Here is a 56,291-nt window from a genome sequence, read left to right on the forward strand (position 1 = left end):
ACCTATGAAGGCTTCTCCACCAGCGGTACCAACGGTAACGCGGTAATCCGTGGTATGGCGCAGACCTATACCACGGCGCGCATCCAGAATGTGGCGTTCTTTATGAACGGCATCCATCTGCAGCGCCAGAGCATGATGAACTTCGGCCTGGTGGATATGGAACGGGTGGAAGTGGTCAAGGGACCGCAGAGTGCCATGTACGGCCGCAATGCATTTGCCGGTGCGGTCAACTACGTTACCAGCGAGCCGACAGAAATCTTTGACGCAAGCATCACCGGCACCTACGGCTCCGATGAGCGCGAGGACATCAAGGTACGCGTGAGCGGCCCAATCATCCCGGATGTCCTGTACGGCAAAATCAATATTGCCGAGACCAGCTACGACGGCCACACAGACAATGACCACCCGTTTGCCGACGCCAGCGTGCCGGGCCCAAGTACCTCCGGCAACGTTGGTGGCTGGGATGACCAGACCATCGCCGCGGCACTCAAACTGACCCCGTCCAAAGACTTCACCGTAAAACTCGATTATTACAAGGCCGACATCGAACGCGAACCACAGCCTTACTACGTGATGACCGGCGCGAACAATGTGGCCTGGGGCTTTACTACCTACAGCGACATGAACTGTAACGCGGTCACGCGCATGACCACGTTTGGGGCACCGATTACCGCCAATTCCTGGTGGTGTGGTGAGGTACCGTCCATGCCCACCAGCGCGCCGGATAACTTTGCGCCGCCGCAGGCCGGTATTCCCGATGACATGGGGCATAACTCGATTACCATCGACCCGCGCTCTTATGGCGCCGTGGCGGAAACCGAGGTGGCGAGCCTGTCGTTTGAATACAAGCTCAGTGACAGCCTGACCGTGAATTACCTGTACGGCCAGACCAGTAGCGAGTCCAAAACCAACGGCGGCTCCGCCGATCGCGATCCGCTCGCCGGTGTGAGTACCTTATGGGGTATGGAACAGATGTTTATCCCGTTCCCGCCGCCCGGTACCACCATCTCCGTACCACAGATTGCGCAGACCAACAGTTTCAGTGGTCGCCCGATCTCCGAACTGGAAAGCACCTCGCATGAACTGCGCCTGGCGTTCAGTGGCGGTGCCTGGGAAGGCTCCGCGGGTATCTACTACAGTGACGTGGACGATGAAAGTTACGAGCTGACGCTCTACATGCCACTGTGTTCGGAGTTCAATTCCGGTATCGATTACGGCATTTCCGGTGAAGAAGCCTGTAGCCTGCCGGCAGATGGCAGTGTGCCGTCACCGCTGCTGGGCGCATCAGACCAGACTGCACAGATGCTGGCCCTGTGGCATGGCAGCCACGCCAAACACACCCTGTTTGATGACAAGCTGAGTGCGGTCTTTGCGGAAGTGGCTTACTCCCCGAGTAAGGCGCTGACGCTGCGTGCCGAGGCGCGTTACACCCAGGAAGACAAGAGCGTTTCCCGCCTGACCGATGGCTTCGGTATCGCGCCGGGCGGTTTTGTGCCTTCCGGAATCGTGGCGCCTGAAGACCAGGAAGACTTTTCCTACTTCTCGCCGCGCATTACTGCGGAATACAAGCTCAATCAGGATCAGTTCCTGTATGCGTCCATTGCCAAGGGTGTGAAGTCCGGTGGCTTCAACAATACTTCAGACGTGGGCCACCTCACTTATGATGAGGAACAGAACCTGACCTACGAAGTGGGTAGCAAAAACACCCTGATGGACGGTAGCCTGCAATTGAATGCAGCGCTTTACCTGATCGACTGGGATGATGTGCAGGGCTCACGTGCGCCGCACTCTGGTGGCGTTGGCGATACCCTGATCGTCGAGAACATCGGCGATGCCGAGTCCCTCGGATTCGAAGTGGATGGTCGCCTGTTGATCGGTGACAACTGGAGCACTGATTTCGCCATCGCGTGGGCAAACCCGGAGTATGACGACGGCGTAACCTACGAGGAGGGCAGCCTGTTCATCAACTACCAGTGTAATGCGCCGATCATGGCGCCGCCGATGGTGACCAGCGACTGTGGTAACGCGGACGTGGGCGGCAACCAGATGGCCCGTACTTCCGAGTGGCAGGGCAGCGTGGGTATCAACTACCGCACGCAGCTGGCGGGCGACTGGACCCTGACAGCACGCCTGGATAGCAATTATCAGTCCGAGCAGTATGTAACGCCGCTGAACCTGGCCAACACCGGTGATCGCGTGATTACCAATGCCAATATGATGCTGACCTCCGCGGAGCACTGGCGTATCAACCTGTGGGGCAAGAACATCCTCGACGAAGAATATGTCGGTGGTGTATTCGTCCTGAGCCAGTTCAGCAAGATGATCGTATCAACTGGCATCGGCCCTTCGTACGGCGCGACCATCAGCTACGATTTCTAAAATCCCCCACCACTGAGCCGGTACCTGTGCAGCGTAATCACGCACAGGTGCCGGTTTCTTCTTTTTGGAGCCTGGTATGGATACAACCCTTGCATCCGGGCACCTGCTGGTACTGGGCGCTTCCGGCCGAACCGGGCAACAGTTGGTCAGGCTTGCACTGGACGCCGGATACCGCGTGACGGCCTGTGCAAGAAAAACCGAGTCCATTCCCGGAAACCATCCGAGGCTGTGCAAGTGTGCGTTGGATATCAACGATGCAGCCAGCATTCTCGCCGCGCTGGATCCGGTACCCGATGCGGTGCTGTCGACGCTCGGGATATTCCATAAAACCGATAGCACGCCACTGGCGGACGGTACCAGAAATATTCTCTCTGCCATGCAGGATCGCGGCGTGCGCCGACTGGTGTTGATGTCCTCCCTGGGGGTGGGCGACAGCCGCGGGCAGGGCAATTTTATCGTAGCGCTGGTGAGCCGCTTTATCCTGCCTTATGTGTTGAGGGACAAGGAATTACAGGAACGACTGGTGAAGACTTCCGGCCTAGACTGGACAATCCTGCGGCCGCCACAATTGTTGCCTAGTGACCAGAGCAGGTTCTATGAAATGTGGGAGGGCGATCCACCGAAAAAGCGACTGCGCTGGAAAATTTCCACGCTCGATGCGGCGCAGGCGATGCTGAATGTTTTGAGAAGCCCCAACAGTTGTGGTCGCCAGTACCAGATTTCCTATTAACACACCTGAAAGCGGCGCAAGCATCTACTCCTGGACAGGATCAGACTATGGAAACGCAAGAGCTCGTCGATATTCAATCCGCAATCAATAATTTCGGGTGCGGCTTTGAAGAAAAGATCGTATCGGCGCTGGGGTTACAACCCGGCGAAGACTTTTCGGATGTGGCAAGTCTCACCAATGTGATGGGCCACGATTGTGGCAGTGTTCGTGTTTACCGGAATGACACTCGTGGCCTGATCGAAAAGGCCGCTTTCCTTTCCATCGGCATGATGCCCGGCATGCGGTATTTCAATATCCATATCATCCCGAAGCCGCAGTTTAATATCCCGCGTTTCAGCTTCGAGGGCATGCTCAATGCCAAGGGCAGCCAGTTGTCGGTAGACCTTTATCCGGATCTTGATGTATCCATGAACCTGGATTATTTCCATCAGCATTACCAGCGCGCGCACGTTGCCTACCAGCGCGCAAGGTTCGAAGACGATTGCCTGCACATCGAAACATCCCGCCTGATGCATATGCGCGCTGCGTGTTCGCCCTATCTGTTGCTGGCCTATGGTATCGCCCCGGACAACCTGGAAAAATTTTCAGGTTACGCGGAGGCGTACCTGGAAGACTGGCTGGCCTTATGCCGGATGGCAATGGATCTATCCGAAGAAGAAGCCACACAGAAAATTGCGCGGCGTGCGGGCATCATGCAGGCGATTATCGATGCAGACCCGGACCGGGACAAGGTGGTTATGTTGTTTGGTGAAGCGATTACGCAGCGAATCGAACAGGCCACCATGCTAGCGGACCTGCAATAAGCGGTGTTACCGGATTTCTATCTGCTGCGCCAGCCCAGCCGCGCGGGGCTGCTGTTTTGCAACAGCTGCTGCAGCTGTTCGCGATGGCCATCGTTTTCTGCTAACAGATGAATGCCGAGGAAGTGGGTGATGATTTGGCCCAGCAGTTCGCGTACTCCCTCCGCATTTTCCTCCTTCTCCAGATAGCCCCGGCCGCTGCTGCCATCTTCCGGAAAGCACATGGCGAAATGGTTGGCCTGCTGCAACAGCACCAGCAGGTTGTCTCCATTGTTGTCCGCAACGGATCGATCGAAGGTCTGCTCTATGCGCAGGGTCGAGCTGTTCGCGTCTGAGCCGTAGCGGTGTGCGCTTTCGGCAATGCAGCCATCCTGGTCACCACCGGCCAATAATACCGGAATGCCCGCGTTTACGGGCAGGAGTGTCTCCTCCGGCCAGCCGAGCAGGGTTGAGGCACCGGTATGTGCGCCGTAGCTGAACACGGCGCAGAGACCCGGTAACCAATCCCGGTTGGCATTGATCAGCGCGATGGTGCCGCCGGCGGAATGGCCGCCGAGCGCAATATGATCCAGGTCCAGCTTGCCCGCCAGAAGCGCATGGGTTTCGTTGAGGCGCCGCAGCATATCCATGAGTGGTGCCAGTGCGATGGCAGAGGGTTTCTGGCCGAAGGAGTCCGGCCGCAGTGCGTCCAGTGAGATGCCCGGGGTAACACCGAGGTAGCCCGGCATTTCCTCGGTCACCATCTGGTAGGTCACTGTGATGATACCCGCGCGAGCCAGCCTCTGCGCGAGCCAGCCGTATACAAACGGGTCGATATTGATGCCGGGCAGGAAAATAACCACCGGGAAAGGAGCCTGCGCATCGTCCGCCGGCAGCGCGCCAGTGTTGCGCTCCGCGAATGAGCCAGAATACTGCGCCGGGTAGTGGATCTTGGCGATCGCGGTATTATAGGGCGGCTCAAGCTCGTCGACGGCAAAGGCCTCAAACAGGGCACGGGTCATCTGCACTGGGTCTCTCCTCTACCGGTATCGGCCGATTCAGCGGGGCATGCTGTGCGAGTGTAGGTACACCAATACTGGCGGCGCTTGACAATAGTCAATTCCCACACGGGCGAAATCCGTAAGTTAGGGTTTTACCGGTAAAGATCTGCGGGTGCAAACTATGAAATCACGACTGTCAGGTTGGGTCCTGGGTATGACCGGGGCGCTGCTACTCACTTCCGCAGTTCAGGCCGAGGCTGTGCCACTGCAAAGCGATGCCAGTTTCTGCGCAGAGGTACAGCGCTTTATCGTGGGCACGGACCTGGACGTGAAGACCACGTTGTTCGCACCGGACACTTACGAGTCCACGTTCAAGGAGTCCAAGGCCGGTGCGCGCCCGCTCGACAGCCAGCAATATGTTGGCTATCAGCATGCCGACGGCACTGCGTCCGATTACCCGGTGACGGTATCCTGCAAGATGAAAACTGCAGAGCGGGTGCGGACCGCCTACGCCGACCAGCCGGGTGTGAAGGTGGCCGACGATGATCGCACCTGCCGTGAATGGACCGAGCTGATGGTGCAGGGCATGTACGAAAAGCTCGAAGGGCAGTATGCGGGCCAGCTGCGCGCGCGCGACAGCATCGTGGTGGTGGAAGAAGACAGTACCTACATTGGTCCGCTGTGGTTGCGACCCTTCCCTTATCAGGCCGCGGTGGCAGACGGTGAACGCCTGCTACTCGGCAGCAAGAGCCTGCATGTGGAGTATCGGCGCTTTATGCCGGTACCCCGTAGCTTCATGGGCACCCACTACTGCCATTTGATTGCGCCGGAATACCTGCAGCGCCTGCTGCTGGGCCAGGCAACGGCGCTGCCCAAACAGGATTAAGCAGCACCTAAAACCGGATCAGGCGGGCACTGCCCGCGCCATCTGCATGGCCCCCATGCGCAGGTCCAGCATGCGCGCTAGGTCATGCTTGCCGAATACCTGCTCTGCCAGTTTGTTCATCGGGTCGCGCTCATAGCACAGGCGCCTGAGTATATGGTCATTATGGCGCAGCGCATCGCGCTCTGATTCCGGCAGCCTTTCCGCATTGCGATACCAGCCAAGCCAGTGGCTCAGCATGCGCTGTGCATATTCCTCCAGGATATCGATATTCGAATCGTTCAGGTCGGCCATCAGGCTCTGCGTGGACGGGTTCACCAGCGCGCGCATGTACGGGCCGTGGCTGACAGACCACTGGAAGTTGGTGTGTCCGCGTAACGCCAGGTATTCATCGTTGATGGGCGCGTAGTATTTATCCAGGTAGGCACTATCCAGCAGCAGGTTGCGGCGCGGCATGAAATCGAAATAGAAAAATAGCTTGGGAATGGTGCCGAATACCATCACGAAGTGCGGCACGTCCGTGTCCTGTCCCAGATAGGCGGTGGCATTCATGTCCAGGATGCTGGCCTTGCGATTGCCCAGCCACGAATGCACCAGCCATTCGCAGTCGCCGCCGCTCCAGGCCTGGAAGGAACCTTCGAATTCCGCGTTGGGGGAAGTGTAGTATTTCCGGTCCGCGCAGGCCGGTTCCAGCTGCAGCCCCTGGAACTCATTGGCAATGCGGCTCTTTATATCGCTGAGGATGCCCCAGCAGCGCTCCCAGGCCTTGCTCACGTCGACATCGGGATTCTCTGCCAGGAACTGGTCAATGGTCTTGGTATCGGCATGCATTGTGTGCGTTCTCCTACGAATTGCGCGATCCGCGCTCAGGCGGGCTGGCCCTGTGCCAGGTAGGCTGCATTGGGGTCGTTATGCTGTACGCGGTATCCGCTGCTATAGATTTTTTCGGCAGAAATCTTGCGATTCGGCGCCTTGATCTGGTTGAGAAAGTCCAGTTTTTCCAGTCCCTCCGCTGCACAGATGGCATCGAATACCTGTGCGTTGGTCGCGGGAATTCGCTCGTTGTCACAGACGTTGAACACGCCGGTTAAACCCTTGTCGATGGTGTGTTCCACCGCGTTGACCACGTCTTCGAAGTGGATGGCATAAAGCAGCGCGTCCGCACCGAACAGCGCCTTGCCGCCAAAATACGAGTGTGCCAGCTTGACCCGTTCCGGGAAGCTCAGGTCACCGGGGGCGCCATACATGTCCGGGAAGCGCAGTACGCAGCCATTGGTTTGCGAAAGAATTTCCTGCTCCGCCTGCTGGTAATAAAGCGAGGAGGGTTCTTCGTGATTGCTCGTCGGGGTGTCTTCGGTAATGGCATCGCTGCCTATGCCGCCGTCACCGTAAACAGAGAATGAGGACAGGAAAATCGGCCGGCTGCAACAGCGTGCAGCACTCGCGCAGGACTCCACCAGCGTTGCGCGGTAATGCGCGTGGCGCTCTTCCGGCGTGCGGGTGTTCTTGACGTTGGGTGCCACGGTCACCACGATCACATCACAGCCGCGCGCTGCGGCAGCGACCTTATCGGACTCTTCGCCCTTCAGTACCGCGACCTCGTCGGCGAATTCCTGCAGTGCCTCGACCTTGTCGGGGGAAGTGGTGGTGCCGACCACCTTGTGGCCGCTGGCGCGCAGGATACTGCCGAGTGCCCTGCCAACATGGCCCATACCCAGAATCATGATTTTCATTATTTTGGTTCCCGGAAAGAGGGTTTAACCCCTCGATGCTAGGCGGCAGGCGGGGGCGCGCATTGATGTTTGTCAAATTGTGATTTGCGCGACGCCGGGCAGGCGCATCACTCCAGGTAATGCAGCTCGGTCAGCTCGTAGCGCGTCTGCATATAGCCTTCGGCCTCTGCGCGCAACAGCAGGTAGTCATCATCCGCAGTGCACCAGACATTGTAGGGCGGGTGTTCTTCCGGTAATCCCTCCGCGGTATCGGTGACCTGGAAATGGCGAGCCCTGAAGGTGCCGGCCTCGACGGTGATGTTGGTGTCGCCAACATAGACCAGGGAGAAGCCGATGCGAAACAGCATGGGCCCGGTTGCGCCGCGATGGTCCGGGGAGGACAGCATCATGTGCGGGAAGTGTTGTTTGCCTGGCCCCCTGGACAGGTCGTAGAGCCGCATCAGCAGGCTGTCGCCCGCAATCGGATGGCACTGCATCCACTGTACCGGTGCCTCCAGCTCGATCCTCTGGTTGAGGCGCCCGTCGCGCTGGTTATAGGTCTCGCACTCGGCGAAGGTTTCATGGAACCGGAACCAGCCGGTGCCCTCGAATTTGTCACCCACAGTGATGCGTACGGAGCAGTCCAGCGGCGCGGAATCGCTGTGGCGCAGCGCCTGCATCACATCGCGGGAGATATTTGGTGCATCGTCGATTTCACAGTGCGCCTGCAGGATATCGGTACCGTCCGGCTGCTGGGTAATGGTGAAGTACTCGCGCCCGCGTTCCTCACCGAGGCGTTCCGGCTTGCGGCTGGTGTAACGGATCTGTCCGCGGATGGTTCTGTTGGGCATAGCGCTGCGTCCGTCCTCAAGAAATGTTGTCGCGTTGCACCAGTTCGATACGCTCGCCATCGGGCCCCGAGATCATACAGCTGGGGCGGCCGTGATAGGGCGCGCAGTCGTGCCGGTAATGGTCAGCGCCTTCCGGCAGCTGATCCACCTCGAATGTGATCATGGCGATACCGCCGCCGAGGCTGTCGGGCGTGCTGCCATATTCGCTGGCGGCGGCGTCCAGGTCACTGAGCTGGTCTATCTCGATCAGCGTATTTTGTGCGAGTTGCAGCGTAGCCAGTGGATGACGTTGCTGCAGGTCGTAGCCGCGCAGCTGGTTAATGACCGTAACCCGGGTTTCAAAACTGATGCCCTGATGGTTGGCCAGTTTTTCATAGTAGCGCAGCGCACTATCCCGATTGCTGCTGGCCAGTACGGGAATAAACAGGTGGTCCACGGCGCACTGTGCGCGGGGCAGCTCGAACGGCGGCACTGCAGTGGCGATACTGGTGAGATAGAGCAGTTCCCCACCCGGCCCCTGCACCTGCGTCGCGCGTATATGCTCACTCAATTCCAGGTTGGCGGGCGCGCGCAGGATTTCGAACGGTGAACGCGCGAGGCTCGCCGCCAGCCCGTCCACTTCCTCGACCAGAATTTCCATTGCCATCCAGCCGGTGCGGGAACAGGGGCTCTCTGCCTGTGCTGCGCCGTCCTCGATCACACGCAGCCATGCCCGGCCGAGGGTATTGCCAAGCACCCAGTAACGCGTGCCCGCCAGTGCCTCGCATTGCCACTGTGCGGCAAGTGCCGCGCTGACATCCCCGCACTCCAGTACCTGGCATTGCAGGTGGCTGCAGTAATCGTCCACCAGCTGTGCTGCCTGTGCGCTCGCCAGGGTAGCGATGGTGCAGGGTCCCAGAGTGGGTGAAGTCATAGGCGGGGCCTAGTGTAATGATGCACTGTTTTCAAAGTCATAATGTTATAATAATATAACAAATGTTCAGGTCAAAGGTTATATGGGTCATTCCGGCGGCGCACTGCAAGGGGGCAGTATATATGGCAACGACTGGCGCCAGCACGCTGTTCGACAAGCTCTGGCGAGATCATGCGGTGTGCGAGTTAGACAGTGGCGAAACCCTGGTATACCTGGATCGCATCTTCCTGCATGAGCGCACCGGCGCGATTGCCCTGCAGGGATTGCGCGCAGCCGCGCGTCCGGTGCGGACACCACAGCAGGTGTTCTGCACCATGGACCATATTGTGGATACCTTTCCCGGTCGCGGTGATGAGACCCTGATGCCTTCGGGCAAGGATTTCATTGTGGCCACGCGTGAGGAAACCGCAGCTGTCGGGGTGCGCCTGTTTGACGTGGACGATCCGGATCAGGGTATTGCCCATGTTATTTCACCTGAGCTTGGGCTGGCACTGCCGGGCCTGAGCCTGGTCTGCCCGGACAGCCATACCTGCACCCTCGGTGGCATTGGCGCACTGGCCTGGGGAATTGGCTCCAGTGAGGCTGAGCATGCGATGGCGACCAGTACCCTGCGCGTAAAAAAACCGAAGAACCTGCGTGTCTGTTTTGAAGGGGCCCTGTCTCCCGGCGTCACCGCCAAGGACATGGTCCTGCACCTGATTGCCACTATCGGCGCCAACGGCGCAGCCGGTTACGCGGTGGAATTTGCGGGCTCCGCGGTACGCGCGTTGCCGGTCGAGGCGCGCCTCACCATGTGCAACATGGCAGTGGAATTCTCGGCAATCAGCGCCGTGATCGCCCCGGATGAGAAGGTCGAGGCCTATTTCCATGGTCGTCCCCATGCGCCGCAAGGCGAAGACTGGCAGGCAGCGGTTGAATACTGGCGCACGCTACGCAGCGATGCGGCGGCACAGTTCGACCGCGAATACCGGATTGATGCCAGTACCATAACCCCGTCAGTCACCTGGGGTACAAGCCCCGAGCAGGCTGTCGCGACCGCCGGGCAGGTGCCAGACCCTGACTGCATCGCCGACCCGGGCAGGCGCGCAGCCGCTCAGCGCGCGCTGGATTACCAGGGCCTGCGGCCGGGCCAGCCAATCGATTCCATCGCCATTGATGCCGCATTTATCGGCTCCTGTACCAATAGCCGTATCAGTGACCTGCGCGCGGCGGCCGCCGTGTTGCGCGGGCGCAGGCTGGCCGCCGGCGTGCGCGGTGTGGTGGTGCCAGGTTCGCGCGGGGTCAAGCGCGCGGCAGAACGGGAAGGGCTGCACGAACTATTCACCGCAGCAGGATTCGAGTGGCGCGATGCGGGTTGTTCCATGTGCTTTTATGCCGGGGGTGAAACCTTTGGTTCCAACCAGCGCGTGATCTCAAGCACCAATCGAAATTTTGAAGGGCGCCAGGGGCCCAATACGCGTACCCATCTGGCGAGCCCCGAAACCGTTGCCGCGTCGGCGGTGGCCGGGTTTATCACCAGCGCCGCGGCGCTGGCAGATATGGGGGAGCCGGTTCAGTGAAAGCGTTTACCCGGCACTCGGGCGTGGCTGCACCGCTGCGGCGGCGCAATATCGATACGGATGCAATCATTCCGTCACGGGAAATGAAGCGCGTGTCGAGGCATGGCCTGGGCGAAGGACTGTTTGCCGGCTGGCGCTATACCCTCCCCGGGGGGCGCGAACCGAACCCGGAATTCGTATTGAACCGGCCTGAGTATTCGGCAGCCAGCATTCTCCTGGGAGGCGATAATTTTGGCTGCGGTTCCTCGCGTGAGCACGCTGTCTGGGCGCTGGCTGAATTTGGCATTCGCGCAATTATTGCCAGCGGCTACGGCGCAATTTTCTATACCAATTGTGTTCGCAATGGCGTGTTACCGGTATGCCTGCCGGACGCGGATGTGGAAGCGCTGGCACAGCTGGTGGAAAGTGATCCTCAGGCCAACCCGGTTGCCATTGACCTGGAGCGCGGCGAAGTACGCTGCGGTACTTTTTGCAAACCGTTTGAGATGGATTCCGCCTCGCGCCACATGCTGTTGCATGGCCTGGACCCGATATCCCTGACCCTGCAAAGCGATGCTGAAATCGTCCGTTTTGAGGGCGCGCGGCGCGCCCGGTTTGGCTGGGCGTTCTCTCCATTGAAAAGTAATGCGAGTGAAGGTTCTCAAGACGTGGAAAAAATGAAAAGTACGGAATCATGAATCAGCCTGCCATTCAGTTATCCCAAACATTGCTACAGCAGCTGGTCGTGCTGCTGGAGCGGGATATCGACGATGCGGCTCGCGCGCGTGCGCGCCTGCACCTGCTGGACTGGCTTGGTTGCGTGGCGTACGGCAGTCGCAGCGAGGTTGCGGATAAATTACGCCAATACCTGAGTATCTGGGGCAGCAGTGGCAGCAGCTGGAGCATGGGTGAACCGGATCGCAGTTGGCAGGATGCGCTGCTCCTCAATGCTGCGCTCGGCAATGTCGCGGAGATGGATGACCTGCACCGCACTTCTATCCTGCATCCCGGCCCGGTGGTGGTGCCCGCTGCGGTAACGGTAGCAGAGCTGGTGGGTGCGACGCCCGTTGCGCTGCTCGACGCGATCGTAATCGGCTATGAAGCCATGATCCGTATTGGTCGCGCACTGGGCCCGGATCACTACGCGCTCTATCACAACACCTCCACCTGTGGCGGCTTCGGTGCCGCAGCAGCGACTGCGCACCTGCTCGGTCTGGACCGCAATGCATTCGTATCCGCACTGGCCAACGCCGGCAGTCGCACTGGCGGTTTGTGGCAATTGCGGCACGAGGCGGTGGACACGAAGCAACTGCACAACGCCGGCGCGGCACACAGCGGTGTACTGGCAGCGTTGCTGGCACAGGCCGACGTGCGTGGTCCGGCCAGCCTGCTCGAAGGCAGTCAGGGTTTCTTTGCGGCGACCTCGCCGATGGCGCAACCACTGGCTGTGGTCGATAACGCCGGCGATAGTTGGCAGATATTCCAGTGCAGTTTCAAGCCCTGGCCAGCCTGCCGCCACGCGCATGCCGCCATTGATGCCGTGCGTGCGCTGGGTGACCTGGACCCGAGCGCTGTCGAGTCGGTACGCATTCGCACTTACCGCGATGCGCTACTGTTCTGCGACAAGCCTGAGCCGCGGAATGCGGCAGAGGCGCGCTTCAGCCTACAACACTGTGCCGCCGTCAGTCTGTTGTTTGGTCGCCCGGAAATCCGGCATTTCGAGGGTGAGTACCTGCACCGCACCGATGTGGTTGCGATGCGTGGAAAAATTTTCGTGGCAATCGATGAGCAGATGGATCGCGCCTACCCTTCACACTTCGGTGCCTTTGCCGCAGTGCTGGACAAAGCCGGTCACGAGCGCGAAATCCGCGTGCGCGATGCCTGGGGGGATCCGGAGCAACCCATGAGTGAAACAGACATCAATGCCAAGGCGCGCGCGCTGATGTGTGTTGCAGATCTGCACGAGCGCGACATCGATGCGGTTATGGATTTCACTACCGGCCTGACACAGGCCGGTGCGCAACTGGCGCCCTGGCTGCGGAGCCTGCGTGCACTGGGAGCAGGTAAATGAGCGACTTTGAAGCACGGCTGGTAGCGCATGTTGCCGGTACCCAGTTTGAAGACCTGGACACGGCGGCGGTGGAGGCATGCAAGAATTTTGTGCTGGATTCTTTCGGGGTCGGCCTCAGCGGATCCCGCATGGGGATGGCACCGCGCCTGCTGCGCCGTATGCGGGATTGGGGTGCAGCACCTCAAAACGCTGGCGCCACGGCCTGGGGGCATGGCACAAGGCTGCCGGTGCCTGCGGCAGCCATGTTAAACGCCTTCCAGATCCACAACCAGGAATTTGATTGTGTACACGAGCCGGCGGTGGTGCACCCGATGGCGGTCATCCTGTCTGCATTATTCGCCGACGCTGAGGCGCGCAGGGCCAGCGGCCGCGACCTGTTGTTGAGTGTGGTACTGGCCGTAGATGTTGCCACGGTGCTGGGTATGAGTGCCAGCACCCCCATGCGTTTCTTCCGCCCGGGAACCGCGGGCTGCATTGGCGCGGCGGCCGGGCTTGCCCGTCTGCGCGGTTACGACGAAGACGGCATTCGCGAAGCCATGTCGATTGCTTACAGCCAGACCGGCGGCACCATGCAGGCACATACGGAGGGTGCGGCTGTGTTGCCGATGCAGGTGGCCTTCAATGCGCGCAACGCCATTACTGCGGTGGATATGGTTGCGGACGGGCTGTGCGGCCCGCGCGATTTCCTGTCCGGGCAATTTGGTTATTTTTCCATTATGGAATCCGCCGGCAATGCACCCGACGCATTTGCCCTGCTTGGCCGTGAATGGCAGATCAGCAGGGTGAGCCACAAACCGTTTCCCACCGGCCGCGCGGCACACGGCACCCTGGATGGGTTATTGCAGCTGCGCAGTGTGCACGGCTTTGCGCCGGAGGACATTGCCCGGGTTGAGGTGCAGGCGCCGCCCCTGGTTCGGCGCCTCGTGGGTCGCCCGCCAAAGGCACAGATGACGCCGGGATACGCCAAGCTCTGCATCGGTTATGTCGCCGCCACCCTGTTACAGCGCGGCGATGTACGTGTAGAGGATTTCGACCCGGCTGCACTGCAGGACCCGGCGCGTTTGCAGCTCGCGCAGCGCATAACCATGGTTGCTGGCAGTGTGGATGACCCCAATGCTTTGGCGCCACAACAGGTCAGTGTATTCCTGCAGGATGGCAGGGAGCACTCCCTGGAGCTGCCGGAAATTCTCGGCAGTCCGGAGCGACCGCTTACCCGCGAGCAACAGTTACGGAAATTCCATCGCTGTGTCGCGTCCGCGCGTCACCCGCTTCCGGCCACTGCAGCCGATGCCATAGTCCGGCAGGTGGAAAGCCTTGAGTCGCTGGATAATGTTGCCTATCTCTCCAGCCTGCTCTGTAGCGGAGCAGCCCATGAGCTGGCTTGAACCTGACAGGAGCCATTGAGTCGATGAGCTACCCCACCTATTTTGAATGCTTTGACGCACAGCAGGCACTGCGGGAATACCCGATCGGCGACGCGTTTCTGCAAACCTATGCCGGCATGTCCCGGGAAGCACTGCGGGCATTGCAGCAAGAGCGTTTCCTGAAACTGGTGGCGCGCGCGTGGCAGATCCCGTTTTACCAGCGCCTGTGGGGTGCGGCGGGCATCGAGCCGGGTGACATCCGCAGCCTCGACGACATTGAAAAACTGCCGGTGTTTTCCAAGTCCGACATCATGCAGAGCGTGGAGCAATACCCGCCGATCGGGGATTTCAGTGGTCTGGACATTCCGCCTCCTGAGCAGCGACCGCCGGTGGTGCTGCACACCACCAGTGGCACCACCGGGCGCCCCCAGCCAATTCTGTTCGGACCGCGCGGGCGCGAAATTCAGGCGATGCTGGTAGCGCGCGCCTATCGCTTTATGGGGCTAAAACCGGGCGCTACAGTACAGTCCACCTATGGCCACGGCATGATCAATGGCGGCCACTATATCCGTGAGGCCGTGACCCGCTACACCAATGCCATGTTTCTTTCCGCCGGCACAGGGCTGGAAACTCGTTCTGCGCAGCAGGTGCAGCTGATGCGGGACTTCGGGGTGAACGTGCTGGTGGGTTTCGCAGACTACATCAAGAAACTGGCCGCGGTAGCGGAGGAATGCGGGCTGGTCCCGGGTGAGGATATCCGCATCGATATGATCATCGGTCACCTGGGCCAGGAAACCCGGGCGGCGCTGCGCGATGCCTGGGGTGGGGCAGAACTGTATGACTGGTACGGGGTGGCGGATACCGGCTGTATTGCGGCCGAGGGTCCGGATCAGGATGGCCTCTATGTGTGGGAAGATGCGCACTACCTTGAGCTGCTCGATGTGGAACAAGGCAAGCCAGTGATGGCGGGCGAGAATGGCAACATGGTGGTCACCTGTCTGTACAAGGACGACCTGTACCCGGTGATCCGCTTCAATACCTGCGATATCACCGCCGAGGTACCCGGGGAGAACCCGTTCCGGTTGCCGTTCCGGCGTATTCGCGGCTTTCTGGGCCGCTCCGATAACATGGTCAAATTGCGCGGTATCAACATATATCCGCACAGTATTGGCGGCCTGCTGGCATCGTTCGATGCCTTTACAGGTGAGTACATCTGCATTGCCGAGCGCGACGATACGGGGCGCGATACGCTTACGGTGCTGGTGGAGATGCACGGTGCGGTGGCTGCCTGTGTGGAAATGGCGGAAGCCTGTCGTGGCGTGCTGAAGCAGAAACTGGGTATCGATGTGGGCGTGGAACCTGTTGCGCCGGGTGAAACGGCAGCGCTGACGGAAATCGACAAGCGCCAGAAACCCCTGCGCCTGATTGACCGACGCGCGCTGTGAACAGGCCCGGGATCACGTCAATGCCGTTTACGGGACAAGAAATGGAAGCAGATTCGAAATCCAGCCGGGATGTGCAATCACTGTTGCTGGCCGATGCCACCACGTTGGCAGGCATGTTGGCACGCGAAGAAATTTCCAGTGTCGAACTGACCACCGTTTGCCTGCAAGCCATTGAGCACAGGAATCCGCAGCTCAACTGTTACCTGCATATCGATGCGGGTGGTGCGATCGCCGCGGCACAGGCATCGGACGCGCGCCGCGCGGCAGGCGTACCCTTGTCAATTTTTGATGGCCTGACCTTCGCGGTGAAAGACAATATCGACGTCGCCGGCATGCCCACCAGCAACGGTCTCGGTTACGGTGCGCATGCGCCCCGGGCCGACAGGGATGCCGCAGTTGTTGCGGAACTCCGCGCGGCCGGCATGATTCCACTGGGCAAGCTGAATATGCACGAGATTGCCCTGGGCGCGACCAATGATAATTACCACTGGGGCCGCTGCGAGAACCCGCTGCGCGAGGGCTATACGCCGGGTGGTTCCAGCGGTGGCTCAGGTGCAGCAGTGGCAGCGGGCTTGTGCGCCCTGGCGCTGGGCACGGATACCATGGGGTCTGTGCGTATACCCGCGAGTTACTGTGGCGTTGCCGCACTCAAGCCGGGGCGAGGACAGTGGTCGCTGGATGGTGTCACCCGCCTCAGCCATGTACTGGACAGTGTCGGGCTTCTGGCCCGCAGTGGCCGCGACTTGCAGGCGCTGTGGAAGTTGCCGCCGGTATCGCACTTGCCCAGGGCTGAAGAGCAGGCGGTCCTATCACTGCAGACTATGCGGTTTGCCGCGATGACTTTGGATTCGGCATCAGACCTTGATCAGGAAATCCTGACGGCGTTTGCGCAGGCGACGAGCGCGTTGGCCGGGCAAACCGCCTCCCTGGAGGCGCGGGATTGTATCGGCATGGATTTTTCTGGTGTGCGCCGCGCCGGCCTGTTGATGTGCGAGGCGGAAGCCAACGTAACCTTTGCCGACGAACTCGCGCAGGGGCAGTTGTTCTCACTGCAGCTCCGCAAGATGTTACGTTGGGGGGCAGAGCAGCCTGCACCCGCACTGGTCCGTGCCCAGGACACGGTCCAGGCAGCGGGTGAATGGCTGGCGCAAAAGCTCGAGGGAGTGGATTTCCTGCTAACCCCAACCACGCCACAGGCAGCGTTCCCGTTTTCTGAGCCCGCGCCGGTCAACCAGGCCAACCTCACCAGTTACGTCAATATGGCGGGGCTGGCGGCAACCAGCGTCCCGCTGGGGGTGACTGCCGATGGCTTGCCGTTCGGCTTGCAGGTGATCGCGCGTGCGGGCGACGAACAGCGGTTGCTTGCCGCCAGTGTCGCACTGGAAAATTTCTTGCGCGCAACGTCCGCGCATACGCAGGATCTGGAGAATCATTGATGGACAAGCCGGTGGGTAAAATTGACCTGGAACTCGACGGCGCCCTGGCGCGTGTGACGATCAATAATCCGGACCAGCGCAACGCCATGAGCAAGAGCATGTGGCTGCAGCTTGCCGAGACACTGGATTGTGTAGCCGCGAATGACGATGTGCGCGCACTGGTGATCACCGGCGCGGGCAGTCGCGCGTTCTGCGCCGGTGCGAATATCGATGAACTTGCAGCGGCATTCGGTGACGCAGAAGAAATGCAGGCGCAGAATCGCCTGATCCGCGATGTGCAAATACAGTTGCAGCGCCTGCCGCGCCCGACTGTGGCACTGGTGCGCGGTGCCTGTTATGGCGGCGGCTGCGGCCTGGCGATGGCCTGTGATGTCCGTATTGCCGACAGTGCCGCGCAGTTTGCCATCACCCCGGCACGGCTCGGTATCCTCTACAGCCTGGAAGACACCAGGCGCCTGGTATCGGTGGTGGGCGTTGCCGCCGCGCGGGAACTGTTGCTCACCGGGCTGCCGGTCAGCGCCGAACGCGCCCGCGCAATCGGCCTGGTGCAGCATGTTGCCGATGAGAAGGCGCTGTCTGCAGTGGAGCAGGAGATCTGCGCTGCACTGCTGGCGAATTCCCAATATTCACTGCGTTGGACCAAACGCACCATCGACTATCTTGCGTTTGAGGGAATGCAAGGTGTGGCGCAGCCGCAGGATACGCCGGAGTCGCTGGCGCAGGCTTTTGATGCTGCGTTTGAGGGGGGGGATTTTCAGGAAGGCAGCGCTGCATTTCTGCAGCGGCGCAAGGCCAGCTTTCACTGGCCGAAGAAATAAGGTTTTTACCTAGGTACTGGCGAGCTCGTCGATCAGCTCCTCCAGGTCATTGGTGGTGCTGGCTGCCGTATGCTCTTTCGCGTGTACTGCTGCCGCGCGGTTCTCATCGATCTGTTCGATCTCCTGCTGGATGACGCGCAGAATCCGCGCGATGTATTCCTGCTGCCACAGGCCGCGCTCATGCGCCGCTTCCGTATCCGGCGCATACTGCTCGATATCCTGGCGCTTCAAAACGCCATTTTTTTCCAGCAGCCTTTCCAGGGTGTCGATGCGCTCCCGCGCCACGGCAAGTTCGCCCGCAACGGCCATCAGTATTGCCATGAGCCGGTCGCTGTCGCCGTCCTTGAAATATTGCGGTCGCTTACCCTTGGCCTTGTTACCGGCCATGCTGATCGCGTCAATTGCCATGGGTCACTCCATCACCGGAAAATTTGATTCTACTTGCGGGCAATATAGGCATGCCAGGCCGGTTTGCGCCCATAGTCCTCGCTGTCGGCATCTGCGCGCTCGGCACTCGGGAACAGCGATTCATCCACCACTGCGAACAGGCCGGTAGTGCTGATATTTTCACGCTGGAAGCCGGCTTCCTGCATAGCCTCGAACAGGTCGAGATCATGCAGCGTACCCCAGAAAGGCTCGTTGTTGTTGCGCGTGTCCCAGTCCCGCATGAACTGCTCATACACCGGCATGTCATCGGTGAACTGCGGCTGTTCGATATGAACCACACGGCCGCCATGGGCGAGCAGGCGATGGGTTTCCGCGAGTATGCGCGGCAGTGCCCGGCTGGACGTCTCGTGCAGGAACATGCAGGTGATGATCAGGTCGAAACTGCCGTCGGCATCCGACAGCGCTTCCGCGTTGGCCTGGCGGAATACAATATTGTTCACGCCCAGGGACTTTGCGCGCGCGTGCGCATAGCGCAGTACCGGCGCGGCGACATCGATGGCGACAATTTCCGTATCCGGAAAAGCCTGTGCCAGCGGCACTATGTTATGGCCGACGGTGCAACCAATGTCGAGAATGCGTTTCGGGCGAAAGCCCTTTTCCGCTTCCTGCCTGAGCCACTTGACCAGCGCCTGGCCGCCACCATCACTGTAGCGGCCAAGCATCCCGGCGGTGGTGACAAAAATGCCGCAGTCGTAGTTGGCCCCGGCGGAGATATCGTCCGCACACAGCTCCGTGTGGTAACCACCGGGCATGCAATGAATATCCACTGCGCTGACATAGCGCGGCACTTTTACCGCCGGATCCAGTTGTAGCTGCGTGGAGCCCTCGTTCAGTGATTGCGCCTTTTCGATCAGCTCCGGCAGCTGTCGCAGAACCATGCCGCGGCCATTTTGCTGGCGCATCTCCATGGTGTTGCGGCGCAGGGCGCTCCAGTATTGGTAGACCGGTTCCTGCTTGAGGATGGTGCCGACGGCACGACGGTTCGAAGGCGCCTCGCCGAGCGCTTCCACACGCTGATCGTAGGCCTTGCGCACGCCGGGCAGTACCTGTGTGGCGAGATGAGTATTCAGGTTGGTCAGGAAATTAAAGCGTGCGACTTCGTCGTGGCGCGCTTGCGGGAATGTCGCGTGGCGGCCCACCTCATTCCAGGCCGGCGGCACCTGCCGATCTGAGTCTTTCATGCAATCTCCGGACTTAGCAGCACTTTGCGCCAGTCTAGCGCTGCCCCGGTTGTTGCCCATGATTTTTGTCAAAGGCTTATGTGCCTGCAGGCCTACGATCAGTGGACGCTGGCCAGCTCTTCCAGCACGCTGCGATCGAGCACGTGGATACGGTGGGCACTGATGATCTCGATAATGCCCATGGTCTTCAGGCGGGCGAAGGCGCGACTCACGGTTTCTATGGTCAGGCCCAGGTAGTCGGCAATGTCCTGGCGGCTCATGATCAGCTCAATGTCGGTCGTCTGGGTGCCGCACTGGCGACGGCCGATCTGCGCAAGCAGGAAACACAGGCGTTCGTGCGCTTTCTTCTGGCCGAGGGCAAACAACTGGTCCAGGGTCTGTGCCAGCACATTACCGCCAATCTGCCGGGCGTTGGTCTTCAGGGTGGGGAAGCGGTCCACGAGTTGCAGGAAGTCGCGCCGGGGGAAGGTCTGTAATTCCGCCTCGCGCAGGCACACCACGCTGTACTCGTAGTCGTCGGTATTGGTGAAGCCGATGTAATCACCGGGGTAGGCGAAGGCGATGACCTGGCGTCTGCCGGAGCGCGACAGGCGCTCGATCATGAGGGTACCGGAGACCACCACATACACATGCTGTGCGGGGCTGTACTGGCGGAACAGTTGCTCGCCGGTGGGCAACCGGCGGCGCTGGCAGATACCGGCCAGCAGGGCCAGCTCATCATTGCCGAGGCCGCGAAACAGCTTCGAATGGAAGAATGTTTCCGGTGGTTTTATCGCTGAACTGACCACAGTGACTTATCCTCGACCTCTTCTCGCGTTGGCCTTCTGTGAGACTACTTTGATTGCACTGTACTGTCTACGGGCTGTGCTCCCGCAACCGTTATGCCTGGCTGGTCTCCTCGGCGGGCAGGCAACCGTTCAGCACGCCCTGCTCGATCAGGGAATTGATCTGCGCGGCGCTCAGGCCCGCCGCACGTGCCACCTCGATGCTGTGCGCCCCGGCCCGCGGCAGGTCGCGCTGTTGTGCCGGACGACTGCCATCGAACTCGATCGGTATGGCTGGCAAGCGCGTGCGACAGCCGTTTTCCAGGGTCAATTTCACCAGGCCACCGGCGGCATTCAGGTGCGGATCATCGAACAGGTCGGAGGGGCGGTTGATGGGTGCGAACGGGATGCCGGCGCGATCGAGCCTGACGGTCAGTTCGGCTTTTGGCAGGCCGGCAAAGAGGGTGCTGATACGTGGCAACAGGCTGTTACGGGCAGCCACGCGACCGGCATTGGTTGCCAGTTCCGGGTCTGCGGCCAGGTCATCGAGGCAAAACTCCGCGCAGAAAGCGCGCCACAGGGTGTCACTGACCACGCCCACAAACACGCGCTCGCCATCCGCGCTTTCAAAGATGTCGTAAATTGACCAGGCGCTGCGGCGCACGGACATCGGCGGCGGGGCTTCGCCGGTCACGGCTTCCTGTGCCATATGCTGGCCCACCAGATAGGCAGTGGTTTCAAACAGGGCACTGGTGACATGCCGGCCGCAACCGCTGTGCTGGCGCTCCTGCAGTGCTGCCAGGATGGCAATGACCCCGAACATGCCCCCGGTAATATCGATGACGGACGAACCGGCGCGCAGTGGCCGATCCGGTAGCCCGGTCATGTAGGCGAGGCCGCCCATCATCTGGGTAACTTCGTCCAGTGCCGTGCGATGGGCATAGGGCCCGCTGAGGAAGCCTTTCAGGGAGCAGTACACCAGGCGCGGGTTGCGTGCGCGCAGGGTGTCGTAGCCGAAGCCGAGGCGTTCCATGGCGCCGGGGCGAAAATTCTCGATCAGCACATCGGCCTTGTCGATCAGGCGCAATGCCAGTTCACGGCCACTGTCCGACTTCAGGTCCAGCGCCACGCTGCGTTTGTTGCGGTTGTACATGGCGAAGTAGCCTGCACCAGACCCCTGCAGGCGCCGGGTATTGTCACCCTTGTGTGGTTCCAGTTTGGTCACGTCTGCGCCAAGGTCGGCGAGGATGCCGCCGGCAGCCGGCCCCATCACCATATGGGTGAATTCGACCACACGAATACCGGCAAGTGGTTGTGCCGGCTTGTTTGCCACGTCCTGTTCTGTCATTGCGACTCCAGCTTGAGAAACCCGTATCCCGGCCCCGTACCCCGGCGAGGTATCGGATAATATGATATAAAAGTATAACAATATATCAAGTGAGCGCTCTGCGCCGGACAGTGAGGGAAGCTGTGAGCAAGGTGGATGGCAAGGTGGATGGCAAGGTGGATATCGAGATCAGTGAGGTTGGTCCGCGCGATGGGCTGCAGAGCATCGCCACGGTAATGCCGACGGAGGACAAAAAACGCTGGATCGCTGCACTGGCCAGTGCTGGCCTGCAGGAAATCGAGGTCGGCTCCTTCGTACCGCCAAAGTTGCTGCCGCAATTGGCGGACACGGCTGAAATCGTGCGTTACGCCATTGGCATCGGCGGCCTGCGGGTGGCGGTGCTGGTGCCGAACCTGCGCGGTGCAAGTGACGCCCTGGCAGCCGGCGCACACAAGCTGACGATTCCGCTGTCGGTCAGTGAAACCCACAGCCTGAAAAACCTGCGCAAGACCCATACGCAGGTGCTGGAAGAAGTCCGTGGAATTCGTGCGCTGCTGGATGCCCTGCCTCCGGACCAGCGGCCACAGCTGGAGGGCAGCCTGTCGACCTGCTTCGGTTGCACGCTGGAGGGGCCGGTTTCCGAGGATGCGGTGGTACGTTTGGGCGGTCAGCTGCTCGATGCAGGTTGTGATGAGATCGGCCTGTCGGATACTACCGGCTACGGCAACCCAGTGCAGGTGCGCAGGGTGTTACGCAAGGTGTGGAACGCCCTGGGTCGCGACAGCCTGAATGGCATTCACCTGCACAATACCCGCGGTCAGGGGCTGGCCAATGTACTGGCTGCAGTGGAGGAGGGCGTGACAACCGTGGATGCCTCCATGGGCGGCATCGGCGGGTGTCCGTTTGCGCCGGGTGCCAGCGGCAATATCGTGACTGAGGACCTGGTCTTCCTGCTGGAGGCGATGGGCTACCGCACCGGTGTCGATTTCGAACGCCTGCTCTCGGCGCGTGCAGTTCTGGCTGCAGCGTTACCGGGCGAGCCACTGTACGGTTTTCTTCCCGAGGCGGGGCTACCCAGGGGGTTTGAGTTGGCTGGCGAGCGCGCAGCGGAGCCGGTCTGACCGCAGTTTTGCCGCGCCTAGCAGATACTGGCATAGCGGCCGCGGTGGAAGACCAGCGGCTCGCGGTTCTGGGTGTGCATTTCGGTGACTTCGCCGACGATGATTACGTGGTCGCCACCGTCGTGGCGGGCAGAAATTCGGCACTGGATACGCGCGCAATAATCTTCCAGTAGCGGAACACCTGCGGCATTGCGCTGGAAAGCCACCTGCTCGAATTTATCCTGTCCGCGACTGGCAAACAGTGCAGAAAGATCCTGCTGCGATTGGGCCAGCACATGGATTGCAAAGTCCTGGCAGCGGTTGAAGGCATCGAAGCATCCGGTTTTCTTGTCGATGCACCAGAGGATCAATGGCGGCTCCAGTGATACGGTATTGAAGCTGCTGACCGTCATACCTACCGCGCTACCGTCCTCGCCACTGGTGGTGACGATGGTGACGCCGGTCGCGAACTGCCCGAACACCTGCCGCAACTGCAATGGCTCGATGGTGTGCTGCTGCTCAACGGGCGCAACCGCCGTCAGCAGTTTGGCCTCAGTCGACATAGTTGGCTCCCAGCTTCAGATCACCCTCTTCCCAGCGCAGTACGCCAAAGGTGGTGTACTTTTCCTTCTGTGACTGCATGAACTGCCAGGCGCATACGAAAGTGTAATTATCATCGACCTGGGTCTCGCGCGACCAGAGTTTGAAAGCCTTGCCATAGACGTGCCTTACGGAATAGAGATAGCGTCCGTAAGACATGCCGTTACCGAACATGTCCGGGCCGTGATACTGGTGATGGTTGCCGTTGCGGGTGCGCATTGCGGTCCACTTTTCATTCACCACGCCGCTGATTTCAATGGTCTGCTCTGAATGCAGCAGGTTGATCGGTTTGTGGTGGATGGTGACATCGTTATAGCCGACAAAATTCTGCTGGTCGTCATACACTTCGAAGCGGCCGCTGAAAGTGCCGGCGTGTTTCACTGGCAAGTTGAACGGACGCTTGCCCTCGAGCCGTTCGCGCTCCAGGAATTCAGTGACCAGTTTCTGGGTTTGCGGGTTTTCGCCGTGATCCGTGGTGACGGTATAGAGACCATTGAAAACACCGACCAGGGTGTCGCCCTCGAATAGCTGCGAAGAGTAGACCTGCATGCCCAGTTCCGGTACCACATGGTTCATGGTGCGCAGGTTGACGTTCCAGCCCGGTGAAAAATAGTTGGAATCCACCAGCAGGCCGTAGGGACGGCCGCTGCCGAAAAAGTCCGGACCGGTATAAATACGGTCCTGGTCAGAATCGATGACCCCGAATTTGAATGGCGCACCGATTTCAAAACGATCATTGAGTGGCCCGGTTGCATCGAAGCGGGTATTCATCCAGTAGGTTGTGCGCCCGTCTTCGAATTCACTTGCGCGGCTGACCTTGTTGTAACCGACATGGGTGCCGTCTGCTTCAAACAGCGAGGGCAGTCCGTGCCATTCGCCTTCAATGGCCTGCTGCCAGTTACTGGGTTTGTTGTCATTACTCATTTTATTTCCCGGTTACCGCTGTTCAGGTGCCGTGCGTGAAAACGCCTGTATGAAACGCATGTTAATGGACGCCCGTGGGGGTGCGTTTGGCAATTGTCAATTCTCCAGGGAGCTGTGCGCGTGTGCCAGCCCCTGTTTTTGCCGAGCGGGCGGGTTTTGTCAAGCGGGGTCTGGCAGGGACTGCTGCGGAGAATGTTGCAAATGTTCCCAGATACGGGCCTGGAAGGGGGCTTCGTGGACCGGGCCTTCTGTGCCGCGCGGGTCCAGCGCATGGCGGCGGTCACAGGTCGGTGACAGGCGCGAACCGCGTGCGGTCAGGGTCCGGGTAGCCGCGCCATTGCGGTACAGCACGGTGTGGCGAACCCGCTGGCCGGGCGCGGTGAGCATGATGAAATCCGGTTCCATATACACATTGCAGGCATCGTCGAGCTGGCGCGCATTAAAAGTCAGTATGCCGACTCCGCCGGAGACACCCACATTTTCGTAAGCGCCGGGCCCGAGTGAGTCGAACACCAGCAGGTTGTCGCGTAACTGGCCGGTAAATGTCTTTGCGCTCGGTGCGCGGCCGCGAAAGTGCACGTTGGTCAGGGAAAGTTTGTGTCCGTCAAAGTCGAGGTAAACCAGGTTGTCGAACGGGCTGGGGCCGGGGCTGCCACTGCCGGCACGAGTGTCATCCTGCAGGGGGCTGCCATCCAGTTCGAACAGCTCGACCTGATCGTGCCAGGTGCCGCGCATCAGCATCAGGTTGTAGCCGACCGAGCCGAGCGGAAAGGTCGGGCAGGAGTCCCGCGCGCCGGTGATGTGCTTGGACATATTGACTCGCTGTTGAATTAAAACACGTTAATGTTATAACAATAACTCAATTAAATTCGGGCGCCTAGCGAGGCCATCGTGGTGATAGCCATGGGGGGTCATTGGGTACTGGGTGAAAGGCAGAGGAGCAGACGAACATGCAGACTGTTGTGATTACCGGGAGTACCCGTGGTATCGGGCGGGGCCTGGCGGAGAACTTTTTGGCGGCGGGCTGTCGGGTGATCATCAGCGCACGTTCGCAGGCACAGGTAAACGCGGTGGTGGCCGAGTTGCGCGCGCGTTTTGGTGAGGCGCCGGTTGCCGGCCTGCGCTGCGACATTACCGATGAGGAGGATCTGCGTGCGCTGTGGGGCTTTGCCAGTGAGGCTGGCCCCGTTGATATCTGGATCAACAATGCAGGTATGAGCATTGTGCGCAAGCCACTGGCGCAGCAGAGTGTTTCCGACCTGTGCAATATCGTCGACACCAACCTGACAGGCCTGTTACTGGCCTGCAAGGTGGCGCTTGCGGGGATGCAGGCGCAGGGGTGTGGCCAGATCTGGAACATGGAGGGTTTCGGCAGTACCGGCCAGATGGCGCCGGGTATGGTGGCCTACGGTGCGACCAAACGCGCGCTCAACTATGTGACTGCGGCACTGCAGAAAGAGGTCAAGGGCAGCGCCGTCCAGGTCAATACCCTGAGTCCGGGCATTGTGGTCACGGACCTGCTGTTGGGGGATTACGATCTGCAGTCGGAACAGTGGCGCAAGACCAAAAAGATTCTCAACATCCTCGGCGATACGGTAGAAACTGTCACGCCGTACCTGGTGAGGGGCATCCTGGCGGCCCGTAAATCCGGCACCCGGGTAGCCTGGCTGACCGGCCCGAAGGCATTCTGGCGTTTCCTGACAGCGGCCTTCAACAAGCGTGATCTGTTTTCCGAATACGAGTCCAGGGCCGCCGAGGCCGGGTAGGTAAGGAGATAGAAGAGAAAAACCCGGCGCCCTAAAAAAGGATGCCGGTTTTTTTATATCTGCATCATGCGCCGGCTGGGGACTCCGCAGCGCTCTGTGCAGGGCCGTTGGCTGAGGCCTCTGCCAGAGGCTGCACACTTTTGCCGGTCAGAATTGACCAGCCCATCACCAGCACCGCCACCCCGGCAAAGAATACAAACGGGCCGGACGGGCGCCAGTGGTCGAAGAGGTAGCCGCCCACCACACTGGCCACGAGGATACCCACCGCACCGCTCAGGGTGAAGAATCCGATCACTGCGCCTCGGTGTGCTTTTGGTGCCTGCTGGGCCACCAGTACGCCGCTGGTGATGACACAGCTGATCTCGCCGAGGCCGATCAACACCGCGCACAGGATCATGCCCGGGGCAAACGGATCGGTGATGAAAAAGGTTGAACCGTAGCCGACGGCAGAAACCGCGAGGGATATGGTAAGGGCTTTTACACGGTCAATGCGGTCCGCCAGTATGCCGAACAGCGGTGCTCCCAAAAGCGCGCAACCCTGTGCAATACCCACAATCATGCCTGCCTTTGCAAGTGCGTCAGCGCGGCTCAGGCCCATTTCCGCAGTGCCATGGTTGGTAACCCACAGGGTAAAGAAGGTGCCGACAATCATCAGGTTGCCGCGCGCTACGAACGAAGCGCCGTAGGCCAGTGCGATTCCTGGATCGCGCGCAGCGCGCAGGCCGTTACTGGCGATCGCCAGGATGGATTCGCTGTGCTCGCTGCTGCTGCGCGCTGTGCCGTTCTTCAGGCCTGCGAGCATAAGTATGCCGGTCAGGAAGGCAATTATCGCGACTACGGTGTATGTCTGGATACCGGCTTCCTGGGCACTGGCGCCGCCGTTTTGCAATATGGCGGGAATCTGTAGCAGCAGGAATACGCTGATCATGGCGCCGATGCCGTTCATCACACCCTGCAGCCCGGTCGCGCGGCCACGGCTCTCGTCCTGAACATAATCAGCGATCAGCGCGACGATGGTGGTGGTCACTGCGGCGAGACCCACAGAATAGAACAGGCGCACGAACAGCAGCTCCTGGATATCGCGCGCGTGCGGGTAAAGGGCGATGCCCGCCGACATAATGATGAAGCCGAATGCGGTAACCGGCCTGCGCCCGAACCGGTCTGATAGTGGGCCAAATACCGCAACCGCAATGATGATGGTGATTTCGGCCCAGAAGTTCAGCAGTCCGCTGACCATGCCGTGGCGCTCTTGCTCGATCCCCAGGAATTCTGTCAGCAGGAACGGCTGGCTCTGCGGGATAAAGGACGCGAACATGATGGTCGCGAGGCAGGCAAAGTAAAACGTGAGCAGGTTGCGCACACTGACGCCTGCCTCGGGGTTGAGGCCCAGAAATCTGCGCCCGGTTGAATTGGTCATATCGACAGCCCCTATGGAGTGGAATTTGCACAATGGCCCCGGAGCCATTCTATTTGGAAACCGGAGCAAATGATATATTGTTAGTGTTTTATAACAAATGCTGCTGCGCAGCGCCGCAAGGGAGTCAAATCAATAATGAAAGACAGGAAGATTCGCGTTGCCGCAGCGCAGTTTTCGGTGGGCACCGATGTAGAGGCCAACCTCGCGACAACGCTACGCATGCTGGACCAGGCAGCAGAGGTTGCGCCAGATCTGGTGGTGTTACCAGAGTTCTGCAACCACCTTTCCTGGTATGACAACCAGGAACACTGTGCCGCGGTGTCTGTCCCGCTGGACGGGCCTTTCCTGAAGGCGGTCGCTGCAAAAGCCCGCGCACTGTCAATTTACGTTGTTATCAACTGCACCGTGTTGCGCAAGGGGGGCAGCGTTACCGGCTCCAGCCTGCTGTATTCCCCGCAAGGAGAGCTGCTGGCCGATAACACCAAGCAGATCTATATTGGCCACGAAAATGATTTCCTGACCCCGGCACAGGCGCCGGCTCCGGTCGTCGAAACACCGCTGGGCCGGCTGGGGCTCTATAGCTGCATGGATGGCGTTATCAATGAACCGCCGCGTACGCTGGCCCTGCGCGGCGCCCAAATCCTGTGTAACAGCCTCAACTCCTTTGCCAGTGACGAGGGCTCCCTGCATGTGCCAGTGCGCGCACCGGAGAACCGCGTTTTCATCGTCGCGGCGAACAAGGTGGGTCCGCTGGTGCCTGAGCCATTGCTGGAACCGGTCAGCCAGGCCACGGGTATTCCCGAGAAATTCCTGCATGGCGCGGGTGAAAGCCAGATTGTTGCCCCGGACGGTACGGTGCTCGCCTGCGCTTCGTGTGATCAGGAGCAGGTGGTGTATGCCGATATCGATGTCGCGCAGGCCGACAGCAAACTGCGCGCAGACGGCACTGATGTGTTTGCCAGCCGCCGACCGGATCTTTACCGGCCTATCTGCGAGAACCCGCAGCAGCAATCCTATCCGGCATGGCGCGCTGCCGACACTTTGCAGGCCGCATTACTGACGCCCGGCGCTGGCGGCCCCGATGGTTTGCGCGAGTCCGCCGCGCTGCTGAGCGATGCGCTCGGTCAGGGTGCGTTGCTGGCAGCGCTGCCGCCATTACTTTCCTCTCAGGAAATCGCCGAAGACCTGGACGCTGCACTGCTGTTTGCCCGGGAGGTCGTGAGTACCCTGAGCGCATGTCTTGGAAAGAACCAGTGTGTTGCCACTTCACTGCCCCAGCGCAGCGAAGATGGGCGTACGCAGAACTGCGCGCTATTGATCGGGTCTGATGGTGTGCTGCTGTCCCAGCCGCAGGTGCATCGCAGCGCCCGTTGCGCCTGGTCGGCCAGTGGCAGCGGTTTTCAGTCCCTCGCCTTGCCTTTTGGGCGCGTCGCGGTGCTGACTTCCGATGACAGTATTTACCCGGAAACTTTCCGTTTGCTTGCGTTGCAGGGCGTTGACACGGTGGTGGTACCGCTTGAGCCGCTGGAGCGCTGGGAACTGCAGACCGGTCTGGTGGAGCGCGCCGCCGAGAACCGGATCAACCTGCTGGCGCCAGTGATCAATTCCGCTGGTGCGGCATTCGGGCATGGTCTCGCCGCGTCGCTGCAGCGTGATTTCACGGTGATGACAGCGTGGCAGGAGCGTCCGTTTGACGGCTTGTTGAGCCAGCCTGAACTGACGCGTCCTGCCGTCGGCGAGCACCTCACACTCGTTACGCTCTATCCCGCCGCGGCGCAAAACAAAGAGGTTTCGCGTAACACCGACCTGGTACGGAATCGTCCCTGGCACCTCAGTGGCGTCATTGCTGAATTGGCGAATGGCACCGTTACCGAGCCGGCCTGAGCGCCCGCCTGATTCAGGCAGCCGCGCTACCCTGCGTGGCTTATTGAGTTTTATCAATGTCGAGCCATGGGAATGCCCGACAATTCAAATTAGCAAAAGCACACCGGAGCCAGTTATGGGCACGAATTCGCTTCCACAGGCACTTGCAGAAAAGACCCGCAACCGGGTTGTCGAGTCCCTAGGGCTTTCAGAAGTGGCCGCCGAGGACGGCGGCCCCTACATGACCCTCAACAGTCATGCGCCGATGGCGCAGGGCAAGGTCGGCGAGGTGCGTCTGTATCGGGGTGGCCCTCTCCAACAGATGGTGACCTGTTCGATCGTGGTACCGCAGATCGGGCTCGACTCCCACATGCTGTTCGCCTTCACCCCGGCGGAAAGCGGCGTGCCGCATTTCACCCTCGACTCGGTTGGTGCCGGTGGCCACTGGGCGTTCCACCTCGACCTGATTCCACGCGTCGACCTGGGTGCGAACCTCGCCTACATGGACGAGGTATTCACCCCGCTTACCGATGCCTGCAAGGCCGGGCGCACCATCGATGGGCTGGGTGAGGCGCAGCTGGACCCGCGCCAGCTGGCGATCATGTCGCCTTGGATGCTTGCACATCGCGCCAGCGAGGCGGCCTTCGAAAATATCGGGCCAACCGTTAATGCCTACCTCGAGCACTGGCTTGAATTGTTGCAAACCGGCGTCAGTGAGCGGGCGCTTGAGGATTCTGACAGTGCCGCGCTGGCGCATCGGGATGTGCGAAACCGCGCCATCATATTCAGCCCGGAGGTGGATAAAGTCTGGGACCAGATTGGTGGGCTGATCGGTGCGGAAAGCGGTGTGGCATTGCGTGAACTGCTAAAGAGCTGCGCATAGAAAATCCAGAGAGCGGTAGTGAGGTAGCAAACTGGCAGAGAGAGGTTGGTTGCCAGGGATAGGGGCATGGCTATTGGCCTCAACAGGTTGGAATAAACCGGAGACAAGACATGAAGCTCACAGGTGAGATCCTGCTGGAAGACATGAATGATGCCGAGCGCGCTCGTGCCGAGCTGGTGGAGCAGGTGCTGCCGGCGCTCCGGGAGGCGGCACGGGAAGTGGATGCCAGCGCCCAGTTTCATATGCCCCATGTACAGCGCTTCAGCGAAGCGGGGCTGCTCGGGCTGGTAATTCCTACCGCGTACGGCGGACTCGGTGGTGGCCTTAGAGACCTGGCCGCAGCCTGCTTCGCGATCGGTTCTGCCTGTCCCTCTACAGCGCTGGCGTTTTTCTTTCACTGCAGCGCGGCCTCGCGTGGCCTGTTGGCAATGGAGGCCCTTGAGGCGGGACTGTTTGATACGGACGAGGCGAAAATTGTGCGCCGCTTTGCCGAACGGGTGTTGTATGGAATGGGCCGCGATGGCTACTGGTTTGCGAACTTTGCCAGTGAGTCGGTCAAGTCAGAAAAGGCTGCTGTTACCATCAGTACCCGCGCGCAGAAAGTGGACGGCGGTTTTCTGCTGAACGGCATCAAATCCTTTGGAACGGGAACCGGGGTCGCAGATAAATATCTGGTCACCGCCAGCCTCGAGGGTTACGAAACCGCCGAAGGCCTCTGTACATTCTTTGTGGATCGCGACGGCGAAGGCGTTCGCGCGCGCGCACCGTGGGATGCGATCGGCATGCGCGGTACCAGTTCTGGCGGCATCGTGTTGGAAAACTATTTTGTGCCTGAAGACAAGGCGCTGGCCCTGCCCGGTGCCTTTACCCGCTGCATGCAGATGAGTCGCGGCAGCTTCGTCGGCAACCAGATGGCGGCGGTGTGTGGTTATGCAGGTGCAGCACACACGGCCTACCAGTCTGTGCTGAAGCATCTGTCGGAAAAGAAATTTGCCGATACCGGCAAGCCCATCGGTACTGCGGCCTACCAGCAGGAACTGATTGGCAAGATGATGGTGGACCTGCAGACTGCGCTGCTGTGGCTGCGACGCCAGTTGCAGCTCGAATCGAGCGAACCGCCGATTGCACCCAAGCAGGAGGTCATCAAGCAGTGGCGCTTGTGTAAAGGTGTTGTTGCCGAGTGCGGTTTCAATATTGCCACCAATGCGCTCAAGGCCAGCGGTACCTCCGGTACCATGGGCGATCCGGCACGCTATCTGCGTGAACTGACCATGGGCATCGTGCAGGCATTCCCGGCAGAGCGTGGCCGCCTGATGGCTGCGCAGATGGAAATTGAGGGCGCCGAACAAAACCTGTTTGGTGTCGCAGAGAAAACCGATTGAGTAATGAGCCCTCCTATGTCTTTTGTGGCGATGCTGATTGGTGGTAACTGGGTCGAGGCGGCGAGTGGATCCCGCTTTGCGGTAACGGCGCCGGAGACGGGAGCCTTGTTGGCCGAAGTGCCACGTGCGGGAGCGACCGACGTACATCGCTCCGTTGAAGCTGCCCGCCAGGGTTTCATGGACTGGTATCGGCTGACCCCGGCGCAGCGAGAGGCGGCATTGTTGCGCGCAGCCGAAATCGTCGCCGCAGAGGGTGAGCAGCGTTTCCTCGATACCCTGATTGATGAAAGCGGCTCCGCGATTCGCAAGGCGCGTATGGAGATCGCCTATACGGTCGACCTGTTACGTACAGCTGCCGGCGAGTCCCGGCGCCTTTATGGCGAAACCTTTCCCAATGACGACCCGCAACGAATCTCGATGGTGGTGCGTGAACCGCTCGGTGTGGTTGCGGTGGTTTCACCCTATAACGCCCCTCTTTCCCTGCTGGCAAAAATGTGTGCTTTCCCGCTGGCTGCGGGGAACAGCATCGTGATCAAGCCCTCAGAAGAAACGCCCCTGACAGCACTGGCGTTTGGTCGCCTGCTGCTGGACGCTGGTATGCCGCCCGCCACGGTCAACATTGTGACGGGCTATGGCGGTGAATGTGGCGCAGAGCTGGTCAATCATCCTGATGTGCGTTGTATTGCCCTGACCGGCTCCACCGCGACCGGCATCCAGGTGGGACAGTCTGCGCTCACAAAAATGCGCAGGATGCAGCTCGAGCTCGGTGGCAAAAGCGCCATGCTGGTGCTGGAGGATGCGGATCCGGTCCACGCTGCGAAGATCGCGGCACAGGGTATCTTTACCCATGCCGGCCAGATTTGTATGGCCAACTCCCGCATCGTCGTGGCGAACCGAGTTTATGATGAATTTGTACAGGCGCTGAAAGCGGAAGCGGAGAGCCTGCACCTGGGCGATCTGCGTGACGAACGAACTACCTATGGCCCCCTGATCAATGCGCGAGCTGCCGAAAAAGTACTTGAACATATACGCGAAGCGGTCAGCGCTGGCGCCCGGTTATTGACCGGCGGAGAAATTCTGAAGGGGCTCGTGATCAAACCGACGGTGCTGCTGGAGGTACCGCGAGACTGCGCTGCCTGGCGCGAAGAAAGTTTTGGCCCGGTGGTGAGTGTTGTTCCAGCCGCAGACCTCGATGAAGCAATTGCCCTTGCAAATGACAGTGATTACGGGCTGTCAGCGTCGGTGCTCACCAACAACCTGCAGTGGGGCCTGCATGCGGCGCGACGCATCAAATCCGGCGCAGTGCATATCGGCATGCATGCCTTCCAGAGTAACGCGCTGGCACCAATTGGCGGGGTCGGCCTGTCCGGTGTCGGCCGCAGCGGCGGTCATTACAGTACCGAGGAGTTCACTGAGATCAAGTGGATCAGCGCCGAGGTCGGGAGCCTGCCGGTTTGATGGCATTATCGGCCGAGGGAATTCGACGCGGTTACCTGGATGCGGATTGTGGCCAGTTACATTACCGGATCTGCGGTGAGGTGTCCGCTCCGCTTTTGTTGCTCCTGCACCAGACGCCCAGTGCCTCCGAGATGTACGAGCCGATAATGGCGCGACTCGCGAAAAATTTCCTTGTTGTCGCATTGGATACCCCCGGTTTCGGCAGCAGTGATGCACTGGTGGGCGAGTTTTCCATTGCCGCTGTGGCGCGCACTATCCAGGCCGCCGTGGCGCGCGAATTCGGTGGTCCGGTTCTGGTGTTCGGTCATCACACCGGTGCGGCCATCGCGGTGCAGCTCGCGTTTGACTACCCGCAGTTTGTGCGTGCCATAGCGCTGTGCGGTCCGACTTTGTTGAGTGAACAGCAGCGCAAGCAGCTGCCCGCTACAGCGAGCCCGATTGCTTTATGTGAGTCGGGGGTCCACTGGCAAGAGATGTGGCTGCGACTGAGAAACAAGGATTTTGATGCGCCGCTTTCGCTCAGTATGCGGGAAACCCTGTTGGCATTTAAATGTGGTAGTGCATACCAGGATTCCTACTGCGCCGTGGTGGAGCAGGATACGGCTGCCCAGATGCGCGCGATTGAATGCCCGGTATTGCTCTTTGCCGGTGATCGCGACCCGTTATTGGCAAGTGTTGCACAGAGTGCGCAGCTGCTCAGGAATAGTCATGTCGCGACAATTCCGGCATCGGCCGGTACCTATATCTGCGAAACACAGGCAGATACGGTAGCAGAGCTATTGAACAGCTATTTTCAAAAAATTGATGGGCCTGTTGAAAGTGAAGCCGCATTGGCTGGACTGTCATCGCACTAGCAAAAGGATACTGGTAGCTCTATGGATCTGCAGAGAAACAGTGTGGGCCTGGGCCAGCGGCCGGCCCTCTTGCTGGTGGACTTGATCAACGGATTCACCAGCGCCCGTTGCCCCCTCGGTACAGACTGTCCGGAAGTCGTTGATGCGAACCGGGTTTTATTGGACAGATTCCGCTCGCTGGGACTGCCGGTCTTTTTTACCACTGTGGTCTATCGAGCGCGGGAGCAGGCGCGGGTGTTTCGTGCCCGCATCAACCACCTCAATCTCTTGACCCCGGGTTCGGAGTGGGTGCAGGTAGATCCACGCCTGCAGCCTTTACCGGGTGAACATTTGATAGAAAAGCAGTGGGCCAGCAGTTTTTTTGCAACAGACCTCTACAAGAGGTTGGCGGAGGCAAATGTCGATTCACTGATGGTAACCGGTTTGACGACCAGTGGCTGTGTACGTGCGACAGTTGTGGATGGGCTGCAGCATGATTTTCCGGTTGTGGTGCCACGCGAGGCAGTGGGAGATCGCAATCCGGAGGCACACAGGGCCAATCTGTTTGATATGCATGCCAAATATGCGGATGTACTGTCACTCAATGAAACATTGAAGTTGCTGGATGCGGTCGAGCTGCACCTGGCAGGGGCGGAAAATCCGTGATAACTCGACTGATAAATAACACAACCAGAAGGGCACCATGTCAGTAAATGATCCCGTGATTATCGCCGGCGCTGGGCCCAGCGGTTGCGTGCTGGCCCTGTCCCTCGCCAAGCAGGATATCCCGGTGGTGTTGCTGGAGAAATGCAACAGCCTGCCACTGGATCTGCGCGCTTCCACTTTCCACCCGCCGTCCCTGGAAATGATCGCCGATCTCGATGAGGATGTGATCGAGCAGATGCTGGCCCGGGGCCTGCATGCGGATCGCTACCAGTATCGCGACCGCGCAACTGGTGAGGTGGCGAGTTTTGATATGGCGCAGATTGCCGACGAAACGCGCTACCCCTTTCGGCTCCAGTTGGAGCAATATGAGCTGACCCGCATGATCTGTGAGCGCCTGAAAGACTTCGAGTGTGTACAGGTCCGTTACGGCTGCGAATTCCTGAGCCATGAACAGGCTGCGGATCATGTGCTGGCAAGGGTGGGCACGGCTGCTGGAGAGGAGTCCATCCGCGGGTCCTACCTCGTGGGTGCGGAGGGCGCGCGCAGCAACGTACGCAAGGGATCGGGTATTGGCTATATGGGTTTCACCTATGACGAGAAATTCCTCGTGGTCAGTACGGCCTTCCCGTTCGAGGAAGTCTTCGAGGACTTTTCATACGTCAACTACATCTCCGATCCGCAAGAGTGGTGTGTCATTCTTCGTACGGATAAATTGTGGCGCGTGCTGGTGCCCGTCTTTCCGGAAAGCGAAGCGGACGAGGCCTACTACCTGTCCGACGAATTCGTGCAGTCACGCCTGAACAGGATCCACGATCGCGGTGGCGACTACGACATACATCATCGCAGTATCTATGCGGTAAACCAGCGTGTTGCGGAAACCTATTATCAGGGGCGTGTACTGCTGGTGGGTGATGCTTGCCATATCAATAACCCGCTTGGCGGTATGGGCATGAATGGCGGCCTGCATGATGCATTCAACCTGGCGGATAAGCTGGTGGCGGTGATAAAGGATGGAGCGGAAGCGGAAATAGAGTTTGCGCGCTATGACCGCCAGCGTCGGGAGCTGGCGGTGCAGTTTGTGCAGAAACACACCATAGAAAACAAGAAACTGATGGAAGCTACGGATCCGGATGTGCAGCGCAGCCGCCAACGGATGTTGATGGAGACAGCATCCGATCCGGTTCGTGCGAAAGCCTTTCTGCTCGAGCGCGCCATGATCAACTGTGTTCGCGAGAGCCTGAGCGTACAGTAGAACAACTACAAATCGGCTGCTTGATTAATCAGGTCAGCGGAGGAGAAAAGCATGGACTTCCCAAAGAGCATTGACCTCGGCCGGACCCGCGAGCGGCAGCAGGTGAGCAATGGGCACCGCGATAATTACATTGGCCACAGGGCCAAGATCGGTGTGGTGATACCGTCCACCAATACTTCGGTGGAGTATGACTGCCAGCGCCTGTTGCCGCGCGGTGTCACCTGGCACACCACCCGCTTCATGATCGATCATCCTGACCTGAGTGACGATGCCAACTTCATGAAGTTTCTTGAGCGCCTGCGGGAAACTATCGGCGACTCGATTGAAAGCCTCATGACCTGCAAGCCGGACCACGTGATGATGGGCATGTCTGCGGAAACCTTCTGGGGCGGCATCAAGGGCAATGACGGCTTCGTCGATCGCATCCAGGAAATGGTGGGAGAGGATACCGGGCTGACGACTGGCGCCAACGCGGTGATCTCCGCCCTGGAAGCACTTGGTGTGCCGGAACAATCCGGAAAGACACTCTCCATCATCACGCCCTACCAGCCGGTAGGCGATAAGAATGTACGCCTGTTTTTTGAAGACGCCGGCTACCGTATCAAGCATCTGGTGGGACTGCGCTGTGCCAACGCGCACGATGCCATCGCGCTGGTGCCGGAACCGCAGGTGCTGGATATCGTGCGGGAAATCGACGGTGATGATGTGGATGCGATTGTCCAGGTCGGCACCAACCTGTCCACACTCGGGGTTTTCCCGGCTATGGAAAAGATGCTGCAGAAGCCTGTACTGCCGATCAATGTTGCAACCTGCTGGCACGCGCTCAGAAGCTGCGGTGTGCATGACCGGTTCGACAATATGGGCTGGCTGCTGGAAGAGCATTGACAGGCATGGGTTGGGTCGAATAGCAGAAAAAATAAAGAGGTTCTCCCGGAGAATATGGAAAATTATCAGATTGCACGGCGCGCCCAGATCGGCGTGATCATTCCATCGACCAATACCGGTGTCGAATACGACTTGCAGCAGTTCAGGATCGATGGCGTCACCTGGCATCCTTCCCGATTCTGGATCGAACTGCGCAACTGGTCTGATGAAGTCAATCGCAGTGGTGATGACGAAAACACAGTTTTCGAGCGTTTCCTCGACATCATGCGTGGCGAGATCCCGGTGTCCATCCGCAACGTGCTTTCCGCCAGGGTAAATCACATCATGCTGGGGATGTCGGCCGAAACCTTCTGGGGCGGGCTCGAGGGAAATATCGCGTTCGAGCGTGAAATTCGCGAACAGATTGGGTCGCTCGGCCTGACTACCGGTGCGACGGCGACCAAGGATGCCCTGCACTGTTTCGGCGCCAAACGCATTTCGGTGATCACACCCTATCCGGAGGTAGGGGATGCGAATGTACGTCGCTTTTTCTCTGACATCGGATTTGAGGTGGTGCACGTCAAGGGCCTAAATCGCCCTTCCGCAACGGCCATTGCGGAGACCCGGATCCAGGATGTACTTGACGGGATTCGCGAGATAGACGGTGATGATGTCGATGCAATCATCCAGTGTGGCACCAACCTATCGACCCTGGATATTTTCCCTACGTTGGAACACTGGCTACAGAAACCGTTGATACCGATCAATGTTGCCACCATGTGGCATGCGCTGCGCGCGTGCGGTATTGAAGATAGGGTTTCCGGCAAGGGCCGCCTGCTGGAAGAATTTTAACAGAGTATAAACAGGTACGACCATGCACAAAGCATTGCAAGGCATCAGAATTCTTGACCTGACCCATATGCTGTCGGGCCCGTACGGTGCCATGATCCTCGCGGACCTTGGTGCAGACATGATCAAGGTTGAGCCACTCGCCGGTGAGGGTACACGCAAACTGCTGGCGAATGATCCGGAAAATTCCATCGACGGCTTTGGTGCTTATTTCCTGACTCTGAATCGCAATAAGCGCAGTGTCGCACTGAACCTGAAAAGTGAACGCGGTCGACAGGCATTCTATGACCTGGTGCGGCAGGCCGATGTGGTGATCAGCAATTTTGGCCCGGGTGTGCCCGAGCGCCTCGGTATCGATTACGAAACGCTGAGTGAGATCAACCCGCGCATCATTACCTGCTGCGTTTCCGGTTTTGGTTCGGATGGCCCGGGCGCCCGGCGTCCCGCTTTTGACCAGGTGGCGCAGGCCTATGGCGGCGGCATGTCGATTACCGGTGACGACCCGGCTAACCCGGTGCGTGCGGGTATCCCGATCGGTGACCTGGGTGGGGGCATGTTCGCAGTAATGGGGATTCTCGCCGCTATCACGGAGCGCGCCACCAGCGGCCGCGGCCAGCATGTGGATATCTCCATGGTGGACTGCCAGATTTCCATGCTGAACTACATGGCCACCATGCACTTCCTCAGTGGCAAGAACCCCTACCCGATTGGCAACGCCCACTTTGTGCATGTGCCTTACAACAGCTATGCGACATCCGACGGCTTCATCATCATCGCGGTAATTACCGATAACTTCTGGCAGAACCTCAAGCCCGTGGTGCAGGTTGCGGAGTTCAATGACCCGAAATATGACGGCCAGCCCGGCCGCTTCGCGGATAAGGGTTTCATTGATGCGAAGCTTGCGGAGGTCTTCGCAGGCGACACCACCGATGCCTGGCTGGAAAAACTTGAGCAGCAGCGCATACCCTGTGCGCCAATCAATAACCTGGAACAGGCGCTGAATGATCCACAGGTATTGCACCGCAATATGGTCGTGGAAATTGCGCACCCGGATGGCAAGACCACGCGCGCACCTGGCAACCCGATCAAGCTATCGCGCACCCACGAGGATGTTTTTTCGCCGGCGCCTCACATCGGCCAGCATACCGATGAAGTGCTGAGCGAACTTTGTGGCTATACCAGTGCAGATATCGCCGCGCTGAAGGAAGGTGGCGATGCTGCCTGACCAGCGTGAGAAGGTGTATATCAACGATGTGGGGCCGCGCGATGGGCTGCAGAACCAGGCGAGCGTCCTGTCGGTCGAAGCGCGCATAAAACTGATTGAAGCGCTGGTCGATGCCGGTGTGAAGTCTATCGAGGCTGGTGCATTCGTATCACCCAAAGCTGTACCGGCCATGGCCGGTACAGAACAGGTACTCGGCGGCGTGCCTGCCGGCGCAGGGGTGGATTACCAGGTGCTGATCCCGAACCTGCGCGGCTACGAGCTGGCCCGCGCGGCCGGTGCCAGTACCGTATTACTGGTGATCTGCGCCACCGAAACCATGAATGCACGTAATGTACGGCTGAGTGTGGACGAGTCCCTGCAGCAGGCAGCGGTCATATTACGGGCGGCGCAGGCCGACGGTATCCGCGCGATCGCCTGTGTGGCAGTGGCCTGGGAATGTCCCTTTGAGGGCAGAACCAATCCGGCTGCGGTGATGGAGCTGAGCGGTCGGCTGCTGGCTTTTGGCGCTGATCAGGTTGTGATTGCCGATACCATTGGTGCAGCCAACCCGCGCGCGGTGTATAAATTGATGGCTGACCTTGCGCGGGACTACGGCGCATCACGCCTCGCATGCCACTTTCACGATACCCGGGCGATGGGCATGGCCAATGCCTATGCCGCACTGGACGCGGGGATCCGTCATTTTGACAGCTCCGTGGGTGGCATTGGTGGTTGCCCGTTTGCACCGGGTGCGACCGGCAATATTGCCACCGAAGACCTGATCATGATGCTCGAGCAGATGGGATTGGATACCGGTATCAACCTGCCCGTGCTAATGGATGCCGGCAAGCTGGCGGGTGAATTACTGGGCGTAGAGACCGGTGGGCGCGCGGCTGCCTGGCGGCGCCTGCAGCGCGAAAAGGAAGAGGCTTTGGTTTAGTCGGAATGACACACTCGATGTCATTGGAAGCGGAATTTTCGATTCCAAGGGAGACACCAGGGAAACACCAGGGAGACACCAGGGAGACACAAGGGAGACAACAGATGAGCAAGCGGAAGAATTTGTGGCACTTGCTGGCATTCATGGTAGCGGGGGCCTTTATGTCGGCACCTTCGGCCTGGGCCGACAAGATGGAAGGCGCGGAAGAGAAGCAGGCTGTTGAGACATCCAAAGTCAGCCTGAACGTAACCAATATCCAGTCCAGTGTTGGTCGTATCTATGTCTCGGTCTACGACTCCAAGGATACTTTTCTCAGTGAGACAAAGGTCTATGCCGAAAATTTTGGCCTGGAAAACCTGCAGGATGGCAGCCTGGTCATTGAACTGAGTCTGCCGCAGGGGCGTTACGCGATCGCGGTACACCACGATGACAATGCCAATGGCGAAATGGATAGCAACTTTATTGGCATTCCCAAAGAGCCGGTGGGTTTTTCCAACGGCCATGTGCCCCGTTTCGGTCCACCGAAGTTTGCCAAGGCTGCGATCGATATTACCTCTGCAGAGGTGGAGGAAAAGGTCACGCTGATCGATTGATCAGCGTCCCCCGAGTGGGTCCTGCGGTGATACGCCAATTACGCGTGCACCGGTAAAGAACTCGATGGACTGGGCGTGGCCTTCCTCGCCCAGCCCCGACAATCCCCAGGCACTGCGTGGCGCACCCTCGCCGATACTGAGCAGGCTGTATCCATTGATCTTCACGCCGCCGGTGCGCATACGGCGTGCAAACGCAAAAGCCCGCTCCAGGTTCCCACTGTAAACATAGCCGGCAAGGCCCAGCTCGGTGCCATTGGCCAGCGCCAGTGCCTCATCGTCATCGGAGAAACTGTGCACCGTGGCAACCGGGCCGAAAATTTCTTCCCGCGTATCGCGCGGTTCGCAGCCGTCGACCAGTGTCGGTGCCACAAAATACCCGGGCAGCTGCGGCAGTGCGGTACTGCAGAGCAGTTCGCCGCCACAGCGGCGCAGGCGTTCGATATCCTGAAGGACCTGCTCATAGTGGTCGCCGTGCACCAGCGGCCCCATATCGCTTTCTTCGTCCAGCGAGTGACCGAGCCGGATATCCGCCAGTATTGCGAGTACCCGTTCCAGCAGCGCCTGCTTCACTGATTTGTGCACCAGCAGGCGGCCGAGCGCGCGACACCACTGGCCATTGAGGTTAGTGAGGCCGTAAGCGATACCGGTTGCAGCCTTGTCGAGATCGGCATCCTCGAATACCACCAGCTGGTTGTTCCCGCCCAGCTCCAGCTGTGTGGGTACGAAGTCATCTGCGCACAGGCGCGCGATGGCGCGCCCGCCCGCCAGTCCGCCGGTGAAGGAGACTGCCTTGATACAGGGTGCCTCGATCATCTGCCGGGCGATGCTGCGGTCCCCTACAGTCAACTGGAATATACCGGGGGGCAGACCGGCGCGATCGATGGCACGCGCCATCATGACGGCCGAATGAGGGGTAAATTCCGAAGGCTTGAGAATGCAGGGGGCCCCGGCTGCAAGTGCACTCGCGACCTTGTGTGAACCGATGGCTGTGGGCCCGTTCCAGGGCGCGATCAACAGTGCCGGTCCCCAGGGGCGGCGCAGGTACTCCACGTCGCCGCATGGGCCCGGCAGGCGCTGGTCAAGATGGCCCTCGCGCAGATAGGCTGCGGCGCCGCGAAACACCATCGGCAGTAACCTGGCCATCTTGCGCGTTGTGCGGATGATGGCACCGGACGTAAGGCTGTCTGCCTGGCTGATGGTGTCTGCAACACCGTCGGCTTCGAGTTCTGTGGCGATACGGTCCAGCCACTCTGCCCGCTCGCTCGCGCTGGTTTCCTCCCACAAGCGCGCCTGGTGTACGCGTTCCGCTGCGGCCAGGGCGGCACCCACCTGTTCGGCGCTGGCCGCGGCGCGCACTTGCAGCGGCTCGCCGCTATTGGCGTCGTGCAGTTGTTGCCCGCGGCTGTTCGCCGGCGTGGAAAACTCGCCGTCGATATAATTCTGCAGTTCAGGAAGCTGGAATTCACCGCCCATAAAATCCTATCGCTTTTCTGGTTGGAATCTGACGCCGGCTGCGAGCAGTTCATCGGCGCCGAGCAGGTCGTTGATTGCAGCGAGGTCGACCATATTTTTGCGCAGGCTTTCCACCTGGCCGTCGCGGTGCAGGCATTGCAGCAGGTGCTGCGCTGCGGGCACGAAAAGGTGCAGCAGCGAGGCCGGGAACAGGGCGATGCGGTAATCCAGTTCGCCCATTTCGGCTGCGCACTTTACCGGTGAGTTGCCCCCCTCGACCAGGTTGTGCACCAGCGGGATACGCTTGCCGAAGCGTGCGCCGATAGCCTGCATTTGATCCAGAGTTTGTGGCGCCTCTATAAAGAGTGCATCGGCGCCGGCTTCCAGGTAAAGCTCCGCACGTTCCATGGCATCCTCGAAACCGTTGACGCCGAGGGCATCCGTGCGTGCAATCAGGAAGGTATCTTCGTGCTGGCGTGCATCCAGTGCCGCATGGATCTTGCCAACCATTTCTGCCGGGCTGATGACCTGTTTGCCGCGCATATGACCGCAGCGCTTCGGCATCAGCTGGTCTTCCATCTGCAGTGCCGAAGCGCCGGCGCGCTCGAAGGTGCGTACAGTGCGCTGCACGTTCAGTGCATTGCCGAAACCCGTATCCATGTCGACAATCAGTGGCATTGCGGTGCGCTCGCGAATCACCGCGACAGTCTCACTGACCTCGGCAGCGCTGACCAGGCCCATGTCGGGGCGGCCGAAGCGCGCAAAAGAAACGCAGGCACCGGATACAAATGCGGCTTCGAATCCGGCCAGTTCCACCAGTCGCGCGCTCAGGCCGTCGTAGATGCCCGGCGCGCTGAGCACGGTATTGCGTTGCAGCAGTTGCCGAAGAGTCGCTTGCACCGACATACGGGCGGCCCCTTACTCGACCATTGCCTTTTCGCTACGCTCCTCGGCACAGAGGATACGCACGAGACGGTCTGCCAGCGGCTTGCCAACCAGGCGCTCTGCTATGGGGTTGGCAGGGTCCAGGTGCACGATATTGCGGCGTACCAGGGTGTCGCGCTGCTTCAGGCGTGCGCGCGCCTCCGGGTCGGCCAGCGGGGCGGCGTTGCGCACCAGCTCCAGCCAGTAGTCAACATAAGCATGAACTTTTGGTTCTACCTTTTCGCGGTAGAAATCCAGCGGCACCACGCCGGCGAGGGCCAGTGGGGACAGGCTGGAACGGATGAACGGCATTGCCGGAACCAGTGGCTTGATACCAGCTTCGAACAGTTCCTGCTGCAGTTCCATGTAGATATCATTCAGTGGTGCCATGTACTTCTGCAGATAGTCCGGTTGACTCAGTACTTCGCAGCGCGGCATGGGATCGACATAGAAAAACGCATCCGGCAGCGTGCCGAAGGCCATACCCAGGTTGGGTACGTCGATCGAGTCATCGAGGTACACCGTCAGGTGGATGTTGGTGAAGGTATTCTGCGGGCGGCCGATATTTGAGTGGATCACCCAGTCCACAGGCGACAGGTCTCCGGTAAAGGTACGAATGCGGCCTACCGCATTGCCATCCAGGTCGCTGAACTCCCGGATGTCCGCACAACGCATGTCTTCTTGCAGGGAAAGCGCGCTGCTGACCTTTTTCCATATCGCATCGCGGGTGGCCAGCACTGCGGCAAAGGTGGCGCTGGTATCGAGCTTGTCGTCGCCGTCGAGGTGGGCCACGAATTCCTTGGAAAGGTTCTGCTTCGCTTCCATGTTCTAGTCTCTCGATTGTTAGTTATCGATTGTTGTTTATCGATCGTTTTTAACGACAGTTGCCTGCCAGGTTCTTACTGACAGGATTCGGCCACAAGCCTCAAGCCGGCACACCAACGGAATCCCGGCCTTCCCCGAGGCGTTTCCGCAGCCACAGGCTCCACAGGAATACCGCCAGGTTCAGTATGCCAAAAAGCACGAAGGGTGCACTGGGCGCGATCTTGGCAAACAGTATGCCGCCGCCGGAGGTGCCCACCAGGATGCCGAAGGCCCCGGCTACCCCGAACAGGCCGATGGTCGCGCCGCGACACTGCTCCGGGGCCTGCTGGCCCACCAGTGCCTGGCTGCTGACGAAGGCACTGATTTCTGCGATACCCATTACGAACAGCAGGCCAATCACCCAGCCTGCGGTCGGGTCAGAAATGGCAAATACCGCTCCGTAAACCACAGCCGCCAGGCCGCTGGCAATGGCCACGGCTGTGACGCGGCTGACCCTGTCGGCGATCTGCCCCATGAGCAGCGCGCCGATCAGTGCGCCGCCCACGACCGCGAGGGTGCGAGGCACCGCCAGCTGGAACATGGCTTCGCTCGCAGTCATGCCGAGCTCGCGGGTACCGTACTGCACCAGCCACAGCGAAATGAAGGCGCCGGTCACTGCCAGGTCACCGCGGGAAATAAAGGCTGCACCGTAGGAGAGCGCTGTTTGCGGGTCGCGCGCTGTGCGCAGGCCCTCGGTCAGGATCTGGCGAATGGATTCGCGGGTCTCTCTCGCCTTGCGCATCGCACCGGGCGCCAGGCCGTACAGGGCCACGACCGCGGCACCCAGGCCCAGTGCTCCACCGATGGCAAAGGTCCACTGCTGCGCCGCCAGCTCATCGTAGCCGTTTGCGGTAAACACCCTCGGCAGGGTAGCGAGCAATGGTGGAATGAAGGCGCCCAGGGTGGCGGCCATGGCCTGCATGCCATTGGCGCGGCCGCGCGAGGATTCTTCGGCGTAGTCTGCGACAACCGTCACCATCATGCCGATCATTGCGGCACTGCCCACTGCGACCAGCAGCCGAAATAGCACCAGCTGGGTGATCGATTGCGCATGCGGGTAAAGTGCAAACGCTGCACCGGTCAGGGCAAGGCCAAAAACATAAACCGGGCGGCGGCCAATGCGGTCAGAAAGGGCGCCGGCCGTACCCAGCAGCAGGATGAATACCAGTTCCTGCAGGGCACTCAGGTAGCCGGTCAGCAGTGCCTGGGTGTCCTGGGCGATGCCCATCACATGCAACAGGCCGGGCTGCAGTACCGCCAGTGCGCCGGCATATCCGGAAGAAATAAATACAGCGAACAGGTAGGTGGCAAAGTGACGTCGGGCTATTTGTGGTGCCAGGGTGACGCCGAGCCAGGATTTATTCGTTGTTATCATTATTGTCGCCTTGTGTTTATGCCTGTGCTGCCTGTACTGAAGGAGTGGCAAGCACTTTAAAGTCCGTGCCGCGCAAACTGGTCTTCGCGAGCCCGGAACAGCCCGGCGAACATGCGCATGCCGATTCTGGAGCCGGTCAGCCAGCGGATCTTGGTGCCGCTGCGCTGGCATTCAAGGATTCGCCGGGCCAGGAATGGCGCCACCGTATCTACCTGATCCACCAGCTTGTTCATGAATTTGCGAGAACGCGCGAACCTGGCTGGATTTTCCCGCGCCTCGCGCACCACGGCTTCGGTAACGACCATGCCCGGCCGAATTTTGCCGACCACAATGCCGGAATCCTGCAGCTCTTTCTGCAGTGCATCGGTGAAGTAGTCCAGTGCGCGCTTGGTGCTGCCATAGATGCCCATACCCGGGAAGTGCTCGCCGTCGCTACCGCCGCCCAGCATATTGAATATCTTGCCGCCCTGAGTCTGGCCTTTCCGGGGCGCGCGCATGCCGGTCGCCGCCACGCGACAGCCGTTAATGGTGCCCTGGATATTGGTGGCGAGCATAGACTCGATCTCTTCCTGCGGCGTGTCGCAGATAGACCAGCCGGTGCGGGCGAGGCCGGCGTTGTTGATCCAGATATCGACGGGCCCGAATGTCTCTTCGGCGAAATCCCACAGCAGCTGTACCTGGCGCATGACGCTGGTGTCGCAGGCGATGCCGGCACACCGCTCGGCCGGGGCCTGTAAGCGCTCGAGCGCGGTGCGTACCGACAGGTCGCTGCGACCGCTGATCGTTACTGTGTGGCCGGCATCCAGGAACGCCCTGGCAAGGCCGAAACCGATGCCTTTGGTACTGCCGGTAATGACGATATTGGCCATGCTCACCCCGCGCGACTGTGGTACCTGCAGACTCAGGTATCCGGAATAGGCTGAAGTGTAATAAAGTTATATCAATAGTACAATTCGCCGATCACTTTGGATTGACGTATATCAAACCGGGGAAAATCCATTGGAAATGTTGAGAGTCGCCGCGCTGCAATTTGCCACCGGCAGCTGTGCGGAAGAAAACCTGGCCACCTGCCTGCGCATGATCGATGCAGCCGCGGTGCAGGGCGCAAAGCTGCTGGTACTGCCGGAATTCTGTAATCATATTTCCTGGTATCGTGACCAGGCACACGCCTGGCAGGAAGCTCTGGAACCGGAGGGCGGATTCCTGCAGGCGATTGCCGCGCGCGCCCTGCGCCACCGCATACATATCCTGATCAACGTTTCCCTGCGCCGCCGGCACCCGGCCATCAGTGTCACTTCCATTCTCTACGGCCCCGATGGCACGTGCCTCGGAGAAGCCGACAAGCAGGGCCTGATGGGGCATGAGAACGATTTCTTTGTGCCGGCCAAGGAGGCCGGGAAGGTAATCGATACCGGTATTGGCCGCATCGGGATCTTCGCCTGCCGTGACGGCATCAGCTTCGAGCCGGCGCGGCGCCTGGCGCTTATGGGGGCAGACCTGTTGTGCAACTCCCTCAATTCGTTCGCGTTTGATGAGGCCAGCCTTCATGTGCCGGCGCGGGCTGCGGAGAATCGCCTGTACCTGGTGGCGGCGAACAAGGTGGGGCCGCTGGTGCCGGGAGAGGAGCTGGGCATGGTCAGCAGGTTGACCGCCATTCCACAGGCGCTGTTGTACGGTGCGGGTGAGAGCCAGGTGGTACAGCCGGATGGCCGTGCGCTCAGACGGGCGCCGCGCGCACAGGAGGCGGTGCTGATTGCGGACCTGCCGCCAGCCGCGGAACGGCGCCGCCTGCGGGGTGCAGGCTTGTTGCCACGGCGCCCCGAGATTTACCGGTCGCTCTTGCAGGCGCCGCTGCAGGCCAATGGCGAAAGCGCAACGCGCACAGCAGAAGCGATCGAAGTGGCGCTGGTGCGTCCGCTGGGAGAGGGCCGCGCAGCACTGGCGCATGTGGAAGAACTTCTGCAGCAGTTGCCGGCGAGTACGCAGCTGGCGTTGCTGCCAGAGCGTTTTGCGCAGACTGGTGAACATCCGGTTGCGGCTGCGGTGATTCGTGAGCGCCTGCAGGCCATCTGTCAGGCGCGGAATCTACAGGTCTGCACCAGCCTGGTGGAAGGCGATGCTCACGTGGGGGTGTTGCTGGATGGCAGCGGGGTACGCCTGCAGCAGCCGCAATTGCATGTCGAGCGGGGCTGCGGCGACGCACTGCTGACAGCAGAACTGGAGTGGGGCCGCGTTGCGATACTGGTGGGTGACGACTGCCTTTCCCCGGAGCTGGCGAAGATGGCGGCGCTGGCCGGTGCCCACTGCCTGTTGCTGCCGTGCGCGGCGCCGGACACTCGTGTGGCCCGGGGAGCCGCCAATGGCACGCTGGACCTGGCGCTGCTGCTCGCGGCCCGGGCCGCGGAGAATCGCCTGTGTCTCGCTGCGTGTGCGGGTTCCGCCGAAGGCATGTTGGCAACACTGGAGCGCGAGTTCACCCTGATGTCGCCGTGGCCGTCGCGTCGATTTGACGGCAATATCAATGCGCCGCTGCGTACGCCGCAATCCGGTGAAACTACCCTCCAGGTCCTGCATCCGCGAGCGGCAGAGAACAAAATGATCTCCGCCAATACGGATCTACTGCGCGATCGGCCGCTGCAGTCCTGTGCGGCACTGCTGCGGAGGGAAGAAGAAATTGCCTGTGCAGATTGACGCTCGCCCAAAAGATGAATGCTTGCCTGCTGTGGCCGGGTCACCGCTGGCTGGGGGGCGCTACTCATATCTGTGCGAGGGTGAACTGGTGCCGGTCAAAGAGCACTGGCAGCTGTGGCGCCAGGGGCAGGCGTTTGTGATACAGAGCGAGCGCTGGATCGAGCCGCTACAGGCCAGTATCGCAGTACAGGCGGTATTCAGGGGGCAACAGCTGCGGGTTTGCCTGACGCGTTGGCTGGAAGGCCCGGGGGGGCAGGCCAGCGCCAGTAGCCTGTACCGGGACACAGAAGGTGGCCTGTACCGCTGGCGCAGTCGCGGGCAACCGGCCAGCAGTGTGCGGAGCAGGCATGCCCATTATTTTCCGCTTTTACGTATTTTTGCCGGCTACCTGCTGACGCGGCTCGCACAAGATGGAAAAAAGGAAAGTGAGGTGCTGGTGCCGTGGATTGAGCAGCCGCAGGAACGAACGCGCCTGTTCAGTCCGGATTTTTCCCGGCGCCGGGTGAGTTTGGGTGAGAGCGGTCCCTGGCGGGGTGAAGGGGCGCAGCATGCGGACAGTGTGCTGTATCACGGCGGCCAGTATCAGGACGGCAGCCGCTACTGGCTCAACTGTGGTTTATTGCTCGGTTACGACTGGTCCCAGGCCGGGCGGCAGTGGCAGGTGCGACTTGAAGATTATCGTGGCCACTGGCCGGGTGCCGAGCTGTGGCAACAGCGGTTCGGCGTTACCGGCCGGAAGTTGGACGCTGAGCAGGCGCCCTAAATTTCATCCGCTTTCAGGTCCATCTGGTACTTGAAGCGGTCCGGGTGGTAGAGCACGTGCATATAGTCCACCAGCTTCTCGTTGCCATTGACCTTGTTGTAGGAGTAGCGGGTCAGGCTGAGCAGGGCAGCACCAACCGGGATGTCCAGTTCACGTGCGACATCCGGCGTTGCGGACTCCGCGCTCAGGGTCTGGGTCACATGGGTAATCTCGAGGCCGTGCGCGCGGAAGATCTCCAGGCGCGGGCGTGTGGCGAACTGGCGCGCGGAAATATTTTTCTTGAGGCCCGCGGTCCAGCTGACGTAGTAAGCAAACGGTGCGCCGTCGCGGAAGCGGGTGCGTTCGAGTAGCAGCGCGGTTTCACCGGCATCGAGGCCGAGCTCTTCGCGCACTTCTGCCGGCGGTTGCAAGCGCGAACAGGTGCGTACCTTTACGTCCGAGTGCCGCGCCATACTCTCGATTTCCTGCAGCATTGCGACAAGCGGTGCCTTTACCGGCTGCTGGCGGTACTCGTATGTGACATGGGTGCCCTTGCCGCGCCGGCGCTCGACCAGGTCTTCCGCGGCCAGCTCATCCATGGCGCGCTTGGCGGTAATCCGGGATACGCCGAAAGCGTCGGCCAGCTGTAATTCCGTCGGCATCTGCGCGCCGATTTCCAGGGTGCCGTTCAGGATCGCACTTTTCAGCAGGGTGTAGAGCTGAAAATACAGGGGCGTGTGGGATTCCTCACTCAGGGATTCCAGTTGTTGTTTGCTGAACAGCTTGGTCACGGCTTCCATTCGATGCATCCTCAAGGCCGCCAAAAAGGCCTAATGATATATCTTTTTAGGACAAATGCCAGATCAGGTGCTGGTTGCTCAGGCCTCGGCCGCAGCGCAGTGCTGCAGGAGTTCCGTCGCCGGTGCACTGAAGACTTCTGCTTTGTCACTGACGTAAGCCAGCACCCGCTCCAGATAACCGATGCGGTGTGGCTGGCCGAGCATCCACGGGTGGATATTCAGCGCCAGGATGCGTCCGCCCTGTTCCCGGGACTCCGCCAGCAACAGGTCACAGGCATCTTCCAGTTGCTCTGCATAAGAGCGTTCGGAGTGCAGGTTATTGCGCAGGATGAACTGGTCCTCGAGTTCGGTGGAGAGCGGCATGGCCCACAGGTCGCCGGACGCCGTGCGGAAGCGATAGGGCATGTCGTCATTGACCCAGTCGCAGAAATACTCGATGCCCCGCTGCGCCAGCAGTGCCGGCGTGTTTTCGCTGTGGATCTTGCCGGGGCTGAGCCAGCCACGCACGGCCTGCCCGGTTGCTTCGCGCAGTGTATCGATGCTGCGCTCGACCAGTTCGCGCTCCATCTCAACAGGTTGGCCGCCGTAGTGCGGGCTGTCCATGTTCCAGCCATGCGCAATAATTTCATCGCCGCGTTCGCGTAGCAGGTGTAGCAGGTAGGGCGCGCGCTCGGCCAGCTCCGCGTTCACCGCAAATGTCGGCCGCACCTTGTAGCGATCGAGCGCGCGCAGGATACGGAAAATGCCCACCCGGTTGCCATAGTCGCGCAGGGAGAAGTGGCGCAGGTCCGGATAGGGCATGGTCATGCCGGCGGCCGGCGGGAAAGGCTTGCCGCGCTGGTTGAGCGGGAAAAACTGCAGGCTGACATTGACCCACAGCGCCAGCTTGCCCTGCGGCCACTGTACCGGTTTACGCTGGCTGAGCATCTGCCAGTCGTAATGGTCGTGATCCATGCCGTATTGCCGCTGCGGGTATTGCAGGTGGGCCGGGTCCAGTTCGGAAAAGTCAGGCATGGCCTTGCGCCTCGGTTTTCGCTCCGGTGTTGTCGAAGCCGGCTTGCACCTGCTTGCTGGCGATGTCAGTGCGCGCAACATCGAAATAATGTTGCAGGTAATACTCGGCAATTTCGCGTCCGGTTGTCACCCAGACGTCCGGGTGGCCGGTGATGTATTCCAGCGCCTCCTCGAATGCGCGCAAGCGGTGCGGGCAACTCACCTGGTAATTGTGTGTGGGAATACACATGACGGTGCCGCTCTCGGCGCCTTCGAGATACAGGCGATCAAAATTGTCTTTCAGCATCTGGCCATAGCGGCGCGGCTCCACCTTGTTCACCACATAGGCGATGGTGTCATTCATTTCCAGGGAATAGGGGACGGAAACAAAGCGCTTGCCGTTGCGCAGCCTGATGGGAGTGGGCTGGTCATCGTGGAACAGGTCACAGGTATAGAAGCCCGCCTCGTCGCCGAAAAGTTCGGAGCCAACTTCCGCAAAGTGATCCAGGGTCCGTTCGGAGTGAGACAGCGCCGGTGCCAGATAGCCCGCACACTTCTGCCCGGTATGCCGGTGAATGGTCTCGATGGAATCGCGAATCATGTCGCGCTCCTGTTCGTCTGACATGCCGTAGGTGTAGCGCGTGTTGTATATGCCGTGGCTGAAAAACTCCCAGTTGCGCTCTGCGCACATTGCGATGATTTCCGGGTGGTGTTCGCACAGGGCAGTAGAAAGGGAAACAGATCCGCGCACGCCATATTTTTCCAGCAGCGCCATCTGTCGCACATGGCCAACACGATTACCGTAGTCGCGAATGCTGTATCCGGGTACCGCCGGCGCCGGTTGTGGCCAGGCCTTGCGGTAGGGGTTGGCCGGTGGCTGAAGTTCGTAGAATTCAATGTTGGGCGCTACCCAGAAAGCCAACTTCGCGCCATTTGGCCACTGGATCTGCGGGCGCTGGTGGTAGGGCCAGTAATCGTAAAAGCCGGGATCCGATTTCATATTGCGCCTTTCCTCGGTGAGGTAATCTATGTGGCCTACTGATTGTTGCCCTGGTCAAGCCAGCGGAATACATCTGCCACTTCCAGTACATCCGCGTATTTCAGGGACAGGTCGGTGAGGTTGGCGTAGTGGAAGCTCTCGTGCTTATCCGCAACGCACTCCTCGGGCACGATGGTGCGATAGCCGCGTGACAGGCTGTCCACGGCAGTGGCGCGGATACAGCCCGAGGTGGAGCCCCCGGTGATGATCAGTGTGTCCACCTGGTGCCATACCAGCAGTGACTGCAGCTGGGTTTCGAAGAAGGCGCTCGGCATCTTCTTGAGGTAGATGACGTCGCGCTGGCGGTCGATCTGCAGGCGGTCATCAAACTCGCTGCGCTCGGACCCGAACTTGATGTTCTGGAGCGAATCCGGGGTATCCGTGCGGGTGCCCCAGATACCGGCGTCCTCGCCGGAGTCCATGTAGGCCACATGCGTCCAGACCACGGGCCAACCCTTTTCCCTGAACTGCTTGCCGAGTTCATTGATATAGTGCATCTGATTGGGGTCGGTTTCGTAGGCGGTCTTGAACAGGTCCGTGCGGGTATAGGCCTTTTGCGGATCTACATTGATCAGTGCCGCCTTGTGCCCGAAACCAAAGCGCTTGCGGGCCGGATTGGCCTTGATATCGAGGTAGATTTCTCGCGCGGTCTTTGTGCTTGTTTCCATGATGGCACCTGCGGCGGCTGCATTGCTTTTATTGTTATAATGGTATATCAATATGTTTATTGCGGCAACGCGGGGCGTCTCCCGCCTCTGGCGTTCGCGTCGCTTGGCTATTGATACTCCAGATTGGAAAAATGTACCAGCATGAGCATTTATCTGTTTGTAAAATTGCTGCACAACCTGTGTTTTGTCTACTGGCTGGGTGGTGATCTCGGTACTTTCTACGCGAGCCGGTTTGTCACGAGGCCCGAACTCTCCCCGCAGTCGCGCAGCACCGCGCTGACCATCATGATGGGGTGTGACCAGGGGCCGCGTTTCTGCATGCCGCTGATCCTGCCGCTGGGGCTGCAGCTGGCACATATGTCAGGCCAGTTTGCGGTCGCGGAAAGCTGGTTGTGGCTGGCCTGGGCACTCTGTATTGGCTGGTTTGCACTGGTGGCGACGCTGCACTTTGCCCATGGCGGGAGCTTCGTGCCGGCGCTGACCCGGCTCGATTTCTACCTGCGCGCTGTGATTATCGTTGTGCTGCTCGGCCTTGCTGCCTACGCACTGCTGACCGATGCGATCATTGCGGCAGACTGGCTCGCCATCAAGCTGGGCATCTTTGCATTGCTGGTGCTGTGCGGCCTGATGATTCGCGTGCGCCTCAAGGCATTTATACAGGCCTGGGGCCGGCTGATGTCCGGTGATGAAAGCGATGAAGTGAATGGCACCATCAGCCGCTCGATCAAGTCGTGCCGCCCGTTTGTCTACCTGATCTGGATAGGCCTGCTCGCGAATGCGGCCTACGGATTACACCTTCTGACGTGATAGCCGGAGACTGCCCTTGAAACTCTATAGCCTGCCGCACTCACCCTATTCCGCGCGTGTGCGCATCCAGATCGCATTGCAGGGCCTGCCGGTCGAAGTGCTGCCGCCACCGATTCCGCTGCGGACAGCAGAATTTTACCAGCACTTCCCGCTGGGCAAGTTGCCCGTACTGGAGCTCGAGGATGGCAACCAGGTGGCAGAAAGCTGGGCGATCATGGAGTATCTGGAGGAGCTGTCTGCCGGGGCGGGATCAGGTGCAGCACTGATGCCGGCAAATCCACTCGATCGGGCCAGGGTGCGCGCCCTGGGTCGTTACGCCGACCTGCATCTCGCAGTAAACGCGCTGTTCCCGCTGTTCCGCGCAGTAACCGGTGCGGCGGAGATCGAGCCGGGCAGCCTGCGTGACAGCCTGGCCGCGGAACTCCGCAAGGGCGAGCGTCTGCTGGCTGAGGACGGTACCCCGGAGCGGCCGATGCACCTCGGGGATATTGCCCTGGCCCCGACCATTGCGTATGTACTGGAACTGGCGCCGGCGGCGGGCCTCGATGCACCGCTGGCCGAATTTGGGCATTTCAGTACCTGGTGGTCGCGGATGCAGGGGATCCCGGCCGTGGCAGAAACCCTGCAGGACATGCGGCAGGCCTATATCGCGTTTGCGGAGAGGATGGCCAGCAAGGCCTGAGTATACTCCTAAAAGTTATATTGACATATCATTAGCTCAAGAATAGCATTTTGGCAGATTCCTAAAGGCCGGAGGCTTTGCCATGACCACTATTGTCGTGCTGTTCAATCTCAAGCCGGGCGTCAGCCCATCCGATTACGAACAGTGGGCGCTCAGTACCGACCTGCCCACGGTACGCCAACTCCCTTCAGTATCCGGCTTTGACGTGCTGCGCAGTACCGGCCTGCTCGGTTCCGATGCGGCTGCGCCCTATAGCTACGTTGAGTTGCTGGTTGTGAAAGACATGGAGCAGCTGGGAGCGGATGTCGCCACCGAAACCATGCAGCGCGTGGCCGCAGAGTTCCAGCAGTTCGCCGACAACCCGCAATTCATTCTCACCGAAAGCATCTGATTGGCGCAGGCTTCGCGCATGCGTGCCTGCACCACAGCTGCCGCTATAGAGGAACTTTAAAGGGCCTTTATAAGGCGCCTTGCCTATAGAGACTTTGAACAGGAGCGAGGAAATGGGACAGCCATTGGGAAAATTCGCGGAGTTGAGCGGCAAGGTTGCAGTCATCACCGGTGCCGGGCGTAAAGATGGGCTTGGCGAGGCCATGGCCCGCCGACTCGCCATCGAAGGCGTGAAGGTTGTGCTGACCGACATCGGCCAGCCTTCCGGAGAAAATCTGCCGCAGTCTGCCATCGGTACTACCGAAGAAATGGAGCAGATTGCGATGGAGATCCGTGCCACTGGTGGTGAGGTCGCCACCTTTACCTGTAATGTCCTGGAGCCCCAGGATGTCCAGTCTGCAGCGGAATTCGCACTGGGGCATTTCGGCGGCCTGGATATCTGGATCAATAACGCCGGCATCGGTTACCTGATGGAGCCGGTGGTGGATATGGCCGTGGACAAGTGGGACGCGGTGCTGGGGGTCAACCTGCGCGGTGCTTTCCTCGGCACAAAGTATGCCGCCGAGATCATGCAGCGCCAGGGTCGCGGTGGGCGCATTATCAATATCGGCAGCCAGGCTTCCAAGTCAGGCTTCCCTCACGCTGCAGCCTATACCGCCTCCAAGCATGGTTTGATTGGCCTCACCCGCTCGGCGGCCATTGAACTCGGCCCAGACAAAATCACGGTCAATACCATCTGCCCGAACCATGTCACCACCGGTCTCGGTGCCTGGCAGAACGCGCACTTTTCCGACGTTACCGGCAAGGGACACGAGCGCTATATGGAAGACATGCGTGCACGTATTCCATTGGGCCGTCCCGGCCTGCAGGAGGATATAGCAAAGGCGTGTGCCTTCCTCTGTTCCGATGAAGCGGCCTATATCACCGGGGAGGCGATGAATGTCTCCGGTGGCGAGGAATACCATTGATACAGGTGAGGTGTGCAGGCCATGAATGATCAATCCGCTCGCTGGCCGAATGGTGCGGGCCTGGCACTGTCGATAGTCGTCAATGTCGAGGAAGGATCCGAAAGTACACTACTCGACGGTGACAGTGCACCTGAGTCGGTGGATGAACTGGGTGTGGCACCGCGCAAACCCATGCGTGCGCACGCAAACGAAAGTAACTACGAGTATGGTATTCGCGAAGGCTGGCCGCGTGTCCGCGGGCTGCTCGAGCGCTACGATGTGCCCACTACCTTCTGTGCAGCCGCGCTTGCCCTTGAGCGGGCACCGCAGATTGCTGCTTTCATTCGCGATGGCAAGCACGAAGCCTGCAGCCATGGCTATCGCTGGCTGCACCAGTTCAGGATGGATGAAGAGGAAGAGCGCGCATTTATTCGTGCCGCAAGTGCCTCGATCCAGGACACTACCGGGCAGCGACCGCGCGGCTGGCTGAGCCGCTACCTGCACACGGAGAACACCCGGCGCTTGTTGCAGGAAGAGGGTTTCGATTATCACATGGATGACTACAGTGCGGACGCACCTTTCTGGGCGCCGGTCGCCGGTAGTGACCGACCCATGCTGGTTCTGCCCTATGCCATCGACTCCAACGACATGAAATTCTGGACCGCGCCGTCCCTGACCCCGGATGCATGGCTGGACTACGCCTGCAGCACACTGGACGTACTCCGCGAGGAGGGCCAGGACCGCTTGCGCATGATGTCATTGGGATTGCACCTGCGCATCATCGGTCGCCCGGGCCGCATCCGCGCACTGGAAAAATTCCTCGCTTACGCACGTACGCAGCAAGGCGTATGGTTCGCAACCCGTGCTCAGATTGCCGATGCATTTAAGGCGCAGGTTCCAGCCAGTCAGGTACGCGCGCCACTGCGCGGCTGGGAGGCGCTTTGATGCTTAGCGCGCGCAGTTTGCTGTTTGTCCCGGGCAACCGACCGGAACGGTTTGCCAAGGCGCTTGCCAGCAGCGCCGACCTGGTTTGTGTCGATCTTGAAGACGCAGTACCCGCCGCAGAAAAAAGCTATGCCCGTGAGCAGTTGGTGCAGTTTCTCAACCAGAGCCGCGATTCAGAGCTGGCGCGCATTGTCGTCAGGGTCAGCGCGATCAAATCCGAGGCGGGCCAGGCTGACCTGGCGGCACTGAAGCCGGCACGGCTGCCCGCGATGCTGATGCTGGCCAAGACAGAGTGTGCGCAGGACCTCACGCACGCTGCCACCGCCCTGGGGCGCACCGCACGCTGGATTCCACTGGTGGAAAGTGCGCGCGGCCTGCTCAACATTGAACACATCTGCGCATCCGAAAGCCTGTCCGCAGTGATGTTTGGCGGGGGTGATTTTGCAGCTGACCTCGGCGCGCGCTTTGCTTGGGAGCCGTTACTGTGGGCGCGTTCCCAGATTGCGGTTGCCGCTGCGGCATTCGGGTTGCCGGCTATTGACGTGCCGCATCTCGATATTGCAGATAAAGAGGCCGTGCTGGCGGAAGCGCAGCGTGTCGCGGCACTTGGTTTTTCTGCCAAGGCGGCTATTCATCCTGCCCAGATTGAAGCGATTCACCAGGGTTTCATGCCGTCGGATGAGGCACTCCTGGAGGCTCAGGAGATTGTTCGTGCGTTCGAAGTGGCCGAGGGCGGTGC

Annotated in this window: 55 protein-coding genes (2 of these 55 cut by a window edge); 33 read left to right on the top strand and 22 right to left on the bottom strand. The window is 60.0% G+C overall.

The features are described 5' to 3' along the window. From QSJ80_RS02990 to QSJ80_RS03000, 3 genes are all read left to right on the top strand, one after another. Nucleotides 1–2,379: the 3' portion of a TonB-dependent receptor gene (locus tag QSJ80_RS02990; RefSeq protein WP_285762781.1), read on the top strand. It extends 243 nt beyond the left edge of the window; 2,379 of the gene's 2,622 nt are visible here — the last part of the coding sequence; its start codon lies off the left edge, out of view; it ends in the stop codon at nucleotides 2,377–2,379. 76 nt (nucleotides 2,380–2,455) lie between these two features. After that, nucleotides 2,456–3,109: an NAD(P)-dependent oxidoreductase gene (locus tag QSJ80_RS02995; RefSeq protein ID WP_285762782.1), complete on the top strand. Its 654-nt coding sequence runs from the start codon at nucleotides 2,456–2,458 to the stop codon at nucleotides 3,107–3,109. Between the two features lie 47 nt (nucleotides 3,110–3,156). Continuing rightward, complete coding sequence (locus tag QSJ80_RS03000) at nucleotides 3,157–3,912, top strand: hypothetical protein (RefSeq protein ID WP_285762783.1); 756 nt, start codon at nucleotides 3,157–3,159, stop codon at nucleotides 3,910–3,912. Between the two features lie 17 nt (nucleotides 3,913–3,929). Here the strand turns inward: QSJ80_RS03000 and QSJ80_RS03005 are convergent, their stop codons facing one another. Further along, on the bottom strand, nucleotides 3,930–4,916 hold the full coding sequence (locus QSJ80_RS03005; protein WP_285762784.1) for an alpha/beta hydrolase: 987 nt from the start codon (nucleotides 4,914–4,916) through the stop codon (nucleotides 3,930–3,932). Between the two features lie 154 nt (nucleotides 4,917–5,070). On the opposite strand from QSJ80_RS03005, the gene QSJ80_RS03010 reads away from it, so the two are divergent. Then, complete coding sequence (locus tag QSJ80_RS03010; protein WP_285762785.1) at nucleotides 5,071–5,775, top strand: hypothetical protein; 705 nt, start codon at nucleotides 5,071–5,073, stop codon at nucleotides 5,773–5,775. 18 nt (nucleotides 5,776–5,793) lie between these two features. On the opposite strand, the gene QSJ80_RS03015 is transcribed toward QSJ80_RS03010, so the two are convergent. From QSJ80_RS03015 to QSJ80_RS03030, 4 genes are all read right to left on the bottom strand, one after another. Next, nucleotides 5,794–6,603, bottom strand: coding sequence for a hypothetical protein (locus QSJ80_RS03015; protein WP_285762786.1), 810 nt, complete (start codon nucleotides 6,601–6,603; stop codon nucleotides 5,794–5,796). Nucleotides 6,604–6,638: 35 nt separating this feature from the next. After that, nucleotides 6,639–7,505, bottom strand: coding sequence for an NAD-dependent epimerase/dehydratase family protein (locus tag QSJ80_RS03020; RefSeq protein ID WP_285762787.1), 867 nt, complete (start codon nucleotides 7,503–7,505; stop codon nucleotides 6,639–6,641). 107 nt (nucleotides 7,506–7,612) lie between these two features. Beyond that, the gene (locus tag QSJ80_RS03025; RefSeq protein WP_285762788.1) at nucleotides 7,613–8,335 is read right to left on the bottom strand and encodes a DUF3108 domain-containing protein; all 723 of its coding nucleotides are present in this window, start codon (nucleotides 8,333–8,335) and stop codon (nucleotides 7,613–7,615) included. Between the two features lie 16 nt (nucleotides 8,336–8,351). Further along, complete coding sequence (locus tag QSJ80_RS03030; RefSeq protein ID WP_285762789.1) at nucleotides 8,352–9,248, bottom strand: VOC family protein; 897 nt, start codon at nucleotides 9,246–9,248, stop codon at nucleotides 8,352–8,354. Nucleotides 9,249–9,370: 122 nt separating this feature from the next. On the opposite strand from QSJ80_RS03030, the gene QSJ80_RS03035 reads away from it, so the two are divergent. From QSJ80_RS03035 to QSJ80_RS03065, 7 genes are read left to right on the top strand one after another with little or no spacing between them, the layout of a single operon-like run. Continuing rightward, on the top strand, nucleotides 9,371–10,807 hold the full coding sequence (locus QSJ80_RS03035) for a 3-isopropylmalate dehydratase large subunit (RefSeq protein WP_285762790.1): 1,437 nt from the start codon (nucleotides 9,371–9,373) through the stop codon (nucleotides 10,805–10,807). Then, nucleotides 10,804–11,484, top strand: coding sequence for a 3-isopropylmalate dehydratase small subunit (leuD, locus tag QSJ80_RS03040; protein ID WP_285762791.1), 681 nt, complete (start codon nucleotides 10,804–10,806; stop codon nucleotides 11,482–11,484). Before QSJ80_RS03035 ends, leuD begins: the two co-directional genes overlap by 4 nt. After that, entirely contained in the window at nucleotides 11,481–12,857 is a 1,377-nt protein-coding gene (locus QSJ80_RS03045; RefSeq protein ID WP_285762792.1) for an MmgE/PrpD family protein, read from the top strand. Before leuD ends, QSJ80_RS03045 begins: the two co-directional genes overlap by 4 nt. After that, on the top strand, nucleotides 12,854–14,242 hold the full coding sequence (locus QSJ80_RS03050) for an MmgE/PrpD family protein (protein ID WP_285762793.1): 1,389 nt from the start codon (nucleotides 12,854–12,856) through the stop codon (nucleotides 14,240–14,242). Before QSJ80_RS03045 ends, QSJ80_RS03050 begins: the two co-directional genes overlap by 4 nt. Nucleotides 14,243–14,265: 23 nt before the next feature. Beyond that, on the top strand, nucleotides 14,266–15,666 hold the full coding sequence (locus QSJ80_RS03055; protein WP_285762794.1) for a phenylacetate--CoA ligase family protein: 1,401 nt from the start codon (nucleotides 14,266–14,268) through the stop codon (nucleotides 15,664–15,666). Nucleotides 15,667–15,707: 41 nt separating this feature from the next. Beyond that, on the top strand, nucleotides 15,708–17,102 hold the full coding sequence (locus tag QSJ80_RS03060; protein WP_285762795.1) for an amidase: 1,395 nt from the start codon (nucleotides 15,708–15,710) through the stop codon (nucleotides 17,100–17,102). Then, nucleotides 17,102–17,920, top strand: a complete 819-nt coding sequence (locus QSJ80_RS03065) for an enoyl-CoA hydratase/isomerase family protein (protein WP_285762796.1) — start codon at nucleotides 17,102–17,104, stop codon at nucleotides 17,918–17,920. Before QSJ80_RS03060 ends, QSJ80_RS03065 begins: the two co-directional genes overlap by 1 nt. Nucleotides 17,921–17,929: 9 nt before the next feature. Here the strand turns inward: QSJ80_RS03065 and QSJ80_RS03070 are convergent, their stop codons facing one another. The 4 genes from QSJ80_RS03070 to QSJ80_RS03085 all read right to left on the bottom strand — a co-directional run bounded on the left by QSJ80_RS03070 (nucleotide 17,930) and on the right by QSJ80_RS03085 (nucleotide 21,660). Further along, nucleotides 17,930–18,328, bottom strand: coding sequence for a hypothetical protein (locus QSJ80_RS03070; protein WP_285762797.1), 399 nt, complete (start codon nucleotides 18,326–18,328; stop codon nucleotides 17,930–17,932). A 29-nt stretch (nucleotides 18,329–18,357) separates the two neighbouring features. Then, entirely contained in the window at nucleotides 18,358–19,548 is a 1,191-nt protein-coding gene (locus QSJ80_RS03075; protein WP_285762798.1) for a class I SAM-dependent methyltransferase, read from the bottom strand. Nucleotides 19,549–19,646: 98 nt separating this feature from the next. Next, on the bottom strand, nucleotides 19,647–20,336 hold the full coding sequence (locus tag QSJ80_RS03080) for a Crp/Fnr family transcriptional regulator (RefSeq protein ID WP_285762799.1): 690 nt from the start codon (nucleotides 20,334–20,336) through the stop codon (nucleotides 19,647–19,649). Between the two features lie 91 nt (nucleotides 20,337–20,427). Beyond that, nucleotides 20,428–21,660, bottom strand: a complete 1,233-nt coding sequence (locus tag QSJ80_RS03085) for a CaiB/BaiF CoA transferase family protein (RefSeq protein WP_285762800.1) — start codon at nucleotides 21,658–21,660, stop codon at nucleotides 20,428–20,430. Nucleotides 21,661–21,782: 122 nt separating this feature from the next. Between QSJ80_RS03085 and QSJ80_RS03090 the strand changes: the two genes are divergently transcribed. Then, nucleotides 21,783–22,760 carry a hydroxymethylglutaryl-CoA lyase gene (locus tag QSJ80_RS03090; protein WP_285762801.1) on the top strand — a complete coding sequence of 326 codons (978 nt, stop codon included), beginning with the start codon at nucleotides 21,783–21,785 and terminating at the stop codon, nucleotides 22,758–22,760. A gap of 17 nt (nucleotides 22,761–22,777) precedes the next feature. Here QSJ80_RS03090 and QSJ80_RS03095 read toward each other — a convergent pair whose 3' ends face one another. The 3 genes from QSJ80_RS03095 to QSJ80_RS03105 all read right to left on the bottom strand — a co-directional run bounded on the left by QSJ80_RS03095 (nucleotide 22,778) and on the right by QSJ80_RS03105 (nucleotide 25,076). After that, the gene (locus tag QSJ80_RS03095) at nucleotides 22,778–23,302 is read right to left on the bottom strand and encodes a flavin reductase family protein (protein WP_285762802.1); all 525 of its coding nucleotides are present in this window, start codon (nucleotides 23,300–23,302) and stop codon (nucleotides 22,778–22,780) included. Continuing rightward, nucleotides 23,292–24,263 carry a hypothetical protein gene (locus QSJ80_RS03100; RefSeq protein ID WP_285762803.1) on the bottom strand — a complete coding sequence of 324 codons (972 nt, stop codon included), beginning with the start codon at nucleotides 24,261–24,263 and terminating at the stop codon, nucleotides 23,292–23,294. The genes QSJ80_RS03095 and QSJ80_RS03100 overlap by 11 nt, the downstream gene beginning before the upstream one ends. Nucleotides 24,264–24,422: 159 nt before the next feature. Further along, complete coding sequence (locus QSJ80_RS03105; RefSeq protein ID WP_285762804.1) at nucleotides 24,423–25,076, bottom strand: hypothetical protein; 654 nt, start codon at nucleotides 25,074–25,076, stop codon at nucleotides 24,423–24,425. A gap of 137 nt (nucleotides 25,077–25,213) precedes the next feature. Between QSJ80_RS03105 and QSJ80_RS03110 the strand changes: the two genes are divergently transcribed. After that, nucleotides 25,214–26,029: an SDR family NAD(P)-dependent oxidoreductase gene (locus QSJ80_RS03110; RefSeq protein WP_285762805.1), complete on the top strand. Its 816-nt coding sequence runs from the start codon at nucleotides 25,214–25,216 to the stop codon at nucleotides 26,027–26,029. A 64-nt stretch (nucleotides 26,030–26,093) separates the two neighbouring features. Here the strand turns inward: QSJ80_RS03110 and QSJ80_RS03115 are convergent, their stop codons facing one another. Next, nucleotides 26,094–27,446, bottom strand: coding sequence for an MFS transporter (locus QSJ80_RS03115; RefSeq protein WP_285762806.1), 1,353 nt, complete (start codon nucleotides 27,444–27,446; stop codon nucleotides 26,094–26,096). Nucleotides 27,447–27,581: 135 nt separating this feature from the next. Between QSJ80_RS03115 and QSJ80_RS03120 the strand changes: the two genes are divergently transcribed. The 12 genes from QSJ80_RS03120 to QSJ80_RS03175 all read left to right on the top strand — a co-directional run bounded on the left by QSJ80_RS03120 (nucleotide 27,582) and on the right by QSJ80_RS03175 (nucleotide 40,233). After that, a complete protein-coding gene (locus QSJ80_RS03120; protein ID WP_285762807.1) occupies nucleotides 27,582–29,330 on the top strand; it encodes a carbon-nitrogen hydrolase family protein in 1,749 nt (582 codons plus the stop codon). A gap of 115 nt (nucleotides 29,331–29,445) precedes the next feature. After that, nucleotides 29,446–30,192, top strand: coding sequence for a hypothetical protein (locus tag QSJ80_RS03125; RefSeq protein ID WP_285762808.1), 747 nt, complete (start codon nucleotides 29,446–29,448; stop codon nucleotides 30,190–30,192). Between the two features lie 110 nt (nucleotides 30,193–30,302). Further along, nucleotides 30,303–31,574 (top strand): acyl-CoA dehydrogenase family protein, encoded by a 1,272-nt coding sequence (locus QSJ80_RS03130; RefSeq protein ID WP_285762809.1) that lies wholly within the window; start codon nucleotides 30,303–30,305, stop codon nucleotides 31,572–31,574. A 15-nt stretch (nucleotides 31,575–31,589) separates the two neighbouring features. Continuing rightward, on the top strand, nucleotides 31,590–33,032 hold the full coding sequence (locus tag QSJ80_RS03135) for an aldehyde dehydrogenase family protein (RefSeq protein ID WP_285762810.1): 1,443 nt from the start codon (nucleotides 31,590–31,592) through the stop codon (nucleotides 33,030–33,032). Then, complete coding sequence (locus tag QSJ80_RS03140; protein ID WP_285762811.1) at nucleotides 33,032–33,886, top strand: alpha/beta fold hydrolase; 855 nt, start codon at nucleotides 33,032–33,034, stop codon at nucleotides 33,884–33,886. The genes QSJ80_RS03135 and QSJ80_RS03140 overlap by 1 nt, the downstream gene beginning before the upstream one ends. A gap of 21 nt (nucleotides 33,887–33,907) precedes the next feature. Beyond that, entirely contained in the window at nucleotides 33,908–34,531 is a 624-nt protein-coding gene (locus tag QSJ80_RS03145; protein WP_285762812.1) for an isochorismatase family protein, read from the top strand. A gap of 37 nt (nucleotides 34,532–34,568) precedes the next feature. Next, on the top strand, nucleotides 34,569–35,783 hold the full coding sequence (locus QSJ80_RS03150; RefSeq protein WP_285762813.1) for an FAD-dependent oxidoreductase: 1,215 nt from the start codon (nucleotides 34,569–34,571) through the stop codon (nucleotides 35,781–35,783). A gap of 51 nt (nucleotides 35,784–35,834) precedes the next feature. Next, nucleotides 35,835–36,668, top strand: a complete 834-nt coding sequence (locus tag QSJ80_RS03155) for a maleate cis-trans isomerase family protein (protein WP_285762814.1) — start codon at nucleotides 35,835–35,837, stop codon at nucleotides 36,666–36,668. Between the two features lie 54 nt (nucleotides 36,669–36,722). Next, a complete protein-coding gene (locus tag QSJ80_RS03160; protein WP_285762815.1) occupies nucleotides 36,723–37,499 on the top strand; it encodes a maleate cis-trans isomerase family protein in 777 nt (258 codons plus the stop codon). 22 nt (nucleotides 37,500–37,521) lie between these two features. Next, a complete protein-coding gene (locus QSJ80_RS03165; RefSeq protein WP_285762816.1) occupies nucleotides 37,522–38,721 on the top strand; it encodes a CaiB/BaiF CoA transferase family protein in 1,200 nt (399 codons plus the stop codon). Beyond that, a complete protein-coding gene (locus QSJ80_RS03170) occupies nucleotides 38,711–39,640 on the top strand; it encodes a hydroxymethylglutaryl-CoA lyase (protein WP_285762817.1) in 930 nt (309 codons plus the stop codon). The genes QSJ80_RS03165 and QSJ80_RS03170 overlap by 11 nt, the downstream gene beginning before the upstream one ends. 104 nt (nucleotides 39,641–39,744) lie before the next feature. Continuing rightward, nucleotides 39,745–40,233, top strand: a complete 489-nt coding sequence (locus QSJ80_RS03175; RefSeq protein ID WP_285762818.1) for a DUF2141 domain-containing protein — start codon at nucleotides 39,745–39,747, stop codon at nucleotides 40,231–40,233. On the opposite strand, the gene QSJ80_RS03180 is transcribed toward QSJ80_RS03175, so the two are convergent. From QSJ80_RS03180 to QSJ80_RS03200, 5 genes are all read right to left on the bottom strand, one after another. Beyond that, nucleotides 40,234–41,706: an aldehyde dehydrogenase family protein gene (locus tag QSJ80_RS03180; protein ID WP_285762819.1), complete on the bottom strand. Its 1,473-nt coding sequence runs from the start codon at nucleotides 41,704–41,706 to the stop codon at nucleotides 40,234–40,236. It lies immediately after the preceding gene. A 6-nt stretch (nucleotides 41,707–41,712) separates the two neighbouring features. Then, on the bottom strand, nucleotides 41,713–42,591 hold the full coding sequence (locus QSJ80_RS03185) for an isocitrate lyase/PEP mutase family protein (RefSeq protein WP_285762820.1): 879 nt from the start codon (nucleotides 42,589–42,591) through the stop codon (nucleotides 41,713–41,715). 12 nt (nucleotides 42,592–42,603) lie between these two features. Continuing rightward, a complete protein-coding gene (locus tag QSJ80_RS03190; RefSeq protein WP_285762821.1) occupies nucleotides 42,604–43,434 on the bottom strand; it encodes a hypothetical protein in 831 nt (276 codons plus the stop codon). A 100-nt stretch (nucleotides 43,435–43,534) separates the two neighbouring features. Next, nucleotides 43,535–44,848: an MFS transporter gene (locus QSJ80_RS03195; protein ID WP_285762822.1), complete on the bottom strand. Its 1,314-nt coding sequence runs from the start codon at nucleotides 44,846–44,848 to the stop codon at nucleotides 43,535–43,537. 56 nt (nucleotides 44,849–44,904) lie between these two features. Further along, a complete protein-coding gene (locus tag QSJ80_RS03200) occupies nucleotides 44,905–45,717 on the bottom strand; it encodes an SDR family NAD(P)-dependent oxidoreductase (protein WP_285762823.1) in 813 nt (270 codons plus the stop codon). 136 nt (nucleotides 45,718–45,853) lie between these two features. On the opposite strand from QSJ80_RS03200, the gene QSJ80_RS03205 reads away from it, so the two are divergent. Continuing rightward, nucleotides 45,854–47,539: a nitrilase-related carbon-nitrogen hydrolase gene (locus tag QSJ80_RS03205; RefSeq protein WP_285762824.1), complete on the top strand. Its 1,686-nt coding sequence runs from the start codon at nucleotides 45,854–45,856 to the stop codon at nucleotides 47,537–47,539. 88 nt (nucleotides 47,540–47,627) lie between these two features. Then, the gene (locus QSJ80_RS03210) at nucleotides 47,628–48,302 is read left to right on the top strand and encodes a hypothetical protein (RefSeq protein WP_285762825.1); all 675 of its coding nucleotides are present in this window, start codon (nucleotides 47,628–47,630) and stop codon (nucleotides 48,300–48,302) included. Here the strand turns inward: QSJ80_RS03210 and QSJ80_RS03215 are convergent. The 4 genes from QSJ80_RS03215 to QSJ80_RS03230 form a co-directional block, all read right to left on the bottom strand. After that, nucleotides 48,299–49,081, bottom strand: coding sequence for a GntR family transcriptional regulator (locus QSJ80_RS03215; protein WP_285762826.1), 783 nt, complete (start codon nucleotides 49,079–49,081; stop codon nucleotides 48,299–48,301). The two genes, QSJ80_RS03210 and QSJ80_RS03215, sit on opposite strands and share 4 nt — an antisense overlap. Nucleotides 49,082–49,159: 78 nt before the next feature. Then, nucleotides 49,160–50,095 carry a polysaccharide deacetylase family protein gene (locus QSJ80_RS03220; RefSeq protein ID WP_285762827.1) on the bottom strand — a complete coding sequence of 312 codons (936 nt, stop codon included), beginning with the start codon at nucleotides 50,093–50,095 and terminating at the stop codon, nucleotides 49,160–49,162. Beyond that, nucleotides 50,088–51,074 carry a polysaccharide deacetylase family protein gene (locus QSJ80_RS03225; RefSeq protein WP_285762828.1) on the bottom strand — a complete coding sequence of 329 codons (987 nt, stop codon included), beginning with the start codon at nucleotides 51,072–51,074 and terminating at the stop codon, nucleotides 50,088–50,090. The genes QSJ80_RS03220 and QSJ80_RS03225 overlap by 8 nt, the downstream gene beginning before the upstream one ends. Before the next feature lie 35 nt (nucleotides 51,075–51,109). Continuing rightward, the gene (locus QSJ80_RS03230) at nucleotides 51,110–51,781 is read right to left on the bottom strand and encodes an isochorismatase family protein (RefSeq protein WP_285762829.1); all 672 of its coding nucleotides are present in this window, start codon (nucleotides 51,779–51,781) and stop codon (nucleotides 51,110–51,112) included. A 141-nt stretch (nucleotides 51,782–51,922) separates the two neighbouring features. Between QSJ80_RS03230 and QSJ80_RS03235 the strand changes: the two genes are divergently transcribed. The 6 genes from QSJ80_RS03235 to QSJ80_RS03260 all read left to right on the top strand — a co-directional run. Beyond that, nucleotides 51,923–52,588, top strand: a complete 666-nt coding sequence (locus QSJ80_RS03235) for a hypothetical protein (RefSeq protein ID WP_285762830.1) — start codon at nucleotides 51,923–51,925, stop codon at nucleotides 52,586–52,588. A gap of 16 nt (nucleotides 52,589–52,604) precedes the next feature. After that, a complete protein-coding gene (locus QSJ80_RS03240; protein WP_285762831.1) occupies nucleotides 52,605–53,270 on the top strand; it encodes a glutathione S-transferase family protein in 666 nt (221 codons plus the stop codon). A gap of 82 nt (nucleotides 53,271–53,352) precedes the next feature. After that, complete coding sequence (locus QSJ80_RS03245; protein ID WP_285762832.1) at nucleotides 53,353–53,661, top strand: REDY-like protein HapK; 309 nt, start codon at nucleotides 53,353–53,355, stop codon at nucleotides 53,659–53,661. Nucleotides 53,662–53,773: 112 nt separating this feature from the next. Beyond that, a complete protein-coding gene (locus QSJ80_RS03250) occupies nucleotides 53,774–54,628 on the top strand; it encodes an SDR family NAD(P)-dependent oxidoreductase (protein WP_285762833.1) in 855 nt (284 codons plus the stop codon). 21 nt (nucleotides 54,629–54,649) lie between these two features. After that, nucleotides 54,650–55,552 carry a polysaccharide deacetylase family protein gene (locus QSJ80_RS03255; RefSeq protein WP_285762834.1) on the top strand — a complete coding sequence of 301 codons (903 nt, stop codon included), beginning with the start codon at nucleotides 54,650–54,652 and terminating at the stop codon, nucleotides 55,550–55,552. Further along, nucleotides 55,552–56,291, top strand: partial view of an HpcH/HpaI aldolase/citrate lyase family protein gene (locus tag QSJ80_RS03260; protein WP_285762835.1) — the 5' portion only. The gene runs 112 nt beyond the window's last position; 740 of the gene's 852 nt are visible here — the first part of the coding sequence; its start codon is at nucleotides 55,552–55,554; the stop codon falls past the right edge of the window. Before QSJ80_RS03255 ends, QSJ80_RS03260 begins: the two co-directional genes overlap by 1 nt.

This window comes from Biformimicrobium ophioploci, from assembly GCF_030270605.1.
GTDB classification, from domain to species: Bacteria; Pseudomonadota; Gammaproteobacteria; order Pseudomonadales; family Cellvibrionaceae; genus Biformimicrobium; species Biformimicrobium ophioploci.

Coding starts and splice junctions, on each gene's coding strand:
- QSJ80_RS03045 (WP_285762792.1), top strand. CDS start 11,481: ATGAATCAGCCTGCCATTCAGTTATCCCAAACATTGCTACAGCAGCTG.
- QSJ80_RS03100 (WP_285762803.1), bottom strand. CDS start 24,263: ATGAGTAATGACAACAAACCCAGTAACTGGCAGCAGGCCATTGAAGGC.
- QSJ80_RS03175 (WP_285762818.1), top strand. CDS start 39,745: ATGAGCAAGCGGAAGAATTTGTGGCACTTGCTGGCATTCATGGTAGCG.
- QSJ80_RS03035 (WP_285762790.1), top strand. CDS start 9,371: ATGGCAACGACTGGCGCCAGCACGCTGTTCGACAAGCTCTGGCGAGAT.
- QSJ80_RS03215 (WP_285762826.1), bottom strand. CDS start 49,081: ATGGAAGCCGTGACCAAGCTGTTCAGCAAACAACAACTGGAATCCCTG.
- QSJ80_RS03000 (WP_285762783.1), top strand. CDS start 3,157: ATGGAAACGCAAGAGCTCGTCGATATTCAATCCGCAATCAATAATTTC.
- QSJ80_RS03125 (WP_285762808.1), top strand. CDS start 29,446: ATGGGCACGAATTCGCTTCCACAGGCACTTGCAGAAAAGACCCGCAAC.
- QSJ80_RS03190 (WP_285762821.1), bottom strand. CDS start 43,434: ATGGAAGCGAAGCAGAACCTTTCCAAGGAATTCGTGGCCCACCTCGAC.
- QSJ80_RS03110 (WP_285762805.1), top strand. CDS start 25,214: ATGCAGACTGTTGTGATTACCGGGAGTACCCGTGGTATCGGGCGGGGC.
- QSJ80_RS03185 (WP_285762820.1), bottom strand. CDS start 42,591: ATGTCGGTGCAAGCGACTCTTCGGCAACTGCTGCAACGCAATACCGTG.
- QSJ80_RS03085 (WP_285762800.1), bottom strand. CDS start 21,660: ATGACAGAACAGGACGTGGCAAACAAGCCGGCACAACCACTTGCCGGT.
- QSJ80_RS03150 (WP_285762813.1), top strand. CDS start 34,569: ATGTCAGTAAATGATCCCGTGATTATCGCCGGCGCTGGGCCCAGCGGT.
- QSJ80_RS03130 (WP_285762809.1), top strand. CDS start 30,303: ATGAAGCTCACAGGTGAGATCCTGCTGGAAGACATGAATGATGCCGAG.
- QSJ80_RS03160 (WP_285762815.1), top strand. CDS start 36,723: ATGGAAAATTATCAGATTGCACGGCGCGCCCAGATCGGCGTGATCATT.
- QSJ80_RS03010 (WP_285762785.1), top strand. CDS start 5,071: ATGAAATCACGACTGTCAGGTTGGGTCCTGGGTATGACCGGGGCGCTG.
- QSJ80_RS03135 (WP_285762810.1), top strand. CDS start 31,590: ATGTCTTTTGTGGCGATGCTGATTGGTGGTAACTGGGTCGAGGCGGCG.
- QSJ80_RS03205 (WP_285762824.1), top strand. CDS start 45,854: ATGTTGAGAGTCGCCGCGCTGCAATTTGCCACCGGCAGCTGTGCGGAA.
- QSJ80_RS03075 (WP_285762798.1), bottom strand. CDS start 19,548: ATGAAAGACTCAGATCGGCAGGTGCCGCCGGCCTGGAATGAGGTGGGC.
- QSJ80_RS03195 (WP_285762822.1), bottom strand. CDS start 44,848: ATGATAACAACGAATAAATCCTGGCTCGGCGTCACCCTGGCACCACAA.
- QSJ80_RS03120 (WP_285762807.1), top strand. CDS start 27,582: ATGAAAGACAGGAAGATTCGCGTTGCCGCAGCGCAGTTTTCGGTGGGC.
- QSJ80_RS03065 (WP_285762796.1), top strand. CDS start 17,102: ATGGACAAGCCGGTGGGTAAAATTGACCTGGAACTCGACGGCGCCCTG.
- QSJ80_RS03200 (WP_285762823.1), bottom strand. CDS start 45,717: ATGGCCAATATCGTCATTACCGGCAGTACCAAAGGCATCGGTTTCGGC.
- QSJ80_RS03050 (WP_285762793.1), top strand. CDS start 12,854: ATGAGCGACTTTGAAGCACGGCTGGTAGCGCATGTTGCCGGTACCCAG.
- QSJ80_RS03095 (WP_285762802.1), bottom strand. CDS start 23,302: ATGTCGACTGAGGCCAAACTGCTGACGGCGGTTGCGCCCGTTGAGCAG.
- QSJ80_RS03180 (WP_285762819.1), bottom strand. CDS start 41,706: ATGGGCGGTGAATTCCAGCTTCCTGAACTGCAGAATTATATCGACGGC.
- QSJ80_RS03230 (WP_285762829.1), bottom strand. CDS start 51,781: ATGGAAACAAGCACAAAGACCGCGCGAGAAATCTACCTCGATATCAAG.
- QSJ80_RS03255 (WP_285762834.1), top strand. CDS start 54,650: ATGAATGATCAATCCGCTCGCTGGCCGAATGGTGCGGGCCTGGCACTG.
- QSJ80_RS03235 (WP_285762830.1), top strand. CDS start 51,923: ATGAGCATTTATCTGTTTGTAAAATTGCTGCACAACCTGTGTTTTGTC.
- QSJ80_RS03020 (WP_285762787.1), bottom strand. CDS start 7,505: ATGAAAATCATGATTCTGGGTATGGGCCATGTTGGCAGGGCACTCGGC.
- QSJ80_RS03115 (WP_285762806.1), bottom strand. CDS start 27,446: ATGACCAATTCAACCGGGCGCAGATTTCTGGGCCTCAACCCCGAGGCA.
- QSJ80_RS03155 (WP_285762814.1), top strand. CDS start 35,835: ATGGACTTCCCAAAGAGCATTGACCTCGGCCGGACCCGCGAGCGGCAG.
- QSJ80_RS03140 (WP_285762811.1), top strand. CDS start 33,032: ATGGCATTATCGGCCGAGGGAATTCGACGCGGTTACCTGGATGCGGAT.
- QSJ80_RS03165 (WP_285762816.1), top strand. CDS start 37,522: ATGCACAAAGCATTGCAAGGCATCAGAATTCTTGACCTGACCCATATG.
- QSJ80_RS03145 (WP_285762812.1), top strand. CDS start 33,908: ATGGATCTGCAGAGAAACAGTGTGGGCCTGGGCCAGCGGCCGGCCCTC.
- QSJ80_RS03250 (WP_285762833.1), top strand. CDS start 53,774: ATGGGACAGCCATTGGGAAAATTCGCGGAGTTGAGCGGCAAGGTTGCA.
- QSJ80_RS03070 (WP_285762797.1), bottom strand. CDS start 18,328: ATGGCAATTGACGCGATCAGCATGGCCGGTAACAAGGCCAAGGGTAAG.
- QSJ80_RS03225 (WP_285762828.1), bottom strand. CDS start 51,074: ATGAAATCGGATCCCGGCTTTTACGATTACTGGCCCTACCACCAGCGC.
- QSJ80_RS03015 (WP_285762786.1), bottom strand. CDS start 6,603: ATGCATGCCGATACCAAGACCATTGACCAGTTCCTGGCAGAGAATCCC.
- QSJ80_RS03220 (WP_285762827.1), bottom strand. CDS start 50,095: ATGCCTGACTTTTCCGAACTGGACCCGGCCCACCTGCAATACCCGCAG.
- QSJ80_RS03245 (WP_285762832.1), top strand. CDS start 53,353: ATGACCACTATTGTCGTGCTGTTCAATCTCAAGCCGGGCGTCAGCCCA.
- QSJ80_RS03030 (WP_285762789.1), bottom strand. CDS start 9,248: ATGACTTCACCCACTCTGGGACCCTGCACCATCGCTACCCTGGCGAGC.
- QSJ80_RS02995 (WP_285762782.1), top strand. CDS start 2,456: ATGGATACAACCCTTGCATCCGGGCACCTGCTGGTACTGGGCGCTTCC.
- QSJ80_RS03025 (WP_285762788.1), bottom strand. CDS start 8,335: ATGCCCAACAGAACCATCCGCGGACAGATCCGTTACACCAGCCGCAAG.
- QSJ80_RS03170 (WP_285762817.1), top strand. CDS start 38,711: ATGCTGCCTGACCAGCGTGAGAAGGTGTATATCAACGATGTGGGGCCG.
- QSJ80_RS03055 (WP_285762794.1), top strand. CDS start 14,266: ATGAGCTACCCCACCTATTTTGAATGCTTTGACGCACAGCAGGCACTG.
- QSJ80_RS03105 (WP_285762804.1), bottom strand. CDS start 25,076: ATGTCCAAGCACATCACCGGCGCGCGGGACTCCTGCCCGACCTTTCCG.
- QSJ80_RS03060 (WP_285762795.1), top strand. CDS start 15,708: ATGGAAGCAGATTCGAAATCCAGCCGGGATGTGCAATCACTGTTGCTG.